Annotated in this window: 58 protein-coding genes and 1 riboswitch (1 of these 59 running past the window's edge); of the genes, 30 read left to right on the top strand and 28 right to left on the bottom strand. The window is 72.3% G+C overall.

Features of this window, described 5'->3' with window-relative positions; translation table 11 throughout:
* The 9 genes from K2X24_RS20560 to K2X24_RS20520 all read right to left on the bottom strand — a co-directional run.
* Positions 1-513, bottom strand: partial view of an ROK family protein gene (locus tag K2X24_RS20560; RefSeq protein WP_292500610.1) — the 5' portion only. The gene continues 387 nt to the left of window position 1, outside the view; 513 of the gene's 900 nt are visible here — the first part of the coding sequence; it begins with the start codon at positions 511-513; the stop codon falls past the left edge of the window.
* Positions 514-537: 24 nt separating this feature from the next.
* A complete protein-coding gene (locus K2X24_RS20555) occupies positions 538-1,944 on the bottom strand; it encodes a dicarboxylate/amino acid:cation symporter (RefSeq protein WP_292500598.1) in 1,407 nt (468 codons plus the stop codon).
* A 439-nt stretch (positions 1,945-2,383) separates the two neighbouring features.
* On the bottom strand, positions 2,384-3,367 hold the full coding sequence (locus K2X24_RS20550) for a hypothetical protein (protein ID WP_292500597.1): 984 nt from the start codon (positions 3,365-3,367) through the stop codon (positions 2,384-2,386).
* Between the two features lie 329 nt (positions 3,368-3,696).
* Positions 3,697-4,107 (bottom strand): peptide-methionine (R)-S-oxide reductase MsrB, encoded by a 411-nt coding sequence (msrB, locus tag K2X24_RS20545; RefSeq protein WP_292500596.1) that lies wholly within the window; start codon positions 4,105-4,107, stop codon positions 3,697-3,699.
* An 87-nt stretch (positions 4,108-4,194) separates the two neighbouring features.
* Complete coding sequence (locus K2X24_RS20540; RefSeq protein WP_292500594.1) at positions 4,195-5,352, bottom strand: YihY/virulence factor BrkB family protein; 1,158 nt, start codon at positions 5,350-5,352, stop codon at positions 4,195-4,197.
* Positions 5,353-5,480: 128 nt separating this feature from the next.
* Positions 5,481-6,428, bottom strand: coding sequence for an alpha/beta hydrolase (locus K2X24_RS20535; protein WP_292500591.1), 948 nt, complete (start codon positions 6,426-6,428; stop codon positions 5,481-5,483).
* 1 nt (position 6,429) lies between these two features.
* The gene (locus K2X24_RS20530; protein WP_292500589.1) at positions 6,430-7,965 is read right to left on the bottom strand and encodes a malonyl-CoA synthase; all 1,536 of its coding nucleotides are present in this window, start codon (positions 7,963-7,965) and stop codon (positions 6,430-6,432) included.
* Between the two features lie 100 nt (positions 7,966-8,065).
* Entirely contained in the window at positions 8,066-9,472 is a 1,407-nt protein-coding gene (locus tag K2X24_RS20525) for a malonyl-CoA decarboxylase (protein WP_292500586.1), read from the bottom strand.
* 156 nt (positions 9,473-9,628) lie between these two features.
* The gene (locus K2X24_RS20520; protein ID WP_238279225.1) at positions 9,629-9,826 is read right to left on the bottom strand and encodes a hypothetical protein; all 198 of its coding nucleotides are present in this window, start codon (positions 9,824-9,826) and stop codon (positions 9,629-9,631) included.
* 494 nt (positions 9,827-10,320) lie between these two features.
* Between K2X24_RS20520 and K2X24_RS20515 the strand changes: the two genes are divergently transcribed.
* The gene (locus K2X24_RS20515) at positions 10,321-11,511 is read left to right on the top strand and encodes an MFS transporter (protein ID WP_292500583.1); all 1,191 of its coding nucleotides are present in this window, start codon (positions 10,321-10,323) and stop codon (positions 11,509-11,511) included.
* Between the two features lie 6 nt (positions 11,512-11,517).
* Here the strand turns inward: K2X24_RS20515 and cobD are convergent, their stop codons facing one another.
* Positions 11,518-12,528 (bottom strand): threonine-phosphate decarboxylase CobD, encoded by a 1,011-nt coding sequence (gene cobD / locus K2X24_RS20510; protein WP_292500580.1) that lies wholly within the window; start codon positions 12,526-12,528, stop codon positions 11,518-11,520.
* Positions 12,529-12,540: 12 nt separating this feature from the next.
* Between cobD and cbiB the strand changes: the two genes are divergently transcribed.
* On the top strand, positions 12,541-13,542 hold the full coding sequence (gene cbiB, locus K2X24_RS20505; RefSeq protein WP_292500578.1) for an adenosylcobinamide-phosphate synthase CbiB: 1,002 nt from the start codon (positions 12,541-12,543) through the stop codon (positions 13,540-13,542).
* On the top strand, positions 13,539-14,654 hold the full coding sequence (locus K2X24_RS20500; protein ID WP_292500575.1) for a DUF3616 domain-containing protein: 1,116 nt from the start codon (positions 13,539-13,541) through the stop codon (positions 14,652-14,654). Before cbiB ends, K2X24_RS20500 begins: the two co-directional genes overlap by 4 nt.
* 1 nt (position 14,655) lies before the next feature.
* Here the strand turns inward: K2X24_RS20500 and K2X24_RS20495 are convergent, their stop codons facing one another.
* From K2X24_RS20495 to cobU, 5 genes are all read right to left on the bottom strand, one after another.
* On the bottom strand, positions 14,656-15,999 hold the full coding sequence (locus tag K2X24_RS20495) for an MFS transporter (protein WP_292500573.1): 1,344 nt from the start codon (positions 15,997-15,999) through the stop codon (positions 14,656-14,658).
* Between the two features lie 66 nt (positions 16,000-16,065).
* Positions 16,066-17,520, bottom strand: coding sequence for a cobyric acid synthase (locus K2X24_RS20490; protein WP_292500571.1), 1,455 nt, complete (start codon positions 17,518-17,520; stop codon positions 16,066-16,068).
* A 55-nt stretch (positions 17,521-17,575) separates the two neighbouring features.
* On the bottom strand, positions 17,576-17,956 hold the full coding sequence (locus tag K2X24_RS20485) for a hypothetical protein (protein ID WP_292500568.1): 381 nt from the start codon (positions 17,954-17,956) through the stop codon (positions 17,576-17,578).
* Between the two features lie 93 nt (positions 17,957-18,049).
* Positions 18,050-18,649 (bottom strand): cob(I)yrinic acid a,c-diamide adenosyltransferase, encoded by a 600-nt coding sequence (cobO, locus tag K2X24_RS20480; RefSeq protein WP_292500566.1) that lies wholly within the window; start codon positions 18,647-18,649, stop codon positions 18,050-18,052.
* A complete protein-coding gene (gene cobU / locus K2X24_RS20475) occupies positions 18,646-19,158 on the bottom strand; it encodes a bifunctional adenosylcobinamide kinase/adenosylcobinamide-phosphate guanylyltransferase (protein ID WP_292500565.1) in 513 nt (170 codons plus the stop codon). Before cobU ends, cobO begins: the two co-directional genes overlap by 4 nt.
* Positions 19,159-19,264: 106 nt before the next feature.
* Positions 19,265-19,458, top strand: a riboswitch (cobalamin riboswitch).
* 51 nt (positions 19,459-19,509) lie between these two features.
* Here cobU and K2X24_RS20470 point away from each other — a divergent pair.
* From K2X24_RS20470 to cobJ, 9 genes are read left to right on the top strand one after another with little or no spacing between them, the layout of a single operon-like run.
* Complete coding sequence (locus K2X24_RS20470) at positions 19,510-19,686, top strand: CbtB-domain containing protein (RefSeq protein WP_055947494.1); 177 nt, start codon at positions 19,510-19,512, stop codon at positions 19,684-19,686.
* Positions 19,687-19,713: 27 nt separating this feature from the next.
* The gene (locus K2X24_RS20465; protein ID WP_292500559.1) at positions 19,714-20,487 is read left to right on the top strand and encodes a CbtA family protein; all 774 of its coding nucleotides are present in this window, start codon (positions 19,714-19,716) and stop codon (positions 20,485-20,487) included.
* Positions 20,480-20,887, top strand: a complete 408-nt coding sequence (locus K2X24_RS20460; protein ID WP_292500557.1) for a DUF1636 domain-containing protein — start codon at positions 20,480-20,482, stop codon at positions 20,885-20,887. Before K2X24_RS20465 ends, K2X24_RS20460 begins: the two co-directional genes overlap by 8 nt.
* A complete protein-coding gene (cobW, locus tag K2X24_RS20455) occupies positions 20,884-21,918 on the top strand; it encodes a cobalamin biosynthesis protein CobW (RefSeq protein ID WP_292500555.1) in 1,035 nt (344 codons plus the stop codon). The genes K2X24_RS20460 and cobW overlap by 4 nt, the downstream gene beginning before the upstream one ends.
* 9 nt (positions 21,919-21,927) lie before the next feature.
* On the top strand, positions 21,928-25,476 hold the full coding sequence (gene cobN, locus K2X24_RS20450) for a cobaltochelatase subunit CobN (protein ID WP_292500553.1): 3,549 nt from the start codon (positions 21,928-21,930) through the stop codon (positions 25,474-25,476).
* Positions 25,473-26,906, top strand: a complete 1,434-nt coding sequence (locus K2X24_RS20445; RefSeq protein WP_292500551.1) for a hypothetical protein — start codon at positions 25,473-25,475, stop codon at positions 26,904-26,906. Before cobN ends, K2X24_RS20445 begins: the two co-directional genes overlap by 4 nt.
* Entirely contained in the window at positions 26,903-27,535 is a 633-nt protein-coding gene (locus tag K2X24_RS20440; RefSeq protein ID WP_292500549.1) for a precorrin-8X methylmutase, read from the top strand. The genes K2X24_RS20445 and K2X24_RS20440 overlap by 4 nt, the downstream gene beginning before the upstream one ends.
* Positions 27,535-28,326, top strand: coding sequence for a precorrin-2 C(20)-methyltransferase (locus K2X24_RS20435; protein ID WP_292500546.1), 792 nt, complete (start codon positions 27,535-27,537; stop codon positions 28,324-28,326). The genes K2X24_RS20440 and K2X24_RS20435 overlap by 1 nt, the downstream gene beginning before the upstream one ends.
* Entirely contained in the window at positions 28,323-29,099 is a 777-nt protein-coding gene (cobJ, locus tag K2X24_RS20430; RefSeq protein WP_292500544.1) for a precorrin-3B C(17)-methyltransferase, read from the top strand. The genes K2X24_RS20435 and cobJ overlap by 4 nt, the downstream gene beginning before the upstream one ends.
* A gap of 20 nt (positions 29,100-29,119) precedes the next feature.
* On the opposite strand, the gene K2X24_RS20425 is transcribed toward cobJ, so the two are convergent.
* Positions 29,120-29,866: a cobalt-precorrin-6A reductase gene (locus K2X24_RS20425; RefSeq protein ID WP_292500542.1), complete on the bottom strand. Its 747-nt coding sequence runs from the start codon at positions 29,864-29,866 to the stop codon at positions 29,120-29,122.
* A 28-nt stretch (positions 29,867-29,894) separates the two neighbouring features.
* Here K2X24_RS20425 and cbiE point away from each other — a divergent pair, with 28 nt between their 5' ends.
* Genes cbiE through K2X24_RS20405 form a run of 4 tightly spaced genes read left to right on the top strand, consistent with a single transcriptional unit; the run spans position 29,895 to position 33,671 of the window.
* Complete coding sequence (gene cbiE / locus K2X24_RS20420; RefSeq protein WP_292500540.1) at positions 29,895-31,133, top strand: precorrin-6y C5,15-methyltransferase (decarboxylating) subunit CbiE; 1,239 nt, start codon at positions 29,895-29,897, stop codon at positions 31,131-31,133.
* Complete coding sequence (locus tag K2X24_RS20415) at positions 31,130-31,570, top strand: cobalamin biosynthesis protein (RefSeq protein WP_292500537.1); 441 nt, start codon at positions 31,130-31,132, stop codon at positions 31,568-31,570. Before cbiE ends, K2X24_RS20415 begins: the two co-directional genes overlap by 4 nt.
* Positions 31,567-32,364, top strand: coding sequence for a precorrin-4 C(11)-methyltransferase (gene cobM, locus K2X24_RS20410; protein ID WP_292500535.1), 798 nt, complete (start codon positions 31,567-31,569; stop codon positions 32,362-32,364). Before K2X24_RS20415 ends, cobM begins: the two co-directional genes overlap by 4 nt.
* Entirely contained in the window at positions 32,361-33,671 is a 1,311-nt protein-coding gene (locus K2X24_RS20405) for a cobyrinate a,c-diamide synthase (protein WP_292500534.1), read from the top strand. Before cobM ends, K2X24_RS20405 begins: the two co-directional genes overlap by 4 nt.
* A 53-nt stretch (positions 33,672-33,724) precedes the next feature.
* Here the strand turns inward: K2X24_RS20405 and K2X24_RS20400 are convergent, their stop codons facing one another.
* Positions 33,725-34,156 carry a helix-turn-helix transcriptional regulator gene (locus K2X24_RS20400; protein ID WP_292500532.1) on the bottom strand — a complete coding sequence of 144 codons (432 nt, stop codon included), beginning with the start codon at positions 34,154-34,156 and terminating at the stop codon, positions 33,725-33,727.
* 467 nt (positions 34,157-34,623) lie between these two features.
* Here K2X24_RS20400 and K2X24_RS20395 point away from each other — a divergent pair, with 467 nt between their 5' ends.
* Complete coding sequence (locus tag K2X24_RS20395) at positions 34,624-34,956, top strand: antibiotic biosynthesis monooxygenase (RefSeq protein ID WP_292500529.1); 333 nt, start codon at positions 34,624-34,626, stop codon at positions 34,954-34,956.
* A gap of 532 nt (positions 34,957-35,488) precedes the next feature.
* On the top strand, positions 35,489-36,991 hold the full coding sequence (locus K2X24_RS20390; RefSeq protein WP_292500609.1) for an exopolysaccharide biosynthesis polyprenyl glycosylphosphotransferase: 1,503 nt from the start codon (positions 35,489-35,491) through the stop codon (positions 36,989-36,991).
* A 19-nt stretch (positions 36,992-37,010) separates the two neighbouring features.
* Here the strand turns inward: K2X24_RS20390 and K2X24_RS20385 are convergent, their stop codons facing one another.
* The gene (locus K2X24_RS20385) at positions 37,011-37,502 is read right to left on the bottom strand and encodes a Fur family transcriptional regulator (RefSeq protein ID WP_292500527.1); all 492 of its coding nucleotides are present in this window, start codon (positions 37,500-37,502) and stop codon (positions 37,011-37,013) included.
* A gap of 100 nt (positions 37,503-37,602) precedes the next feature.
* On the opposite strand from K2X24_RS20385, the gene K2X24_RS20380 reads away from it, so the two are divergent.
* The 3 genes from K2X24_RS20380 to K2X24_RS20370 are packed head-to-tail and all read left to right on the top strand — an operon-like array spanning position 37,603 to position 39,526.
* On the top strand, positions 37,603-37,734 hold the full coding sequence (locus K2X24_RS20380; protein WP_279578179.1) for a hypothetical protein: 132 nt from the start codon (positions 37,603-37,605) through the stop codon (positions 37,732-37,734).
* Entirely contained in the window at positions 37,731-38,663 is a 933-nt protein-coding gene (locus K2X24_RS20375; protein WP_292500522.1) for an ABC transporter ATP-binding protein, read from the top strand. Before K2X24_RS20380 ends, K2X24_RS20375 begins: the two co-directional genes overlap by 4 nt.
* A gap of 38 nt (positions 38,664-38,701) precedes the next feature.
* A complete protein-coding gene (locus tag K2X24_RS20370) occupies positions 38,702-39,526 on the top strand; it encodes a metal ABC transporter permease (protein ID WP_292500607.1) in 825 nt (274 codons plus the stop codon).
* A 49-nt stretch (positions 39,527-39,575) separates the two neighbouring features.
* Here the strand turns inward: K2X24_RS20370 and K2X24_RS20365 are convergent, their stop codons facing one another.
* A complete protein-coding gene (locus tag K2X24_RS20365) occupies positions 39,576-40,178 on the bottom strand; it encodes an exopolysaccharide biosynthesis protein (protein WP_292500520.1) in 603 nt (200 codons plus the stop codon).
* 379 nt (positions 40,179-40,557) lie between these two features.
* On the opposite strand from K2X24_RS20365, the gene bcsS reads away from it, so the two are divergent.
* Positions 40,558-41,238 (top strand): cellulose biosynthesis protein BcsS, encoded by a 681-nt coding sequence (bcsS, locus tag K2X24_RS20360; protein WP_292500518.1) that lies wholly within the window; start codon positions 40,558-40,560, stop codon positions 41,236-41,238.
* Here bcsS and K2X24_RS20355 read toward each other — a convergent pair.
* Complete coding sequence (locus tag K2X24_RS20355) at positions 41,216-42,847, bottom strand: cryptochrome/photolyase family protein (protein WP_292500605.1); 1,632 nt, start codon at positions 42,845-42,847, stop codon at positions 41,216-41,218. The genes bcsS and K2X24_RS20355 overlap by 23 nt on opposite strands.
* Before the next feature lie 208 nt (positions 42,848-43,055).
* Here K2X24_RS20355 and K2X24_RS20350 point away from each other — a divergent pair, with 208 nt between their 5' ends.
* Together K2X24_RS20350 and K2X24_RS20345 are read left to right on the top strand one after the other, a co-directional pair.
* Positions 43,056-43,922, top strand: a complete 867-nt coding sequence (locus tag K2X24_RS20350; protein WP_292500516.1) for a formyltransferase family protein — start codon at positions 43,056-43,058, stop codon at positions 43,920-43,922.
* A 41-nt stretch (positions 43,923-43,963) separates the two neighbouring features.
* The gene (locus tag K2X24_RS20345; RefSeq protein WP_292500514.1) at positions 43,964-44,149 is read left to right on the top strand and encodes a DUF2256 domain-containing protein; all 186 of its coding nucleotides are present in this window, start codon (positions 43,964-43,966) and stop codon (positions 44,147-44,149) included.
* Between the two features lie 4 nt (positions 44,150-44,153).
* On the opposite strand, the gene K2X24_RS20340 is transcribed toward K2X24_RS20345, so the two are convergent.
* From K2X24_RS20340 to K2X24_RS20325, 4 genes are read right to left on the bottom strand one after another with little or no spacing between them, the layout of a single operon-like run.
* Entirely contained in the window at positions 44,154-44,741 is a 588-nt protein-coding gene (locus tag K2X24_RS20340; protein WP_292500512.1) for a nucleotidyltransferase family protein, read from the bottom strand.
* Positions 44,734-45,774 (bottom strand): molybdopterin-binding protein, encoded by a 1,041-nt coding sequence (locus K2X24_RS20335; RefSeq protein WP_292500511.1) that lies wholly within the window; start codon positions 45,772-45,774, stop codon positions 44,734-44,736. The genes K2X24_RS20340 and K2X24_RS20335 overlap by 8 nt, the downstream gene beginning before the upstream one ends.
* Complete coding sequence (locus K2X24_RS20330) at positions 45,771-46,472, bottom strand: XdhC family protein (protein WP_292500510.1); 702 nt, start codon at positions 46,470-46,472, stop codon at positions 45,771-45,773. Before K2X24_RS20330 ends, K2X24_RS20335 begins: the two co-directional genes overlap by 4 nt.
* 9 nt (positions 46,473-46,481) lie before the next feature.
* Positions 46,482-46,805, bottom strand: a complete 324-nt coding sequence (locus K2X24_RS20325; RefSeq protein WP_292500508.1) for an XdhC family protein — start codon at positions 46,803-46,805, stop codon at positions 46,482-46,484.
* A 240-nt stretch (positions 46,806-47,045) separates the two neighbouring features.
* Here K2X24_RS20325 and K2X24_RS20320 point away from each other — a divergent pair, with 240 nt between their 5' ends.
* The 3 genes from K2X24_RS20320 (at position 47,046) to K2X24_RS20310 (ending at position 49,281) form a co-directional block, all read left to right on the top strand.
* Positions 47,046-48,188 (top strand): branched-chain amino acid ABC transporter substrate-binding protein, encoded by a 1,143-nt coding sequence (locus K2X24_RS20320; protein WP_292500506.1) that lies wholly within the window; start codon positions 47,046-47,048, stop codon positions 48,186-48,188.
* Between the two features lie 227 nt (positions 48,189-48,415).
* Positions 48,416-48,688: a translation initiation factor IF-1 gene (gene infA / locus K2X24_RS20315; protein WP_056178999.1), complete on the top strand. Its 273-nt coding sequence runs from the start codon at positions 48,416-48,418 to the stop codon at positions 48,686-48,688.
* A 269-nt stretch (positions 48,689-48,957) separates the two neighbouring features.
* Complete coding sequence (locus K2X24_RS20310) at positions 48,958-49,281, top strand: hypothetical protein (protein ID WP_238279982.1); 324 nt, start codon at positions 48,958-48,960, stop codon at positions 49,279-49,281.
* Here the strand turns inward: K2X24_RS20310 and K2X24_RS20305 are convergent.
* Genes K2X24_RS20305 through pdxY form a run of 3 tightly spaced genes read right to left on the bottom strand, consistent with a single transcriptional unit; the run spans position 49,272 to position 51,759 of the window.
* Positions 49,272-49,988, bottom strand: a complete 717-nt coding sequence (locus K2X24_RS20305; protein WP_292500499.1) for an NUDIX hydrolase — start codon at positions 49,986-49,988, stop codon at positions 49,272-49,274. The two genes, K2X24_RS20310 and K2X24_RS20305, sit on opposite strands and share 10 nt — an antisense overlap.
* On the bottom strand, positions 49,981-50,877 hold the full coding sequence (locus K2X24_RS20300) for a PhzF family phenazine biosynthesis protein (RefSeq protein ID WP_292500496.1): 897 nt from the start codon (positions 50,875-50,877) through the stop codon (positions 49,981-49,983). Before K2X24_RS20300 ends, K2X24_RS20305 begins: the two co-directional genes overlap by 8 nt.
* Positions 50,878-50,910: 33 nt before the next feature.
* Positions 50,911-51,759 carry a pyridoxal kinase PdxY gene (pdxY, locus tag K2X24_RS20295; protein WP_292500493.1) on the bottom strand — a complete coding sequence of 283 codons (849 nt, stop codon included), beginning with the start codon at positions 51,757-51,759 and terminating at the stop codon, positions 50,911-50,913.
* A gap of 202 nt (positions 51,760-51,961) precedes the next feature.
* Between pdxY and K2X24_RS20290 the strand changes: the two genes are divergently transcribed.
* Positions 51,962-52,483 carry a DedA family protein gene (locus tag K2X24_RS20290; protein ID WP_292500491.1) on the top strand — a complete coding sequence of 174 codons (522 nt, stop codon included), beginning with the start codon at positions 51,962-51,964 and terminating at the stop codon, positions 52,481-52,483.
* Here the strand turns inward: K2X24_RS20290 and K2X24_RS20285 are convergent.
* Positions 52,468-52,983, bottom strand: a complete 516-nt coding sequence (locus K2X24_RS20285; RefSeq protein WP_292500488.1) for a hypothetical protein — start codon at positions 52,981-52,983, stop codon at positions 52,468-52,470. The genes K2X24_RS20290 and K2X24_RS20285 overlap by 16 nt on opposite strands.
* Before the next feature lie 106 nt (positions 52,984-53,089).
* Here K2X24_RS20285 and K2X24_RS20280 point away from each other — a divergent pair, with 106 nt between their 5' ends.
* Both K2X24_RS20280 and K2X24_RS20275 read left to right on the top strand, forming a co-directional pair.
* On the top strand, positions 53,090-53,575 hold the full coding sequence (locus tag K2X24_RS20280; protein ID WP_243911595.1) for an MmcB family DNA repair protein: 486 nt from the start codon (positions 53,090-53,092) through the stop codon (positions 53,573-53,575).
* A 180-nt stretch (positions 53,576-53,755) separates the two neighbouring features.
* The coding region (locus K2X24_RS20275) for an adenylate/guanylate cyclase domain-containing protein (protein WP_292500485.1) at positions 53,756-55,061 on the top strand (1,306 nt) is incomplete at its 3' end.

The raw sequence follows: 55,061 nt of genomic DNA, 5'->3' as shown, positions 1-55,061 counted from the left end.
GGGGCCGGGGCGCTCGTCATCGCGCGGGGACGGCAGCGGGTTGTGGCCCCACTCGCCCGCGATCCGGTCGCGCCCCGAGAGGGCACGCCCCTGGAGGGCGATCCCGGAACCGACGCCCGTGCCGAGGATGATCGCCCAGACGATGGGTAGCCCCGCCCCGGCCCCATCGACGGCCTCGGACACCGCGAGGCAGTTGGCGTCGTTCTCCAGGCGCACCGGACGGGCCAGGGCGCGCGCGAGATCCTGGGCGAAGGGCCGGCCGTTCAGCCAGACCGAGTTGGCGTTCTTGACGAGGCCGGTGCGGGGCGAGATCGCACCGGGCATGCCGATGCCGACCGTGCCGACGCCCCCGGCCCGCGCCTCGAGCGCCCGCACCAGATCCGCGATGGCCGCAAGCGTCGCCGGGTAATCGTCCCGCGGCGTGGCGACCCGGTGCTCCGCCCGGGTCGTTCCGTCAGGGTCCAGGGCGATCCCGGCGATCTTGGTGCCACCGAGATCGATGCCGATGCGCAGGGGTTCGGACAGGTCCGGGTTCCGTCAGCGGGCCGGGGCCGGAATCGGCGCCGCGGCGGCGGCAGGCGCGGTCGCCGGGTCCATGTTCGGGGCATGATCCGAGATCTCGGTGCCGATCGAGAACGGGTGCGCCATCACCTGGTTCAGTTTCTCCTGATCGAGCTCGCCCTCCCAGCGGCTGACCACCACGGTGGCCACACCGTTGCCGATGAGGTTGGTGATGGCCCGGCACTCCGACATGAACTTGTCGACGCCGAGGATCAGGGTCATGGCCGCCACCGGCACGGGGTTGTTGGGGATCGCGCTGAGCGTCGCCGCCAGCGTGATGAAGCCGGCGCCGGTGACGCCGGAGGCGCCCTTCGAGGTCAGCATCGCCACCAGGATGATCGTGGCGTACTGGCCGAACGAGAGGTCCGCCCCCACGGCCTGGGCCAGGAACAGCGAGGCCAGGGTCATGTAGATGTTGGTGCCGTCGAGGTTGAACGAGTAGCCCGTCGGGATCACGAGGCCGACCACGGAGTCCGAGGCGCCGAGGCGGCGCATCTTGGTCATCATGTGCGGCAGCACAGTCTCGGAGGACGAGGTGCCGAGGACGATGAGGAGTTCGTCCTTGATGTATGCGAGGAACTTGAAGATCGAGAAGCCGGCCACCCGGGCGATGCCGCCCAGCACCAGGACCACGAACAGGAAGGCGGTGACGTAGAAGGTGCCGACGAGCCAGGCGAGGTCGACGACCTTGCCGATGCCGTACTGGCCGATCGTGAAGGCCATGGCGCCGAAGGCACCGATGGGCGCGAGCTTCACCACGAGGCCGATGATGCGGAAGAAGATCTGCCCCATCGTGTCGATGGCGTGGGTGATGGCCTCGCCGCGCTGGCCCATGCCGGTGACGACGACGCCGGTGAGGATCGAGATCAGCAGCACCTGCAGCAGATCGCCGGTGGCGAAGGCATCGAAGAAGCTCTTCGGAATCAGCGCCATGATGTGCCCGGTCACCGAATCGTCGGCGGCCATCTTGGCGTATTTCTCGACCGACTTGCCGTCGAGCTTCGTCACGTCGGCGTTAAAGCCCGCGCCCGGCTTGACGATCTCGCCGACCAGCACGCCGATGAGGAGCGCGATGGTGGAGACGACCTCGAAGTAGATGAGTGCCTTCAAGCCGACGCGGCCGACCTTCTTCAGGTCACCGATGGAAGCGATGCCGTGCACGATGGTACAAAAGATGATCGGCGCGATCATCATCTTGATCAGCGCGATGAAGGCATCGCCCAACCATTTGACGGACTTGCCCCATTCGGGGTTCAGATAGCCCAGCAGGATGCCGAGTGCGATGGCGATCAACACTTGGATGTAGAGCACCTTGTACCAGGGCTCCTTGGTGGTCCGGCCGGCGCCAGCCTCAACCGTGCCTTGTGTGATGGCCTGGGCCATGATCCCTCCCGCCGCTCTCAGCGCAAGCCGCTGATTGTTAATCCCGACGCTAGCCAGTTTATTCGAGCGGCTCAATCGGGGCGGTCGGCTCACAGTGACAAACCGAAAGGCGTACCACGCAGTCGACACGAAAACGGGTTGAGCGACGCCCCGGACTTCGGGGTCGGGATTCGCGTGCGGTCGTACGGCAGCCGGCGGTCATCCAAAAGGGATAGAGGCCACGATCAGAGCGCGTTCATGCCCGGCACTTCGGTCTTCCAGGCGGCCTAGCCTTCGATAGCCCCCCCGAGAAACCGGTCGCCACGAGCGGCCGGCAAGCCAGGGCCCCGGCTCCGCCCCGCCCAAGCCCGCAAGCCGTTCGGGCCCTGCCGCGCTCCGCGCAGTGTGCAGGTGTCAAAGGACCCGAGACGACGCCGCGGCGCCGGTCGGGCCCGCGGACTCAGGTCTGCTGGGTGCGGCGGGGACGAACGGTCCAACGCTCGAACTCGGCGGCGATGTCGTCTTCGCCCCGCGTCGTACCGTGAGGCTGAGGATTGCCCAGCGCCTGGGACAGGCTCTCGATGACGTCGTCGATCCGCGAGTCGATGTTCTGCGGGGACTCGTGCGCCGGCCCGGGCGCAGGCGCGGGCTCGTGATGGGCCTCGGGCTGCGCCTCTGCCACCGGCGCGGCCTCGACATGGGACGGCTCCTCGTGCGGCGATTCCACGTGAGCGGGCTCGACATGGGTCGGCTCCACGGGGGCCGGCTCGCTGAAGGCGGGCTCCTCGGCGGCCGAGACCGCCCCGGCTGCCGCCACCGGGGCCGCGACGGCGGCGCCGCCGGCCACGCGACGCAGGGCCTTCATCATGCCGTCGCCGTCGCCGGTCCGTGCCGATCCACCGAAGCGGCCGAAGCCGAAGCGCGGCTCCACGAGATCGAGGACCGCGTCGAGGGCGGCGTTGCTGAGGGCGATCTCCCCGGGCTGCGGCGGGCCCTGCAGGGCGATGGCGTGGCGGTCGTAGGCGGCATCCCCGGAGACCTCGGGCCCGAACCAGGCGGGCACCGCGAAGCCGCCGGCCTCGTCCGGCCCATCGAAGGAAACGCTGACGAGATCGAGTTCGCCGGGCACGCTGTAGCGGTCGACCAGCGCTTCCCGGCCACCGCCGAGGGCGATGCCGGTGCGGTCGTAGGCGGCCTTGCCCGAGCAGACGTCCATGAGCGCGTCGCCATGAGCGCGCGGCACATCGGTCCGCTCTTCGCTGGCGGTGCCGTCCGGGGCCGAGGTGACGAGGACGAGGTGGCAGGTCTGGCCGTCGACCCGCACGTAGGAGACGCGCCCGGCCTGGGGCGCGAAGTAGCCTTCGCTGATCCGAGCGGCCCCGCGTTCCTTCCGGATGAGGCGGACCAGGGCGGGGGCCACGAGAAAGCGGCGTACGAGGCTCATCGGCAAACTCCGCGGAAGCGGCCGGCCCAGGGGCGGAGGTCCGGGCTGGCGCTGGCGTCGGGCCCGCCGGCTTCCCTGAAGCGCGGCGAGCCGTCCGGGTCAAGATGGTATCAGGGTCCGGACGAGGCAGGCCGCGCCGCGAAACCATGACATAGGTTATGTCTTTGGGTCATCCCCGGGGTTGTGGGACGAACCGGACAATATTTCTCTCTTCCGGACTAAGCAAAACGACGGCGAAATCAAGACCTTCGCGGCCGGACCACCTGCCCGTCCCCACCCGTCGCCGTTGTCCGCGGGGTTCCATGGGTCCCGGCGGTCGTTCCGAGCGGTCAGACCTGCGGCTTGAAGCGCAGGGAAATGCCGTTCATGCAGTAGCGCAGGCCGGTCGGCGCCGGACCGTCGTCGAAGACGTGGCCGAGATGGCCCTTGCATCGGGCGCAATGGACTTCCGTGCGGGTCATCCAGTGGCTGCGGTCCACCGTCGTCTCAACGGCGCCGTCGATCGGGTCGAAGAAGCTCGGCCATCCGGTGCCGGATTCGAACTTGGTGCCGGTGGCGAAAAGCGGCGCGTCGCAACCGGCGCAGTGGAAGGTCCCTGGCCGCTTCTCGGCGTTCAGGCAGCTCGTGCCGGCCCGCTCGGTGCCGTGCTCGCGCAAAACCCGGTACTGCTCGGGCGTCAGGATGGCGCGCCACTCGGCTTCGGTGCGGGCCTCGATCGCGTCGGTGGGGGCTGTGCTCATGGGCTCTGCTCGCAAGGGTGCACAAGGAAAAGGGTCGGGAACGTCTCTTCCAGATAGGCATCGCCCACCGAAAGGGGAGCCCGCCCCTCAGGCCGTCGCCCCGAGGGTATCGGCCATGCGGGCGCGGCGCGCACCCATGGGCATCTCCGGCCCGATGGTGGTGTCCCGGGCGGTCTGATGCTCCATCTCGGCATTGATCTCACCGCCGAGGAGAACGATCGTTGTGGAGATCCAGATCCAGGTCATGAAGCCGATGGCTGCGCCCAGCGAGCCGTAGGTCTCGTTGTAGTTCCCGAAGCTGGAGACGTACCAGGAGAACAGGATCGAGGCCGCGAGCCAGAGCAGGCCCGCCACCGCGCCACCGACGCCGACCCAGCGCCAGCGCGGACGCTCGCGGCTCGGACCGTAGCGGTAGAGCAGCGACAGCCCTCCGAGCAGCACGACGAGGAGGGCTGGCCAGCGCAGCAGGGCGATGAGCCAAGCGGTGTCGCTCAGGCCCACGAACTTGAACACCACCGGCAGCACCACGATGCCGGTGAGCGCCAGGATCGTGAAGACGAGCGCCCCGATGGTGAAGGTGAGCGAGCGCAGGTTCAGCATGAGGAAGGAGCGCTTCTCCTCCTCCTCGTAGACCACGTTCAGGGCATCGAACATCGCCTTCATGGCGGCATTGGCGCTCCACAGGGAGAGCACCAAGCTGGTGAAGAAGGTCAGGCCGAGGGTGCCGTTGCCCTTGGCTGCGATGCGCTTGACCTGGTCGCCGATGATCTCGATGGCGCCCGACGGCAGCACGCCCCGCATGCTGGCCAGATGCTCGTTGATGGAATTCACGTCGGCCACGAGGCCGTAGCAGGAGACGAGGGCGGCGATGGCGGGAAACAGCGAGAGCAGCGAGTAGAAGGTCACGCCCGCCGCCACCGAGAGCACGCGGTCCTGATTGAACTCGAGGTAGACCCGGTAGAGGATATCCTTCCAGCCCGCCGCCGTGATCTCGGCGGGCGAGTGCGCGGCCCGGCCGCGCGCGATCTGCGTCGCGGCGAGATACTCGGCCGCCGCGCCCGTATGGGAGCGGGCACCGCCCGCACCACCCGACGTCTCGCCGTCCGACGCGGCGGACACGGGCCGGGAGCCACGCTTCGGCGCCGCCGCGAGGGCGATCAGGGCGGTTCCGAGCAGAAGCGTCCAGAGAACCGAGTGGGCGGCATCGCCGGCGGGCGCTGAGGGCGGGCGTGGGGAAGAAGACATCGAGGGACCGGACCGGGCGCCGATGCGGCGCGATGCCTCAACGTGATCCAGGCTTGGCCGTTCCGCCCCTTCGACACGCCGTCGGCGTTCGTGCGCTTCCGGGCGGATCGTGCCGTTTCCGGGCCGACCTAACCCGCAGAAATCATTCCCCTGCCCCGCAGCCAGACCGCGTACCAGTCCGGCCACGCCGCACTCGGTGTACCGGGACGGCCCATGCCGAAGCCGTGGCCGCCGGAGGCGAGCGCATGGAACTCGACCGGCACGCCCGCGTGGCGGCAGGCCTGCGCCATCAGGCGCGTGTTGGCCGGGTCGGAGATCGGATCGTCCTCGGCCTGCACCAGGAAGGTCGGCGGACAGCCACCCCGCACGTGGGTGTCGACCGACCAGGCGGCGGACAGGTCCGGATCGGGGCGGGCGCCGACCAGCATGCGCCGGCTCACCGTGTGGTCGTAGGGCGGTTCCAGGATGATCACGGGGTAAATCAGCGCGGCATCGTCGGGCCTCGCCGACAGCCCGTCGGCGGCATCGACCGCGCGATAGGATGCGAAGGCGGAACGGGTCGCGGCGAGGCCGAGCAGGTGCGCCCCCGCCGAGAAGCCGAGGACACCGACCCGCGCGGGATCGATCCGGTATGAATGCGACCGCGCGCGGATCAGCCTCAGGGCGCGCTGCGCGTCCTGGAGCGGTGCGCAGGGACCGTCACCCCAGCCCTCGCCCGGCAGGCGATAGGCCAGCACGAACGCCGTGACGCCGCGCGCGGCGAGCCAGCGTGCCGCCGGGCGCGCCTCGGTCTCCATCTGGATGCGCCGGTATCCGCCGCCGCCCGCGACCAGCATCGCGGCGCCGGTCGGAACGTCGGGGGTGAAGACTTCCAGCCCCGGCACGGCGATGTTCCGCACAGCCCCCTTGTCGCTCACGGCCTCGGGGCCGGCGGGACCGCCGCCGCCCGGCGGCGTACCGGGCCAGAGCGGGAGGCGAGACTCGGCCGCGAAGGATGCGAGCGGTCCCGCCAGTCCGGCGGAGCCCAAGGCCAAACCGGCGCCGGCCGTGCGGAGCAGCACGCGGCGATCGATCACGTTACCGCGCCGGATCGGCCGGCCGGTAGAGCCCCGCATGGGACTCGCGCAGGATGTTCTTCTGCACCTTGCCCATGGTGTTGCGCGGCAGCTCGTCGACGAAGAGCACGCGCTTGGGACACTTGTAGCGGGCCAGGCGCCCCTCGAGCGTGCGCAGGATGGCGGCCTCGTCCGGCACGTCCGCGCGGCCGACGACCACCGCCGTGACGCCCTCGCCGAAATCCGCGTGGGGCAGGCCGATCACCGCCGATTCGACGACGCCCGGCAGGGCGTCGATCTCGTTCTCGATCTCCTTCGGGTAGACGTTGTAGCCGCCCGTGATGATGAGATCCTTGCCCCGTCCGACGATGTGCACGTAGCCGTCCGGATCGATCTTGCCGAGGTCGCCGGTGACGAAGAACCCATCCGCCTTGAACTCGGCCGCCGTCTTCTCCGGCATGCGCCAGTAGCCCTGGAAGACGTTGGGGCCCTTCACCTCGATCATGCCGACGGCATCGGTGGGGAGCGCCGCGCCGGTCTCCGGGTCGACCACCCGCACGGCGACCCCCGGCAGGGCCGGGCCGACCGTGCCGGCCACCCGCGGCCCCGCATAGGGGTTGGAGGTGTTCATGTTGGTCTCGGTCATGCCGTAGCGCTCGAGGATGGCGTGGCCGGTGCGCGCCTCCCAGTCGCGGTGCGTCTCGGCCAGCAGGGGCGCCGACCCCGAGACGAACAGCCGGATACCGGCGGTGACCTCCGGCGTCAGGCCGGGCTCCTTAAGGAGACGGGTGTAAAAGGTCGGAACACCCATCATCGCGGTGGCGCGCGGCAGCAGGGCGAGCACCCCGGCCGGGTCGAAGCGCCCGAGGAACAGCATGCCGGCGCCGGCCGCCAGAACCGTGTTGGTGGCCACGAACAGGCCATGGGTGTGGAACACCGGCAGGGCGTGGAGCAGCACGTCCTCCGCGGTGAAGCGCCAGGCCTCCGCCAGGGTGCGGGCGTTCGAGGCCAGGTTCTCATGGCTCAGCATGGCGCCCTTAGAGCGCCCGGTCGTGCCCGAGGTGTAGAGGATGGCGGCCAGATCGTCCGGGCCGCGGGCCACGTCGCTGAAGGCTTCGGTCTCGGCATCGGCGGCCTCAGCCACGGTGCCGTGCCCTTTCGCGTCCAGGGTATGCAGCACCGGCACGCCCGCATCCCGCGCTACCGGCGCGAGGGCCTCGCGTCGCGCGGGATCGCAAACGAACATGGCCGGCTCGGCGTCGCCGAGGAAATAAGCGATCTCGGTGGGGGTGTAGGCGGTGTTGAGGGGCAGGAACACCGCCCCGGCCCGCACGGCGCCAAGATACAGGAACAGGAATTCCGGGCTCTTCTCGGCCTGCACCGCCACCCGGTCCCCCGGTTTCACCCCCGCCGCCGTCAGGCAGGCCGCGTAGGCGCCCGAGCGCACGATGAGGTCGGCGTAGGAGTAGCGCGCGGCCTCGCCCGTCTCGAGGAACACCTTGGCGGCGGGGTCCGCCGGGAGGCTGGCGCGGACGAGGTCGAAGAGGTGATTGGACATGGTCGGGATCGATACGCTCTCAAACGTCGAAATCGCAAACGCCGAAATCGCGAACATCGGAGCCGCAGGCGTCGCGGGCGGGTGATGGCTGCCGCCGGAGTCAGGCCTCGGCGAGAGCCACCGCCCGCATCGGCGGCAGGTTGGCGCGAAGTTCGCGGCTCACCGCGCTGGAGGCCGCCACGGTGCCGAGATTGGCATAGGTCTCGTGGTTCTTTTCGATGGCCGAAAGGTCGTAGAGGTAGTTGACCATCAGCCCGCGCGACTGGCTGAGCCCCTTGTCCGAGACGTCGCCGAGGAAGTTCAGGCGCTCCAGCCGGGCGCCGTTGCCGAGATGGAAGCGGGCCACCGGGTCGAGGGGGCGCCCGCGCTCGTTCTTGGCGCGCAGGAAATAGGCCGCCGCCGCCGGGATCATCGCCTTGCGCACGGCCTCGCACTTCGTCTTGTCGTTCTGCCAGTCCGGCTCGTCGATGAGGCGCAAGGCCTCGACGTCCTCGCGGGTCAGCCCCTGCGGCGCGTCCGAGCGGCGCTCGCGGTCGAGCCAGGCCGAGAAGCCGGGCACCGGCGAGAGGGTGACGAAGGTCTTCAGGCTCGGGATCTCCCGGGCGAGGTCCTCGACCACCTGCTTGATCAGGAAGTTGCCGAACGTGACCCCGGCCAGGCCCTTCTGACAATTCGAGATCGAGTAGAAGATCGCCGTGGTGGCGGCCTTCAGGGGCAGGAGATCGCGCTCGTGCGCCAGGATCGGCGCGATGGCGGGACTGATGCCGGCGGTGAGCGCCACCTCGACGAAGATCAGCGGCTCGTCCACCAGGGCGGGATGGAAGAAGGCGAAGCAGCGCCGGTCGGGCGGCTCGATGCGCCGGCGCAGATCGTCCCAGCCCGTGATCGCGTGAACCGCTTCGTAGCGGATGATTTTTTCAAGGATGTGGGCGGGCGTCGTCCAGTCGATGTGGCGCAGCACCAGGAAGCCACGGTTGAACCACGAGGCGAACAGGTGCTCGAAATCGCTGTCGAGGCTGTCGGCGGCATCGATGAGATCGGGGTCGGCCTCCTCGCGCCGGAGTTCGCGGCGCAGGCCGAACAGGTCCTCGCGCATCCGCACCAGGGCGCGGGTGCCGTCCCGGGCCAGATTCAGGCGGCGAATGAGTTCCTGGCTACGGGGCTCGGCGGCATCGTGAAGCGCGCCGAGGGCGGCCCGGGTCGGGTCGGCGCGATAGGCGGCGATCGCCTCGTCCACGGCGGCATGATCGGCCGTGAACTCGGTGGCGACCAGGCGCAGGAAGGCGACGCGCTCGCGGGCCGACAAGGTGGCGTAGCGCTCCAGGATCAGCCGCGCCAGGGCGACGCCGGAGGCCTCGCCCTTCCGAGAGATCAGGTCCTCGCAGAGCTTGACGAGTTCCGGGGCGTTGGCGCGGGCCGCGAGGTCGCCCCGCCCGATGCCGATGAGATCCCGGCCCCGGTCGCTGATCGTCTGGAGCAGATCGCCGAAGAAAGAGATCGCCGCCATGTCACGCCGCCTGACCCTTCGCTCACGCCCGTAGCGGGCGAGCCGATGCCCCGCGTGCGACGGATGCCCGGCCCGGCGGTTACTTTAGGACGGCTCCGGCCCCAGGACCAGTGACCGTGGCCGTAAAGTCCCCCCGGCAAGCGCCGGATGAGCGCTTCAGGCGCCGGAGGCGGGCGCGATCTCGGCCCGGTCGGCCCGCTCCCGCCAATCCTCGACGCCGTGCTGGCGGGCAAAGCGCAGTTCCGCCGCGCGGAGCGCCCGCATGGGGTCGCGCGCCCGGGTGATCTCCACCGAACCGACGGTGAAGGGGACCCCGAGGATCTGCTTGGCAAAGTTGACGCGGTACGTCGCCATCTCAAACTCCCTGGTCGATGAGGCGATGTCGCCGAGGCAGCCATCCCGGCCCCACGAATGCGACGACTCACCGACTCGAACACTGATCAGAACGCAAGTTGCGACGAACGCCAAGTGCACGGGGGATCGAGATGCCGGACCCGCATCAGTCGCCGATAACAACCCGTATATGGGGTGCTTGAAATCCGGTACGAAGTGCTCCGCGACGACATGGCCGTTCGGACCGGCCGAAGACAAAGCCGAACGCCGCGACAGACGAGGCGTAGTTGAGACGCGCCTCCCGCGCCAGATCCGATCCGCCACCGCGCAAGCGACAGGGTCCGCGCGGGTTGCCGAAGCCGGCGCGCGGGCTTAACCGGGCGACGGATGCCGTTCCATCTTCCCATCGTCTCCCGGTGCCGGCACCGACGACGTGCGAGTTCGCCCCCCATGAACGCTGAATCCTGTCCCATGCCCGGGAATCCGGTGCGAACCGGCACGCGGATCGACCGCGCATGAGTGGGACCGGAATCGGCACCGATGCCGGCGCGCACGGCTTCACCACCCGGGCGCGATTCGGCCTGACCCTGATCGCGGGCGGCGCGGTCGCCAACATCTACTACAACCAGCCCCTACTGGCGCTCTTGGTGGCCGAGTTCGGCGAGCGGGCGGCGCTCTGGGTGCCGACGGCGTCCCTGGTCGGCTACGGCCTCGGCATCCTCGGCCTCGTGCCCCTCGGCGACAGCCTCTCGCGGCGCACGCTGATCATCGGGCAGACCCTGGGCCTCGCCTTGGTGCTCCTCGCGGCAGCCCTCAGCCCCAACCTCGCGGCCCTTGCGCTGGCGAGCCTCGTCATCGGGTTCCTGGCCTCGGCGGCGCAACAGGCGGTGCCTTTCGCGGCCGAGCTCGCACCGGATGCGAGCCGCGGCCGCGTGGTGGGGCAGGTCATGACCGGTCTCCTCACCGGCATCCTGCTGGCCCGCACGGCCAGCGGTTTCGTCGGCGCCCATTTCGGCTGGCGCGCAGTCTTCTTCGCCGCCGCCGGCGTGGCGGTGCTGATGGCCGGCATCGCCGCAGCCACCCTTCCCCGCCCGGTCCAGACTCGACCCTTGCGCTACCGCGCGCTGATGGTGTCGATCCTTCACCTCGTGCGCTCGCAGCCCGTCTTGCGCCGCTCCAGCCTTTCGCAGGGCCTGCTGTTCGCCAGCTTCAACGCCTTCTGGACCACCCTCGCCCTTCTCGTGGAAGCGCCCCCCTTCAACCTCAGCGCCGCCGGCGCCGGTCTGTTCGGCGTGATCGGCGTCGCGGGCGCCCTGGTGGCGCCCCTCTCGGGGCGCTTCACCGACCGGCACGGCGCCCGCCCGATGGTGGTGATCGGCGCGCTGTTCGTGGTGGCGGCCTTCGCGGTGCTGTGGGCGGGCGGCACGTGGTCCCTGGTCGCGGTGGGCCTCGGCGTCCTCCTCATCGACATCGGCCTCAACGCCGCGCTGATCGCCAACCAGACCCGGGTCTACGCCCTGGTGCCGAGCGCGCGCGGGCGGATCAACACCGTGCTGTTCACGGTGATGTTCGTGTTCGGGGCGCTCGGCGCCTTCGCGGGCTCGCAGGCCTTCCTCATGGCGGGCTGGTCCGGCGTGTGCGCCGTCGGCATCCTGCTGGCCGGGGCGGGTTTCCTCGTCAACGTGCTGGAGCCGAAGGGCGGCTGACGACCCTCACCGCAGGATGCGCGACAGCCGGCACCAGGCCGCCTTGTCCGGCGGCAGACCGAAGCGCAGGCGCGCGGGCGCCTCGGAAAAGCGCCGGACATAGATCCCGGCCGCGCCGAGACGGTCGAAGAGGCCGGCCGCGTCGGGGAAGTCGGCGGTGCGGAACAAGCAGGTGCCGCCGATCGGCGTGCCGCCGGCCCGCAGGATCATGCGGTCGAGGCGCGCGGCATCCGCCGCCCGGGCAACCGCGGCCTCCCGGCGCCAGGCCGCGTCGGACAGGGCGGCGCGTCCGATGGACAGCGCCGGGCCCGACACCGCCCAAGGCCCGAGCGCCTCGGCGAGGGCGACGGCGAGGGCCGGCTCGCAGAGGGCGAAGCCGAGCCGGATGCCGGCGAGCCCGTAGGTCTTGCCGAAGGAGCGCAGGACCAGGAGGCCCGGGCCGAGGGAGGGCCCCAGGGTCTCGACCGGCTCCAGGTCGGCGAAGGCCTCGTCGACGACGAGGAGGCCGCCGCGGCCCGCGAGGTCGCCCGCGAGCGCCCGCAGCCCGCCGGCCTCCCAGGTCCGCCCGTCCGGATTGTTCGGGTTGACGACGACGACCACGTCGGCGGCGCACGCGGCTTCGAGGCCCGACACGGTCGCGACGGCGTGGCCGGCCCGGCCCCAGGCGGCGGCGTGCTCGGCATAGGTCGGCCCCACCACGGCGACGCGGGCGCGCGCCACCAGACGCGGCAGGGTCTCGATCAGGATCTGGGTACCGGGCGCGGCGACGATCCGATCCGGATCGGCTACCCCGTAGGCGTGGGCGGCGGCCGCGCGCAGGGTGCCGAGGTCGGCGGCCGAGGGCAGGCGGTGGAAGGTGCTGGCCTCCAGCGCCGGACACGGATAGGGCACCGGATTGATCCCCGTGGAGAGATCGATCCAGGGATCGGGCGCTTGCGGGAAGAGGCGCCGGGCGGCATCGAGGTCACCGCCATGGGCGATCCTGTCCCCTGCTCCCGCCCCCGGGCCGCGCGCCATCACCGAGACCGCATGTCCTGGACCGCCCTCACCCATCCGCCCGATACGCTCATCGTTCTGGTGCTCGCCCTCGCCATCGAGGCGGCGGCCGGCTATCCGGACCGGATCTACAGGGCGCTCGGGCATCCTGTCACCTGGATCGGCGCGCTGATCGGGGCCCTCGACCGGCGCTGGAACCGGGGCGGGCCCGCCCGCCGCCGGCGCGCGGGCGTGGCCGGCCTCCTCGTGCTCCTCGCCATCGTCGGCGGGCTCGCCCTGGCGCTGACCGCGCTCTCCGGGGCCGCCGGCTTCCTGCCCGCGCTTCTCGTCCTGGCTCTGTTGGCGGCGAGCCTGCCGGCGCAGCGCAGCCTCCACACCCACGTCGCCCGCGTGGCAGCCGATCTCCGGCGCGACGGGCTCGCGGGCGGGCGCGTCGCGGTTTCGATGATCGTCGGGCGCGATCCCGAGAGCCTCGACGAAGCCGGCATCTGCCGGGCCGCCATCGAGAGCCTCTCCGAAAACTTCTCCGACGGCATCGTGGCGCCGGCCTTCTGGATCGGGGTCGGCGGCCTGCCCGGCGGCGCGCTCTACAAGGCGATCAACACCGCCGACAGCATGATCGGCCACCGCACCCCGCGCCACGAGGCCTATGGCTGGGCCGCCGCCCGCCTCGACGATCTTGTGAACCTTCCGGCCTCGCGGCTGACCGCCCTGCTCCTCGTCGCGGCCGCCGCCATCCATCCCGGCGCCTCGCCCGGCGACGCCTGGCGGGCGGTGCGGCGGGATGCGGGCCGCCACCGGTCGCCCAATGCCGGCTGGCCGGAGGCCGCCATGGCCGGGGCGCTGGGGCTGCGCCTCGCCGGCCCCCGCACCTACGGCGCCACCCGCGTCGAGGACGGCTGGATGGGCGACGGGCGCGCCGAGGCGACGCCGGCCGACGTGGAACGGGCGCTTGCGCTCTACCGCACGGCGTGCGGATTCCTGTTCGGCCTCGCCCTCCTGATCCTCGTCCTCCTCAAGGTTGCCCTCGCATGATCCGGTCGAAGACGACGCGCCCCGGGCGACGCACCGCCCTGGCGCTGGCCGCCCTCGGCATCGCCGCCGCCACGCCCGGCCGCGCGGCCGAGACCGCGCCGACGCCCTACACCGTGACCCGGGATTTCGACGGCGAGACGACGGGCGACAGGGCTTACGACCTCAGCGGCATGGCCTGCCGGCCGCCCGACGCGGACGGCACCCGCCTCTGCGTCGTGGTCAACGACGAGAATCGCGGCGCCCAGTTCGCCCGCCTCGGCGAGACCACGCTGACGCCCGGCGCCACGGCCTACGACCTCGGAACGGCGCCCTCCCCCGACATCCGCGGCACGCCGCCGGCGCAGTACCGGTGCAGCGGCGGCGACGGCAAGTTCAACCAGCTCGACGGCGAGGCCGTCGCCTATGCCGAGCCCTACTTCTACGTCACCGGTTCGCACGGCTGCACCCGGGGCGAGCGCAAGTACAAGCTCTCGTCGATGATCCTCACGCGCCTGCGCCCGAACGCCGACGGCACCGCCGCCGAGACGGTGAGCACCTACCGCCTGTTCGACGCCCTGATGGCCGCCGGCCCGGTGCGCGACTTCGTGCTGCGCGATCTGGAATTCGACTGGAACGCCCTGCCGCCGGAGGGCACGCCGCAGCCGAATGGCCTGAACATCGAAGGGCTCGCCGTCATAGGCGACCGCCTCTATGCGGGCCTGCGGGCGCCGAGCCTCGGAGGCAAGGCTTTCCTCGTCTCGGTGCCCGTCGAGGCGCTGTTCGCCGACGGGAAGACCGCCCTCTCGGCCGAGGTCACCACGATCGCCCTGGAGGCCGGACCGGATGCCGGCATCCGCGACCTGACGATCCTGCCCGACGGACGGATGCTGGTGCTCACGGGCGCGTCCCGCAACGGCCTGCCCGTGCCCTACCGGCTGTCCCTGGCCGACCTGCCCACCGGAACCCTGACCCCGGTCGCGACCATCGCCCCCGTGCGGGGCGAGAACGAGGCGGGCAAGCGCATCGACGGCAAGGCCGAGGCCGTGGTTCCGCTCGGGCCGGGCCGGGTCCTCGTCCTGTTCGACAGCCTGCGCAACGGGGCGCCGCACGCCTACGCGGTGCCGCTCCCGTAGCCTACGCCACCCGGAGGCCGGCGCCCGCATCCGCCGCGACCCGGCGCGCGGCGTCTCGGCGCAGGGCCGAGAGCACCCAGAACATCAGGCTGGCGCCGAGGCCGAGGCAGGCGGCCAGGAAGTACATCGGCGCGAGGTTGCTGCCGGTCTGGTCGCGGATGAACGGCACGGCATTCTGCGCGATGAAGCCGCCGAGATTGCCCACGGAGTTGATCGCCGCGATGCCGGCGGCGGCACTCGCGCCCTTGAGGAAGGTCGCCGGCAGGGACCAGAACACGGGCTGGGCGGAAAAGACGCCGGCCGCCGCCACGCAGAGGCAGGCGAATTTCAGCACCGATCCCGGCACCACCACGCTGAGCACCAGGGCGAGTGCCGCGACGAGGCCCGGTACCACCACGTGCCAGACCTGGTCGCCCGTCCGCGCGGCGCGACGGGGCACCCACCACAGGGCCAGCGCGGTGATCAGCCACGGGATGATGTTGATGAAGCCGTTGAGGGTGTTCGAGACCGCGAAGCTGCGCACCACCGTGGGCAGCCAGTAGCTGAGGCCGTAGGCGGCCAGCGGGAAGGCGATGTAGACGGAGGCGAGCATCCAGACCCGCCGGTCGAGGAGGGCCGCGAAGGGGTTGCCGTGCTCGACCTTGCCCCCCGACTCGCGCTCGGCCGCGAGGGTGCGGCTCAGCCAGTCCCGCCCCTCCGGCTTCAGCCAGGGCGCCTGGTCCGGCCCGTCGGGCAGGATGCGCAGGACGATGACCGCCAGCGCCAGGGCGGGGATTCCGGTGGCCACGAACACCCATTGCCAGCCCTTGAGGCCGAGGGTGCCGTCGAGGTCGAGGAGCGCGCCGCCGATGGCTGCGCCGACCGCGTTGGCGAGCGCGCTCGCGATCATGAACCAGCCGATCATCCGCGCCCGGTGCGATTGCGGGAACCACAGGGTCAGGGCGAACAGGACACCGGGGAAGAACCCCGCCTCCGCCACGCCGAGGAGGAAGCGCAAGGCGTAGAACATCGTCGTATTCTGCGTGAAGCCGAGGAGAATCGTGATGACGCCCCAGGTGAACATGATCCGGGCGAACCAGCGCCGGGCGCCCACCCGCTCCAGGATCACGTTGCTCGGCACCTCGAACAGGAAGTAGCCGAGGAAGAACAGCGAGGCGCCAAGCCCGTAGACGCTCTCGCTGAGGCCGAGATCGCCCACCATCTGCAGCTTGGCGTAGGAGATGTTCTGCCGGTCGATATAGGCGATCAGGTACATCAGCCCGAGGAGCGGCATCAGCCGCAGCGTCACGGTACGGATCGTCGCCGCGGCGACGCGCGCATCCGCCTGGGGAGGGGCCGGGCTCATCGGGTGCTTCCTCGTCGCACCCGTTCGGTGCGGGCGTTCCGGAGCCGAGCCTAATCCGTTCGCCCGCTACAACGCCAGGGCGAGCAGCGCGTCGCAGGCGACATGCGCTTCGAGATGATCGGCGAGGCGATCGAGCACCGCCTCGATGCCGGCCTCGTAGGCGAGCCCGCTCGGCGCCGCCCCGAGACGGCCGAGCCAGGCGCCGCGCTGCCGGTCGTCGGCGAAGAGGCCGTGCACGTAGGTGCCGGTGACGAGGCCATCGGCCGAGACCGCGCCGTCGAAGCGCCCGTCCGCGAGCCGGATCGCCGGGCGCGCCGTATCCGGCCCGGTGGTGTCGCCCACATGCATCTCGTAGCCCGAGAACGGCACGCCGTCGGCCAAGCTGGTGCCGGTGACGGCGGCCAGGTGCTTGAGCGGAGTCATCACGGTCCCGATGTCGAGGAGCCCGAGGCCCGGCACCGAGCGGGGCGCGCCCTCGATGCCGTGCGGGTCGTCGATGCGCCGGCCGAGCATCTGGTAGCCGCCGCACAGCCCGAGCACCCGCCCGCCCCGCCGGACATGGGCGCGCAGGTCGATGTCCCAGCCCTCGGCGCGGAAGGCCTCGAGATCGTCGATGGTGGTCTTCGAGCCCGGCAGCAGCACGAGGTCGGCCACCGGGATCGGTTCGCCCGGGCGCACGAGCATCACCGCCACGTCGGGCTCGGCCCGCAGCGGGTCGAGGTCGTCGAAATTGGCGATGCGCGGCAGCACCGGCACGGCCACGACCTTGCGCCGGGCCGCGCCGGCGCCCGAGCCGGCGAGTCCGAGGGCATCCTCCGCCGGCAGGCGCGCCGCGTCGGGAAAGTGCGGGATCAGGCCGAAGCTCGGCCAGCCGGTCGCCCGCGCGATCGTCGCCATGCCGTCGGCGAACAGGCTCGGGTCGCCGCGGAAGCGGTTGACGAGGAAGCCCCGGATCATCGCCGCATCGGCCGGATCGATCACCGCCTTCGTGCCGACGAGGCTGGCGATGACGCCGCCCCGGTCGATGTCGCCGAGCAGGATCACCGGCGTGTCCGTCGCGCGGGCGAACCCCATGTTGGCGATGTCGCCGGCCCGCAGGTTGACCTCGGAGGCCGAGCCGGCGCCTTCCACCACCACGAGGTCGGCCTGCGCCTTCAGATACGAAAAGCTCTCCAGCACGGAGGCGAGGAGGCGCGGCTTCCAGGCCTGGTAGTCCCGCGCCTTGGCGGTGCCGACCATGCGGCCCTGGACCACGACCTGGCTCCCGGTCTCGCTCTCGGGCTTCAGCAGCACCGGGTTCATGTGCACGGAGGGCGCCACCCCGGCCGCCCGCGCCTGCAGCGCCTGGGCCCGGCCGATCTCGCCGCCATCGGCGGTGACGGCGGCGTTGTTCGACATGTTCTGCGGCTTGAACGGGCGCACGGCGAGCCCCCGCCGCGCGAAGACACGGCACAGGCCGGCGACGATCAGCGACTTGCCGACATCCGAGCCGGTGCCCTGGATCATGATGGCGCGGGTCATCGGACAAGGGCCTGTCGGCGGAGACGGCGACGCGTCGAAGCCGCGAAGCCGTCGATCAGGGGCGAAGGTGCTGGGTCGCCTTCTGCTGCTGATCGAGCACGCTGGCAATGAGGGCGTCGCATTCCGGCTTCGCACCGTTGCAGACGGCGCGCAACTGCACCTCGATCCGATCGCCCGTGCGAACGACCTGACGGCAGATGAATGCCGGAAACTGCCCGGATTTCGGCTTGGCGAAGGTCCAGAGGATCAGGCGGCGGGGCTCCTCCGCGGCGATGAAGTCGGCCGTGTCGAGCACGACGCGACCGCCCGCACGGGTGATGTCACCCACGATCCGGTCGATGGAGGTCGCCTCGTACCCGCACAGGGGTTCCGCGCTCGCGGGTGACACCAGAACCGACACGCACAACAAGGAAAACCAGCGCTTCATGCCCGGCACCTTCTGGTAGAACAGCCGCGACAGGCGCAGGTTTGGCGCATCCGATCAACCGGGCTTCGATCCCGTTCCGCCGGCGTCGACAGAAATCGATGTCTAGAACTCGATTCCCTCCTGCGCCTTCACCCCGGCGGCGAAGTGGTGCTTCACGGATGCCATCTCGGTGACGAGATCGGCGGCCTCGATCAGGGCCGGCTTGGCGTTGCGGCCGGTGACGACGACGTGCAGGTCCGGCCGGCGCGCCCGGAAGGCCGCCACCACGGCGTCGAGGTCCAGGTAGTCGTAGCGCAGGGCGATGTTGAGTTCGTCCAGCACCACGAGGCGGATCGTCGGGTCGGCCATGAGGTCGAGGGCCTTGGCCCAGGCGTGCTCGGCGGCGGCGATGTCGCGGGCCTTGTCCTGGGTCTCCCAGGTGAAGCCCTCGCCGAGCGTATGCCAGTCGATCCGGTCGCCAAAGGTCTTGAGGGCGTGCTTCTCGCCCGTGTCCCAGGCGCCCTTGATGAACTGCACCACGCCGACGCGCCAGCCGTGGCCCAGCGCACGCAGCATCAGCCCGAGGGCCGCCGTGGTCTTGCCCTTGCCCGGGCCGGTATTGACGATGAGGAGCCCCTTCTCGATCGTCTTCTCCGCCACCTCGGCGTCCTGGACGGCCTTGCGCTTCTCCATCTTTTCGCGGTGGCGGTCGGCGTCCGTCATGGGGTGGCTCCGGGTTGGGGTTTCACGATCAGGGGAAGGCCCGCCACGGTAAGGACGACGTGGTCGGCCCGGGCCGCGAGGCGCTGGTGCAGGCGCCCGGCCGCATCGCGGAAGCGTCGGGCCAGCGCGTTCTCCGGCACGATCCCGAGCCCGACCTCGCTGCCGACGAGGACCAGCGGGCCGGGCGCCGCCGCGCAGGCCGCGAGCAGCGCGGCGGTGGCGGCCTCGAGGTCGGCCTCCGACAGCATCAGGTTGGTGAGCCAGAGGGTCAGGCAATCGACCAGCACCGGTCCCGTCGCGGCGGCGACCGCCTCGGGCAGGGCGAGCGGCACGTCCCGCGTGATCCATCCCTCCGGGCGGCGGGCGCGGTGGAGCGCGATGCGCTCCCGCATCTCGTCGTCCCAGATCTCCGCGGTGGCGAGGTAGAGCCACGGAGCCGGGCAGGCTTCGATCAGCGCCTCGGCATGGGCGCTCTTGCCCGAGCGCGCGCCGCCGAGCACGAGGGTCATTCGGGGAGTCGGGTGCGGCATGCGGAACGCTGTGCCCGAATTCGGGGCCTCCGGTCAAAGGCGGGAAACCCGTGCGGACCGCGTTGTCAGCGCATCGGCGACCGCGTAGAAGCGTGGATCGGACGGTGCCCCGGCAACGGGGTGAAAAGGGAATGCGGTGAGGGGGCGACCCTGAAACCGCGGCTGCCCCCGCAACTGTGAGCGGAGACGGGACTGCCATCGGCCACTGGAGCGATCCGGGAAGGCGGCAGGACCAGCGACCCGCGAGCCAGGAGACCTGCCGTCCAGAGGGGACTTGTCGTCCCTCCCGCTCGATGACGGCCGCCGGCGGGGCGGCCAGGAGATGAACCGATGTCGACCAACACCCTCGTCCTGACCGGCACCCGCACCAACGAGCGCCTCGGCGCCGTGCTCGTGGCCGCCTTCCTCGGACTCGGCCTCGTGTTCATGGCGGGCTTCGCCCCGGCGATGGCGCTGCACAACGCGGCGCACGACTTCCGCCACAGCCAGAACTTCCCCTGCCACTGAGCGCCTCCGCTTAAGGCAGACACCCCCATGATCATCCGGCTCGTGTCGGCGGCCCTGGTCGCCGGCTTCCTCGCGGCTGTCGTCGCGACGGGCCTGCAGCTCGCGCTCACCTCGCCGCTCATCATCGCGGCCGAGCGCTTCGAGACGCAGGCCTCCGCCGCGGACCCCGCCCTGCTGTCGCCGGCCTCGCTGATCGTGCGCGTCCATGGCGGCCACGATCACGGCACCCAGAATAACGGTTCTCGGGATCCGTCGGTGGCGGGCGGCGAGGTCGCGCCCGTGTGGGAGCCCGGCCCCGGCCTGCCGCGCATGGCCTTCACGGCGCTCGCCACCCTGGTGGGCGGCGTCGGCTACGCGTTCCTGCTCGGCGCCGTGCTCCTCGCCTGCAACCGCGAGCCCGACCCCGAGACCGGCCTGCGCTTCGCCGTCGGGGGCTTCCTCGCGGTGGCGCTGGCCCCCGCCCTCGGGCTGGCCCCGGAACTCCCCGGCATGGAGGCGGCGCCCCTCGCCGACCGCCAGTTCTGGTGGGTGATGACGGCGGCCGCCACCGCCATGGGGCTCTACCTCATCGCGATCCGGCGCGCGCCGATCACCATCGCGGGGGGCATCGTGCTCCTCGTGGCCCCCCACCTCGCGGGCGCTCCAGAGGCGAGCCACGCCGCCTCGAACCTGCCGGCCTCCTACGCGGCACAGTTCGCCGCCCGCTCCCTCGGCATCGCCTTCGTGTTCTGGGCGGTGATCGGGCTGGCCTATGGCTGGGCCTGGACCCTGTTCGGCAAGCCTCGGACGGCCCATGCCTGACAGCGCGCCCGTCACGCTCTACGTCTGCGCCACCTGCCGGGCGGCCGGCGACGCCTCCGAGCCGCGCGCCGGAGCGCGCCTGCTCGCCGCCCTCCAGGAGGCGGTGAGCGCGGGCGATTACCCCGGCATCGCGGTCGAGAGCGTCGAGTGCCTCTCGGTCTGCAAGCGCCCCTGCACCGTGGCGGTCGCCTCGGAAGGGCGCTGGACCTACGTCTACGGCGACCTCGACCCGGTCGCCTCCGCCGGCACCATCCTGGACGGCGTCGCGCTCTATGCCGAGACGCCGGACGGCATCGTGCCGTGGAAGGCGCGGCCCCAGGAATTCCGCAAGGGCGTCGTCGCCCGCATCCCGCCTTTTCCGCCGCTCGCGGCGCCCCGCATCACGGACGCCGCCGAATGACCCTCGTCGCCAAGATCCCCTGCACCATCGTCACGGGCTTCCTCGGGGCCGGCAAGACCACGCTGGTACGCCACCTCGTGGAGAACGCGAACGGCCGGCGCCTCGCCATCATCGTCAACGAGTTCGGCGATATCGGCTTCGACGGCTCGTTCCTGGCCGCCTGCGGCATCGAAGGCTGCGGCGACGAGGACATCGTCGAGCTCGCCAACGGCTGCATCTGCTGCACCGTGGCCGACGATTTCGTGCCGGCCCTGAACAAGCTCCTCGACCGGACCGACCCGCCCGAGCACATCCTGATCGAGACCTCGGGCCTCGCCCTGCCCAAGCCCCTGGTCCAGGCCTTCCAGTGGCCGGCGATCCGCTCGCGGGTGACGGTGGACGGCGTGGTCGCGGTCATCGACGGGCCCGCCGTGGCGGCCGGCTTCTTCGCCGACGATCCGGCGGCTTTGGCTGCCCAGCGCGCGGACGATGCCAGCGTCGACCACGACAATCCCCTGGAGGAGGTGTTCGAGGACCAGCTCCTCTGCGCCGACCTGGTGGTGATGAACAAGGTGGACCTCCTCGACGCGGCGGGCCGCGACAAGGTCCGCGCCGAGGTCGCCGAACACCTGCCCCGCGCCGTGAAGATGGTGGAGGCCGAGCACGGCCGCCTCGACCCGCGCGTGATCCTGGGGATCCAGGCGGCGGCCGAGGACGACCTCGACGCGCGCCCCTCCCACCACGGCGAGGGCGAGGACCACGACCACGACGATTTCGACTCGGTGGCGCTGCCCGTGCGCGCCTCGGCCTCGGCCGACGACCTCGCCCTGCGCGTTGCCCGCGCCGCGGAGACGGAGGGCGTTCTGCGCATCAAGGGCTTCGCCGAGGTGACCGGCAAGCCGATGCGCCTCGTGGTCCAGGGCGTCGGCGCCCGCGTGAGCCACCATTACGACCGGCCCTGGAAGTCCACCGAGCCCCGCGACGGCCGCCTCGTGGTCATCGGCCTGAAGGGATTCGACCAGGGCGCCGTCGCCGCCGCCCTGGCGGGATAAGCCCCCTCCATGCACCTGATCCGCATCGATACGGTCTCCCTCGACGAGGGCGAAGCCGCGGTCGATCTCGGGCAGGCGCCGGGGGACATCGCCTTCCTGTCCTTCACCGATTCCGACCTGTTTGGCATGGCGCAGGCCCACGCGGCGGTCTTTCCGGCGGGGTCTGGCGAGGCCCCGACCCTGCGGCTCGCCAAGCTGGCCAAGCTGCGCCACCCGATGTCGGTCGACCTCTACGTCGACACGGTGATCGCGCACGCGCGGATCGTCGTGATCCGCTGCCTCGGCGGGCTCGATTACTGGCGCTACGGCATCGAGCGCGCGGCCTCGGCCGCCCGCGCCCGAGGTGTGGTCCTCGTGGTGCTGCCGGGCGACGACCGGCCCGATCCGCGCCTCGACGCCTATTCCACGCAGCCCGACCTCGCCCCCGCCTTCGACGCCTATTTCCGGGCCGGGGGGGCGGCGAACCTGCGCCGCCTCGTCGGGCGCATCGCCGCCGAGATCGGATATGCGGCGGTGGTCGAGCCGCCCCTTCCCCTGCCGCGCGGCTTCGTCTGCTGTCCCGGCTGCGGCCCCGTCGACGACGGACAGGCTCTGGCTGCCGGGCGGCCGTTTCAGACGATTCCGGAAGAGGCGCCGCTGGCGCTGCTGGTGGTCTACCGGTCGAGCGTGCTCTCCGGCGACACCGCGCCGATCGCGTCCTTGAACGCGGCGCTCCAGGCCCGTGGCCTCGCGGTGCTGGCCGTGGCGGTGTCGAGCCTGAAGGACCCGGCCGCGACCGAGCCCCTGCGGGCGGCCATCGCGACGCACCGGCCCGCCATCGTCATCGCCGCCACCGCCTTCTCGGCCCGGGAGGATGCCGGCTTCGTCCTCGACGACGCCGATTGCCCGGTGATCCAGGCCTTCAGCATCGGCGCGGCGCGGGACGCCTGGACCGCCTCGGCGCGGGGCATGGGTGCGGCCGACCTCGCCATGCAGGTCGCCCTACCGGAATTCGACGGGCGGCTCTCCGGGTTCCCGATCTCGTTCAAGGAGGAGGGTCCGGAGACCGAGGGCTTCGCCGAGCGCCGCGCCGTGCCGCATGCCGAGGGCATCGCGGCGCTGGCCGCGCGCGCCGCCGCCTGGGTCCGCCTCGCGCGCCTGCCCTGCGCCCAGCGCCGCATCGCCCTGGTGCTCTCGGACTATCCCGCCCGCGGCGGCCGCGCGGGCTTCGCGGTGGGCCTCGACACCCCGGAGAGCGCACGGGCGATCGTGGCGGATCTCGCCCAAGCCGGCTACGCCGTCGGCGCGCTGCCCGAGGCCGATGCCCTGATGCAGGGATTGACGGGGGGGCCGAAGGATTTTTCCGTCGCCCTCGAGGCCTATCGCGTTTGGCTCGGCACGCTGCCGGATGCTGCCCGCGCGACCCTCGACGCCGAATGGGGACCGCCCGAGGCCGACCCGCTCTGCCGGGACGGCGCCTTCCGCTTTCCATGCGTGGAGGCCCGTCCTCATACGGTCGAGGCGGGAAGCACAAGTCCCCTCTCCTGGAAGGAGAGGGACAGGGTGAGGTGTGGTCCACATCCGGAGAGGTCACACACCTCACCCCAACCCTCTCCTTCCAGGAGAGGGAGCCCGTCGCACCCCGCCTCGACCTCAGGCGATGTTCGGATGTCGTCGCCGCGCGCCGATGAGGCGCCAGGCGGACGCCTCGCCGTGTTCCTCCAGCCCGATCGCGGACGGTCGGCGGACCGGAAGGCCGCCTATCACGACCCCGACGTGGTGCCGACCCACGCCTATCTGGCGTTCCATCTCGGGCTCCGCACCCGGTTCGACGCCCTGGTTCATCTCGGCACCCACGGCACCACCGAATGGCTGCCGGGCAAGGCCGTCGCGCTGTCGCCGGACTGCTGGCCCGCCCGCGCGGTCGGGGCGCTCCCGGTGGTCTATCCCTTCATCGTCGACGATCCGGGCGAGGCCGCGCCCCTGAAGCGGCGCCTGGGCGGCGTCGCCCTCGGTCACCTGACGCCGCAGACCGGCGTGACGGGCCTCGACCCCGACGCGGCGCGCCTGCGCGAACTCGTGGAGGAATATTCCGCCGCCAGCGTGCTCGACCCGCGCCGCGCCGCGATCCTGGCGCGCACCATCCTCGACGAAGCGACGTCGGCCGGGCTCCTCACGGGCGCCGGCATCGACGCCGACACCCCGATGCCGGACGCGCTGGCGGCCCTCGACGCGCATCTCTGCGATCTCGGCGAGGTCACCGCCCGCGACGGGCTCCACGTCTTCGGCCGCGCCGACCCGGAGGCGCCCGCCGCCGTGGCGGCCTGCGCCGAGGCTGAGCGCCTCGGCCTGCTGCGCGCCCTCGACGGACGCTTCGTGCCGCCGGGGCCCGCCGGCTCGCCGTCGCGCGGGCGCACCGACGTGATGCCGACGGGGCGAAACCTCGCCACCCTCGATCCGCGCAGCCTGCCGACCCGGGCCGCCACCACCCTGGGCGCCAGGGCCGCCGACGCCGTGGTCCTGCGCTACCTGCAGGACGAGGGCGAGTATCCGGCCCGGATCGTCATGGACCTCTGGGCCTCGCCGACCCTGCGCACCGGCGGCGAGGACATCGCCCACGCCCTGGCGCTGATGGGCGTGCGCCCGGTCTGGGACCATGCCTCCACCCGGGTCACCGGATTCGAGGTGCTGCCGCTGGCGCTCCTCGACCGGCCGCGCATCGACGTGACGGTGCGGGTCTCCGGCGCCTTCCGCGACACCTTCCCGGAGACGCTGTCGCTCCTCGCCCGCGCCGCCGTGGCGGTGGCCGCCCGTGACGAGGAGGAGGACGCCGAGAACCCGCTGGCCGCCGCCCGCCGCCGGGGCGAGGCACCGGCCCGCGTCTACGGCGCGGCGCCCGGGCGCTACGGCGCGGGGGCCGGAGGCCTCGCCCTCGACGGGGCCTGGGACAATCGCGACGATCTCGGGCGCGCCTACCTGGACGCCACCTCCCACGCCTATGGCGGCAAGGCGGACGCCGCGGATGCGGGCTTCGCCGCGCGGGTCGCGGACGCCGACGCCTACGTGCACGCCTTCGACGTGGCCGAGCGCGACCTCCTCGACGGCGACGCCGCCGTGGAGGCGATGGGCGGCTTCTCGGCCGCCGCCGCCCTGACGGGGGCGCGGCCGGCCCTCTACAGCCTCGACGTCGCCACGGCCGAGACCCCGAAGGCCCGCACCGCCCGCGAGGACGCCGCCCGCCTGATCCGGGGGCGCCTCGCCCACCCGCGCTGGATCGCGGCGCAGCTCCGGCACGGCTATCGCGGCGCCCAGGAACTGGCGCAAGGGGTCGACGCGGTGTTCGTCCTCGCCGCCACCACGGACGCGGTCTCGGACGCCGACCTCGACCGCCTCTACGGGGCGATGATCGCCGACCTCGAGACCTTCGAGACCCTGCGGGCGGCCAATCCGGAGGCGGCCCGCGCCATCCTCGAGCGCTTCGACGAGGCCCGCCGGCGCGGTCTCTGGACCACCCGGCGCAACGCCATGGCTGCCGATGAGATGGCGGCCGATGAGCTGCTGCGCGAGGCGGCGGAATGAGCGCGCCCCGCCGCGTCGCGCCGGAGGCGCCGAGCCGGCGCGGCTGGTGCCCGAGCCTCGCCCGGCCGATGCCCACCGGCGACGGCCTCCTCGCCCGCGTCCACCCGCCCCTCGGGCGCCTCACCCCGGCCCAGGCCCGGGCGGTGGCGGACGCCGCGCGCCGTTACGGCAACGGCCATGTCGACGTGACGGCGCGGGCCAACCTGCAGATCCGCGGCGTCACCGAGGCGACCCGCTGCGGCCTCGCCGAGGCCCTGGCGGCCATCGGGCTCGGCGATGTCCGCCACGACGGGGGACCGCAGCGGCTCACCCTGACCACGCCGCTGGCGGGGCTCGACTGCGATGCGGTCCCGGCCCTGGCCCGGGCCATCGAGGCGATCGGGCTGGCGATTCCCGGCCTGCCGCCGAAAACCCTGGTCGCCATCGAGTCGGCCGCGTACGGCCTCACCCTCGGCGCGGCGGAGGCCGACCTCCACGGCGTCGTCACCCGCGAAGGCCTCGCCCTGCACCTCGCCGGCGACGCGGCCTGGTGGCGGCTGACCGATGATGCGGAGACCGTCGTGGAGGCGGCCCTGCGCCTGCTGGCGGCGAGCGGGCACCGCCGGATGCGCGATGTCCCGGCCTCCGCCCGGGCGGAGGCCCTGGCGCGCTTTGCCCTGCGACGCATCCCGGCCCCGGCCGAAGTGTCCGCCCTGAGCCCGGGCTTGCGGGCTCTGCGAACGCTCGTCAGGCCCGAGCGCGGGTCCCCTCTCCTGGAAGGAGAGGGACAGCCTGAAATGTGCGGATCATCCGGAAAGGTCACACACCTCACCCCAACCCTCTCCTTCCAGGAGAGGGGGTTCCTACGATCCTCACCCCCGATGGCGGATGGCGCCCTCGCCCTCCTGGTCAATGCCCCCTTCGGCCGCTGCACGGCCGACGCCCTCGACCGTCTCGCCGACGCGGCGGACAGCCTCGGCGAGGACGGCCTGCGCCTCTCGCAGACCCGGGGCTTCCTCCTCGTCTGCGCCGATGCCGCAGCCGCCGAGGCCGCGCGCGAAACCCTGGCCGAAGCCGGCTTCCTGACGCGGGCTGACGATCCGCGCGGGGCGGTGGCCGCCTGCCCGGGGGCGCCGGCCTGCGCGTCGGGCTCGACCCCGACCCTAAACGACGCGGCCCGCCTGGCCGAGGCGTTCCGGCCCTTCGCGGCGCGTGGCCTGCGCGCCCACGTCTCGGGCTGTGCCAAGGGCTGTGCCCATCCGGGGGCCGCCGACCTCACCCTCGTCGGGCGGGACGGGCACTACGACGTGGTGCTGTCCGGGCGCCCGGATGCGTTGCCGGCGACGCGCCTCCCTTTCGAGGCCGCGCTGGAGCGCGTAAGGAGGGCTGATTCGGCACTCCCCCTCGCCCAGATCGTCCCAGAACACCCGCCAGGACCACGACCGTCATGAGTTCCCGCCTCGACTACCTGCGTGACGGAGGGGCGATCTACGCCCGCTCCTTCGCGATGATCCGGGCCGAGGCCGATCTCGCGCGCTTCCAGGGCACCGCCGAGCGGGTCGTGGTGCGGATGATCCATGCCTGCGGCATGACCGACCTGCCGCGCGACGTGGAGGCCTCACCCGATTTCGCGCAGGCCGGCGAGGCCGCCTTGAAGGCCGGCGCGCCGATCCTGTGCGACGTCCGCATGGTCGCCGACGGGGTCACCCGGGCCCGGCTGCCCGCCGACAACAGGGTGATCTGCACCCTGAGCGATCCGCGCGTGCCGGAGCTGGCCGCCGCCATGAACACCACCCGCTCGGCCGCCGCCATGGAACTCTGGCGCGAGCACCTGCCCGGCAGCATCGTGGCGGTGGGCAACGCCCCGACCGCGCTGTTCCGCCTGCTCGAACTCCTCGACGAGGGCATAGCCCCGCCGGCCGCCGTCATCGGCATCCCGGTCGGCTTCGTCGGCGCCGCCGAGTCGAAAGAGGCGCTCGCCCGCGACGGCCGGGTGCCCTTCATCGTGGTCCACGGCCGGCGCGGCGGCAGCGCCATGACGGCCGCGGCCGTCAACGCGCTCGCGCAAGAGATCGAGTGATGGAGTCGGGCGAGCGGCTTCCCCCCGAGGTAGCGGAGCAGACCGAGGTCCCGCGCGCGGCGACCACCGGCACCCTGTTCGGGGTCGGCATGGGCCCGGGCGAGCCGGACTACCTCACCGTGCGCGCCATGCGGGTGCTGGAGCGGGCCCCGGTGCTGGTGCATTTCTGCAAGAAGGGCCGGCGCGGCAACGCCCGCACCATCGCGGACGCGGTGCTGGCCGCCGAGCCGGGGCGCGAGTACCCGCTGGTCTATCCCTACACCACCGAACTCCACCCGGAGCACCCGGACTACGTCGCGGCCCTCGCGGCCTTCTACGACGACGCGTCCGCGCGCCTCGCCGACCATCTCGGCGCGGGCCGGGACGTGGCGATCCTGTCGGAGGGCGACCCGTTCTTCTACGGTTCGTTCATGCACCTGTGGCGCCGCCTCAAGGACCGCTTCCCCGTGGAGGTGGTGCCCGGCGTCACCGGCATGTCCGGCTGCTGGACCCGGGCCGGGACCCCGATCACCTGGGGCGACGACGTACTGACCGTGCTGCCCGCCACCCTGCCGCACGCCGCCCTGGTGGAGCGCCTGCGCGCCACGGACGCCGCCGTGCTGATGAAGCTCGGCCGCCACCTGCCCAAGGTCCGGGCGGCGCTCGCCGAGGCCGGCGTGCTGGAGCGCGCGGTCTATGTCGAGCGCGGCACCATGGCGGGCGAGCGGGTGATCGCCCTCAAGGACAAGCCCGACGACGTGGCGCCCTACTTCTCGATGGTGCTCCTGCCCGGCGAGGGACGCCGGCCGTGAGCGGCCCCGCTGCGGGGACCGGCTCGGTCACGGTCATCGGATTGGGCCCGGGCGATCCGCGCCTGCTGACGGCCGCCGCCCAGGAGGCCCTGGCCCAGGCGCAGGACCTCATCGGCTACATCCCCTACGTCGCCCGCGTGCCCGAGCGGCCGGGGCTCGTCCGCCACGCCAGCGACAACCGCGTCGAGGTCGACCGGGCGCGCCACGCCCTCGAACTCGCCGCCTCAGGCCGGCGCGTCGCGGTGGTCTCGGGCGGCGATCCCGGCGTGTTCGCGATGGCGGCGGCCGTGTTCGAGGCGGTGGAGGCCGGCGACCCGGCCTGGGCCCGGCTTTCCATCACGGTGGAGCCCGGCATCACCGCGATGCTGGCGGCGGCCGCGCGCCTCGGCGCGCCGCTCGGCGGCGATTTCTGCGCGATGTCGCTCTCGGACAACCTCAAGCCCTGGGAGGTCATCACCGCCCGGCTGGAGGCGGTGCTGCGGGCGGATTTCGTGGTCTCCCTCTACAACCCGATCTCCTCGGCACGGCCCTGGCAGCTCGGCAAGGCCCTGGATCTCGCCGCCGGAATCCGGCGCGGCGACACGCCGGTGATCTTCGCCCGCGCGGTCTCGCGGCCCGACGAGGCGATCCGGGTGCTCACCCTCGACGCGGCCTTCACGGCGACGGCCGACATGGCCACGATGGTGATCATCGGCGCCTCGGCCACCCGCCTGATCCCGCGCGGCGACGCGACGCCCTTCGTCTATACGCCGCGCAGCGTGCCGGCGGCGTGATGCGCGCGTCGGCGCTGGCGTCAGAAGGCGGCGATCCACGCGAGGGCGGCCCCGGCGTCCGGCACGCTCGGCACGTCCGGCTTCTCCGGACGGGCCACCATCACCACGGCCAAGCCCAGTGCCCGCGCCGCCGCGATCTTGCCGTAGGTGGCGTCCCCGCCGGAATTCTTGCTGACCAGGATCTCGATCGCGCTCCCGGCCAGGAACGCCGCCTCGGCGGCCTCGTCGAAGGGGCCGCGCGCCTGGATGGCGGTCAGCCTCGGCACCGCCAGATCGATGCCCTCGATGGCCCTCACCACGTAATCGTGCTGCGGCGCGGCGGCGAAGGCGCCGACCTCCTGGCGGCCGATGGTGAGGAAGACCCGGCGCGGCGCGGGGCCGAGCGCCCGGGCGGCGGTGGCCATGTCGGGCACCTCGGTCCAGCGGTCGCCGGCCACCGGCCTCCAGGCCGGGCGGCGGATCGCCAGCAGGGGCGTCCCGGTCCGGGCGCAGGCTTCGGCCGCATTGGCGCTCATCCGGGCCGCGAAGGGATGCGTCGCATCCACCACGAGGTCGGTGCGGTCCTGGGCGAGCCACGCGGCCAGGCCCTCCGCGCCGCCGAAGCCGCCGATGCGGGTCGGTACGGGCTCCGCCTTCGGCTGGCTGGTGCGGCCGGCGAGCGACAGGGTGACGGCGCAGGGCCGCTCCGCCGCAAGAAGCCCGCGTACCAAGAGCCCGCGCACCAGGGCGCTCGCCTCGCCGGTGCCGCCCAGGATCAGTATCCGCATGCTCCCCCCACCCTCGGGGCCGTTCTCCATGACCGCTGACATCGAGTCCACCCTGCGGGGAAGCCCCCCCTGGCTGACCATCGTGGGCATCGGCGAGGAGGGCCGCGCGGGCCTGAGTCCCGCCGCCGCCGCCGCCCTCGACGGCGCGCGCCTCGTCTATGGCGGGCGCCGGCACCTGGCCCTGGCCGCGCCGCTTTCCGCCGAGACGCGAGCCTGGCCGAGCCCGATCGCGGACGCCTATCCCGGCCTCCTCGCCCGGCGCGGGACACCCACCTGCATTCTGGCGACCGGCGACCCGTTCCATTACGGCATCGGTGCCGAGATCGCCCGCCTCGTGCCCGCGGAGGAGATCCGGGTCTTCCCCCAGCCGTCCGCCTTCAGCCTCGCCGGCGCCCGCCTCGGCTGGCCCCTGGCCGAGACCGGCTGCCTGACCCTGCACGGCCGGGCGCTGCCCCGGCTGATCCCGTATCTCCAGCCCGGCGCCCGCCTCCTCGTGCTGACCTGGGACGAGACCACGCCGGCGGCGGTCGCCGCGCTCCTGGTCGAGCGCGGCCTCGGCGCGTCCCGCCTCACCGTCCTGGAGGCCATGGGGGGCCCGCGCGAGCGCCGCCGCAACGCGACGGCGGAGGGCTTCGATCTCACCGGGATCGACCCGCTCAACACCCTCGGCATCGAGGTCGTCGGCCCGCCGACGGCGCAGATCGTCACCCTCAGCCCGGGCCTCGACGATGCCTGGTTCGAGAACGACGGCCAGCTCACCAAGGCCGACATCCGGGCCGTGACGCTGGCGGCCCTGCGCCCGCGCGCCGGCCAGATGCTGTGGGATATCGGCGCCGGGGCGGGCTCGATCTCCATCGAGTGGATGCTGCGCCATCCGAGCCTCCGGGCCATCGCCGTCGAGGGCAACCCGGCCCGGGCCGCCCGCATCGCCCGCAACGCAGGCCGCCTCGGCGTGCCGGATCTGCGCGTGGTGGAGGGCTCCGCCCCCGCGGCGCTGGCCGGCCTGCCGGCGCCCGACACCGTCTTCATCGGCGGCGGCGTCACCGCGCCGGGGGTTCTCGAGGCGGCCATCGCCGCCCTGCCCCCGGGCGGACGCCTCGTCGCCAACGTGGTGACCCTGGAAGGCGAGGCCGTGCTGCTCGCGGCCTTCGCGGAGCGCGGCGGAAGCCTCAAGCGCCTGACGGTCGCCCATGCCGATCCGGTCGGGCACCTGCATGGCTGGCGCGGCGCGATGCCGGTGACGCAATGGGCGTGGATCAAACCATGACGGCGGGTGACGCGGCGCCGGCCGGGCCCGGCCCGGCCGATCTCGTCGCCGGGATCGGGTTTCGCCATGCGACCCCGGCCCAAGACATCATCGCCCTCGTGGACCGGGCCTGCGACGAGGCCGGCCTGCCGCGCACCCGCCTCGCGCGCCTCGCCACCGCCGCCGACCGGGCCGGGGAGCCGGCGATCCGCGCGGTCGCCGAGGCCCTGGGCTGTTCCCTCGCGGCGGTTCCGCCCGAGGCCCTGATCGCCGTGGACGCCGACGTGCCCACCCGGTCGCAGCGGATCGAGGCATCGCGTCGGGTCGGCTCGGTGGCGGAGGCCGCAGCCCTCGCCGCCGCGGGGCCCGGTGCGACGCTGCTGCTGCGGCGAATCGCCAGCGCCGGGGCCACCTGCGCCCTTGCGCTTCGCGCACAATCCGTCACCCAAGAGCCATGACCGTTCACTTCATCGGCGCCGGCCCGGGGGCCGCCGACCTCATCACCGTCCGCGGCCGCGACCTCATCGCGCGCTGCCCCGTCTGCCTGCATGCGGGGTCCCTCGTGGCGCCCGAGATCCTGGGCTGGTGTCCGCCCGGCGCCCGAATCGTCGACACCGCCCCCCTCGACCTCGACGCGATCGTCGCCGAATGCGCCGCCGCCGACGCGGCGGGCCTGGACGTGGCGCGCCTGCATTCGGGCGACCTCTCGATCTGGAGCGCGCTCGCCGAGCAGACCCGCCGCCTCACCCAGGCCGGCATCCCCTTCACGGTGACCCCGGGCGTGCCCTCCTTCGCCGCCGCCGCCGCGCTGCTCAGGCGGGAGCTCACCGTGCCGGGCCTTGCCCAGTCCGTCGTCCTCACCCGCACCTCGGGGCGCGCCAGCGCCATGCCGGAGCGCGAGACCCTGACGGCCTTCGCGCGCACCGGGGCCACCCTCGCCCTGCACCTCTCGATCCACGTCGTCGACGCGGTGGTCTCCGAGCTGACGCCGTTCTACGGCGCGGATTGCCCGGCCGCGGTGGTGTTCCGCGCCACCTGGCCCGACGAGCGCGTGCTCACCGGAACCCTGGCGACGATCGCCGGCCAGGTTGCCGAGGCCGGCTTGGAGCGCACGGCGCTGATCCTGGTCGGCCCTGCCCTCGATCCGGCCGAGTTCCGGGAAAGCGCGTTGTATTCCCCCGATTACGACCGGCGCTTCCGCCCGACGGGCGAGACCGTGCTGGGCGAACGCACGGACGGAGTGGAACGGTGAGCGTGCCCGGACTCCTCGTCGCCGCACCCCGTTCGAGCTCGGGCAAGACCACCGTGACCCTGGCGCTGATGCGCGCGCTGGCTCGGCGCGGGCTCGCGGTGCGCGGCGCCAAGTGCGGGCCGGACTACATCGACCCCGCCTTCCACCAGGCCGCCACCGGCCATCCGAGCTTCAACCTCGACAGCTTCGCCATGCCGGAGCCGATGCTCGACGCGGTCGCGGCCCTCGCGGCCGCGAGCGCCGACCTCGTGGTGGCCGAGGGCTCGATGGGGCTGTTCGACGGCATCGTGGCACCGGAGGGGCGCACCGGCGCCAACGCCGACATCGCCGCGCGCTATGGCTGGCCGGTGCTCCTCGTCCTCGACGTCTCGGGCGCCGCACAGTCGGCCGCCGCCCTCGCCCTCGGGTGCCGGGCCTACGATCCGCGCATCCGCATCGCCGGGGTGATCCTGAACAAGGTCGCGAGTGCCCGCCACCGCCGCCTCGTGGAGGCGGGCCTGAGCCGCATCGGCATGCCGGTGCTCGGGGCGCTGATGCGGGACGCGAGCCTCATCCTGCCGGAGCGCCATCTCGGCCTCGTCCAGGCGCGCGAGACAAACGACCTCGAGGCCCGCCTCGACCGGCTCGCCGACCTCGCCGAGGCCGGGCTCGACCTCGACGCGATCCTGGCGGTCGCTGCCGGAGCGGCGCCCGCGCCGGGCGCGGGCCTCCTGCCCCGCCCGCCGGGCCAGCGCATCGCCATCGCGTCCGATGCGGCGTTCTCGTTCCTGTATCCGCACATGGCGGCGGGCTGGCGGGCGGCGGGGGCCGAACTCGTGCCGTTCTCGCCCCTGGCCGACGAGCCGCCCCAGGCCGATTGCGACGCCTGCTGGCTGCCCGGCGGCTACCCTGAGCTCCATGCGGGGCAACTCGCCCAGGCCGGGCACTTCCTGGACGGCCTACGGGCGTTCGCGCAGGACAGGCCGGTGCACGGCGAGTGCGGCGGCTACATGGTGCTGGGCGAGAGCCTCGAGGATGCGGCGGGGGTCACGCACGGCATGGCCGGACTGCTTCCGGTGGCGACCTCCTACAAGGCCCGCCGCCTGCATCTCGGCTACCGCGTCGCCACGCTCCTGGCCGAGGGCCCCCTCGGGGCAACGGGCGCACGCCTCGTCGGACACGAATTCCACTATGCGAGCGAGCGCAGCGCCCCGCCGACGGACGAGACCGGTCTCGCCAGCGTCACCGATGCCGAGGGCGTTCCCCTCGGCCTCGCCGGGCATCGACGCGGGCGGACGAGCGGCAGCTTCTTCCACCTGATCGGCTGAGGATCAGGGGATCGGGGCGGCCCGGTGAAGCGCGCCGCCGCCCGGGCGAAGCCCTAGCTGGCCGGCGCCGGCGTGGGTGTCGGCGTCGGAGCCGGGGTCGGCTCGGGCGCCTGCTTTCCCATCTTGGCGGCCGTCCGCACGATGGCGAGCACGTCGCGGCGAAGCTGGTCGTCCTCGATCAACGCGTAGGCACGGAGCAGCTCGATGGCGCCCTGCGCGCTGAGGAAGCCGAACACGTCGGATTGCGTGCCGCCCATGTCGTCCTCCTCGAAGAAGGCCGAGACCGGGACTTCGAGCAGGCGGGCGATCTCGCGCAGGCGGCCGGCGCCGACACGGTTCTGGCCCTTCTCGTACTTTTGCACCTGCTGGAACGTGACGCCCACGGCGGTGCCAAGCGCCGTCTGACTCAGTCCGCGCGCCTTGCGCAGGGCGGTGATCCTCAATCCGACGAGGCGATCGACGTCGGTGGTCTGCTTGGGCATCATCTCTCGGTTCAGTCCTTATGGAAAAGCCTCGCTTCAGCGCGGACCTGCCGCCGGGGCGATCGGCTCTGAGCGCTTTCGTACGAACGCCTTCAGGATTCCTTAAGTGCACTCGTTGGGAAATTGAGGCCTTTGATCGTCGATAGAGCAAGCCGACACAAATTATCCTTGTCCGGCACCAAATGCCACACGATGTTTTACTCCGCGTCAGCATCGGTCATGCGTTGTGACAGCTTGACCACAAAGCCGGCACGGATTGCAAGCCTGCGATCGCCCGGGCATCCACGGAATTTTGATCGGGACGCAGGCACACGGCGCCACGATTGCTGTTCGCGGCATCGAGCGGAAAGCCGGTGCCGGGGGCCGAACGCGGCCGATGCGTCCCGCCGCATGGCCTTTTGCCCCTGAGCGCTCCAGGTTTAAGGCGTGATGCGGGACGTCCCGGAACATCGAAAAAACCCAGGTGGATCATGTATATCGCGATGAACCGATTCAAAGTTGTCAAGGACGCGACCGAAGACTTCGAGCAGGTCTGGCTCGGCCGCGACAGTCATCTCGGTGAGATGCCGGGCTTCGTCGAATTCCATCTCCTGAAGGGGCCCGAGCACGAGGACCACGTCCTCTACGCCTCGCACACGATCTGGTCGTCCAAGGCCGATTTCGAGGCCTGGACCCGCTCCGAACAGTTCCGGAAAGCCCATGGCCGCGTGCCGTCCACGAAGCCCCTGTACCTGGGACACCCGCAATTCGAGGGATTCGAGACGATCCAGACCGTCGCCCGCCCTGATTCGGCCCTCGCCTGATTCGCCGCGAGCCCCGAAGCGATCCGATCCGCGAGGGTCGGCGGGGCACCCGGGCACACCGAGCGGCAACCCGGCCTCGATGGCCCTGAGCGTCCGCTCTCGATGCCGCGGGCGCCGCGCGCCATCGCTCCACCGGATGCGGCCGCGACGGTTGCGACTGTGAGCCGTCGGTCCGGGCGAACCCGACCGACTGTTCGCCGCCCGGACGTGAGATCTGGCACGGCGCCGACAATCCTGCCGCGGACAGCCGTTTCGTTCAGTTAACGTTCCGTTGCAGTTCGCTACGGGCCGCATTACGGCGTGCTACGGCGACAACAACTTACCTCGGATGTGTTTGGATTCGGATGGGACCCGACCAGGGGCCCGTCGGATCCGACGGAAGGTGGCGCGCGGCTTCGTCCGGCGAAGCCGCTCTGATGCGTGGCGTACTGGGGCCCGGGCTTTGCGGGTTCAGCCTCAGAAATCAGGTTCGAGCCGGCGTTTGGCTCAACTTGGGACAGTTTCCGCATCAGGACGGGACATGGCGCTCCAGATGTTTCAAGACCGTATCCCCGACGTCTTCGAGAAGCTTCCGGTCGCCCGGTCACGCCGGGACGTCTGGACGGCTCTCATGCCGCGCCGCCGCCGCGCCGCCTTCCGCGCGGGCATTCCGGTGGCGACGGCACTCGCCGATCTCGCCGCCATCCTGGGCGTCGCCGCGCTGGTCGATCTCGCCTATTACGTCTCGATGCAGGGGAATATCCCGGCCGTGAGCACCAGCGGCAGCTTCGAGCTCTCGGCCCTGGTCGGCCTGTTCGTCCTGCTCACCAACCTCGTGCGCGAGGATTACAGCATCGAGACGCTGCTCTCCGACCGGCCCCACCTCAAGCGGGCCGCGACGGTGTGGGTCGGTGCCTGGGCCATCGCCCTGGTGATCGGCTTCGCCACCAAGACCACGCAGGACTACTCGCGCCTCGTCTCCCTCGGGCTCTTCGTCTCGGGCCTGCCGGCCCTGCTCATCGTTCGGACCGTGGCGCTCGGGGTGGTGCGCCGGGCCGTGACCCCGGCCTCGGCCTCCATCAACCGCATCCACCTCGTCGGGTACGAGGAGGACATCGCCCGTTTCTACGCCCACAACGACGCGGAGGCCCTGGGCCTGCGCGTCATCGGCACCAGCTACCTTCGCCGGATCGACCCGATGGGGGACGAGGCCTCGCGCCGGGCCCAGATGTCGGAGGATCTCGACCTGGCGGTCTCCGTGGTGCGCTTCCTGCGCCCCGACGACGTCTTCATCCTCGTGCCCTGGTCCGAGGCCGCCGACATCGAGCGCTGCATCGACGCGTTCCTGCGCGTGCCGGCCGCCCTGCACCTGCGCCCCGGCTCGGTGATGGACCGCTTCCCCGACCTGAAGCTCGCCCGCGTCGGCCGCCTGTCGGGCATCAACATCGGGCGCCGTCCGCTCCAGGCCGGCGAACTGCTCCTCAAGCGCACCCTCGACCTGACGCTCGCCCTCGTCGCGCTGGTGCTCCTCGCCCCGCTCTTCCTCGCGGTGGGCGTGCTGATCAAGCTCGACAGCCCCGGGCCGGTGTTCTTCCGGCAGAAGCGCTACGGGTTCAATCAGCAGCCCTTCGGCGTCTACAAGTTCCGCAGCATGAAGGTGGCGCAGGACACCGTCTTCAAGCAGGCCACCCGCAACGACAGCCGCATCACGCCCATCGGCGCCATGCTGCGCCGCTCGAACATCGACGAGCTGCCGCAACTCCTCAACGTCGTGCTCGGCGAGATGTCCCTGGTCGGCCCCCGCCCGCACGCCCTCGCGCACGACCGCAGCTTCGAGAACCGCATCGCCCTCTACGCGCGCCGCCACAACGTGATGCCGGGCATCACCGGCTGGGCCCAGGTCAACGGCCTGCGCGGCGAGACCCTGACGGATCTCGACATGGAGCGCCGCGTCCAGCACGACCTGCACTACATCGACAACTGGTCGATCTGGTTCGACATCCGGATCATGTTCATGACCGTGTTCTCGCCGCGCGCCTACAAGAACGCGTTCTGAGACTTCGACGGGCGCCGCCTCAACCTTCGGCGCCGGCCTGCCCGAGGCAGGCGCCGCACTCGCCCTCCACCTCGAGGATGCGGCTGATCGGCCGGAACCCGGCCTTGGCCAGGGTCCGTCCGAGCTGGTCCTCGACCTCCGGCGCCGTGGTCTCGTCGATGGTCCCGCAGTTGCGGCAGATCAGGAAGACGAGCCCCGCCCCGTCCGTGTGGGAATGCCCGCAGGAGACGAAGGCGTTGCGGCTGGCGATGCGGTGGACGAGGCCATGCTCGGTCAGGAAATCGAGCGCGCGGTAGACCGAGACCGCCGCCACCCGCCGGCCCGGCTCGCTCAGGGCCTCGGCGATGTCGTAGGCGCCCATCGGCCGGGTCTGGCCCGCCACCGCCGTCAGCACGTCCCGGCGCAGGCGGGTGAACTGCAGGTCGCGCTCGCGGCACAGGCGTTCGGCCCGGGCGATGGCCGCCTGCGCACCGCCGCAGCCATGGTCATGCGTCGCCGCATGGTCGTGCATCGTGTCTGCCCCGCGAACCCGGCCCGTTGAACTGCCCGAGTGTTACAGTGTATCACCGCCAACATAAGCCGGCGCTCCCGTTCGGGCAAATGATCCAACCGTGACCCGTACCCCGCGCATCCCCGCCCAGCCGCGTCCGTCCCTGTTCCAGGCCGGTGCCTCCCTGCGCTTCGCCGCGGCCGCGGGGCTGGCCGTCCTGCTCTGGACGGCTGTCCTGTGGGCGTCCCGATGAGTTGCGACCGCGACGGGGCGATCGCGCTCCGGGGACTGACCCTCGCCTATGACCGGCACCCGGCGGTGCATCACCTCGACGGCACGATCCCCCCGGGCGCCCTCCTCGCGCTGGTGGGTCCCAACGGCGCCGGCAAGTCCACGCTGCTCAAGGGCATCGTCGGCGAGATCCCCTGCCTGGAGGGACGGATCGAGCGGCCGGCCCCGAAGGGAAGCGTCGCCTACCTGCCGCAGGCCGCCGAGATCGACCGCAGCTTTCCTCTGCGGGTCCTCGACCTCGTGGCCATGGGCCTTTGGCACCGGCTCGGCCCCTGGCGCAGCGCCCGGCCCCACCGGCCGATGCTGGTGGACGCCCTGGCCAAGGTCGGCCTCGGCGGCTTCGAGGACCGGCTGATCGGCACGCTCTCGGGGGGCCAGTTCCAGCGCGCCCTGTTCGCCCGCCTCATCGTGCAGGACGCCCGCATCCTGCTCCTCGACGAGCCCTTCACGGGCGTCGACGGGCGCACCACGGCCGATCTGCTGGCGCTGATCCGGTCCTGGCACGACCAGGGCCGCACCATCGTGGCCGCCCTGCACGACCTGGCGCAGGTGCGCGGGCATTTCCCCCACACCCTGCTCCTCGCCCGCGAGGCGGTGGCCTGGGGCGCCACCGGGGCTGTGCTCACGGCCGAGAACCTCGCCCGCGCCCAGAGCCTATCGGAGGCCTGGGACGAGGACGCGGCCGTCTGCGGCCGCCACGCGGAACCGGCGACCGGCCCGGACCACGACCATTCTCATGCCCATCCCCACGCCCATGCCCATGCCCATGCCCATGTCCATGAGCATCACGCGCATGGGGAGGGCCATCACGGGCCTTCGCCGGCCAAGGCGCCGAGCCCCCCGAAGCCCGCCGCGCCCGATCCGGCGCGCGGCCACGGACACGCCGCTTGATCGACCTCCTGTTCGGCCCCTTCATCGAGTTCGGCTTCATGCGCCGGGCCCTGGTCGGCTGCCTCGCCCTCTCGCTCTCGGCGCCGCCCGTCGGCGTGTTCCTGATGCTGCGGCGCATGAGCCTGATGAGCGATGCCATGAGCCACGCCATCCTGCCGGGGGCGGCGGTCGGCTTCCTGGTCGCGGGGCTGTCGCTGCCCGCGATGACGCTGGGCGGCCTCGCGGCGGGCCTGTGCGTGGCGCTGATGGCCGGGCTCGTCACCCGCTCCACCGCCATCAAGGAGGATGCGAGTCTCGCCGCCTTCTACCTCATCTCGCTGGCGGGCGGTGTCCTGCTGGTCTCCCTGCGCGGATCTCAGATCGACCTGCTGCACATCCTGTTCGGCAGCGTTCTGGCGCTCGACGACCCGGCCCTGTGGCTCCTCGGCGGCATCGCCACCGTGACGCTGTTCGGCCTGGCGGCGATCTACCGGCCGCTGGTCATGGAATGCGTCGACCCGCTGTTCCTGCGGACGGTCAGCCGGGCCGGCGGTCCGGTGCACTACGCCTTCCTGGGCCTCGTGGTGATGAACCTCGTGGGCGGCTTCCAGGCACTCGGCACCCTGCTGGCGGTGGGGCTGATGCTGCTTCCGGCCATCGCGGCCCGGTTCTGGGCCGCCGACCTGTCGGGGATGATCCCGGTCTCCGTCCTGATCGCCATGCTCTCGAGCGTGATCGGCCTCAGCGTCTCGTACCGGGCCGACGTGCCGACCGGGCCCGCCATCGTGCTGGCGGCCGGCGGCCTCTACATTACCTCGATGCTGGTCGGGCGTCGCGGCGGTCTGGTCTATCGCCTGTTCCGCGGGCGCCACCTCGAAGCCTGAGCCCGGCGGCCGCCGGCGCGGCGTGCCGGGGACCTCGCGAGCGGGATCCTCAGAGGTTGAACAGGCCCATGATGCCCGAGACGATCGCGTAGACGAAGCCGGCGTTCAGCAGGACGCCGAGGGCGCCGATGGCGACGCCGCCCAGGACCACGATCCCGTCGCGCTCCACCAGGCCGAGGCCGAGGAGGCAGATCGCCAGCCCCAGGGGAATCTGGCCGACGATGGGCGCGGCCACGATCAGGGCCAGCGACAGGGTGAGCAGGAGCAGCCCGACGCCGCGCATGCCGAGACCGGTCTCGAACAGGCTCATGCGGGGACGCGACCAATGCTCGAGGCGGCGCAGCAGCGGCACGGCCCGCCCGGCCGCGCGCTCCACGTCCTTGCGGGCCACGGAGCGCCGCAGGAGCGCGCGCGGCAGCCAGGGCGACGCCATGCCGGCCGTGATCTGAACCGCCACCAGAAGCAGCAGCAGGCCGCACACCAGGGGAATGGGCGGCGGCATCGGCAAGCAGTTCGGCAAACCGAGGATCACGATGAGGAGCGCGAAGGCGCGATCCTTCAGGACGGCGACGATGTCCCCGACAGTCAGGCGTTCCCCCTCCTGCTCGGCGAGCACGGTGAGAACTTCGGAAGTTCTGGCAGCAGGTGACAAGAAAGCTCGGCCGTTGGCGACTGTCCTGAGGCGGGCTGTAGCCGAGTTGCGTCGCAACGCCAAGCGAACGCCCCGGACGCCAGGGCGAATCGGGGGCTTCCGACGACCGGCCCGATCCACCGCGTGCGCGATGACACGGCGCGCAGGCTCAAAACCTCAAGTTGAAAATCTCGAGAACGAATTCTCTAAAGTATGGTGACTGTCCCGATCGCTCGTCTGTTCGGGCGGAGATGTTGAAAGATCGATCGAAAAAACATTCCGTCTTTCAACCCAGCGTTGATTGCGCGCCTGGACCGTTCAAGATTGCGGCTTCTGTTGCGGTGAGACCGGCTGGGCCTTGCGATCCCCTGGAGGATGTCTTCGCGGCCCGCTCCGGTGGGTGCGCCTCGTGGGATGCCTCGGCGGGCTCTTCGCCTCGGCGGGCGTCGCGGGCGCGGAGACGACATCGCCCGCCTCGCTGCTCCTGTTCGGCAGCCTGGAGGCGAGCCCCTCGGTCTTCGTCAGCGGTGGCGCGAAGATGGCGCTCGACCGGGTCGACGGGCAAGGCTTCGTCGCCCTCGCGAACCTCGGCGCCGGGCGCCGGCGGGAGGGCGCACTGACCCGGGACAGCTTCGTCGGCGCCGTGGTGTTCGGATACCAGTGGTTCCCGGATTGGGGGGCGGTCGCGGCCTATGCGGGGCCCGAGGGCACCATGGACGTGCTGTCGGGTTGCGGCTGCGTCCAGGCGCTGCCCCCCCGCTTCGGCCTGCGCCTGCACGGCGAGGTCTGGGCCCGGCCGAGCGACGATACGCTGCTCACGGCCACGCTCATCCTCGGCAGCACCCGCATGAGCGCCTGGGGCCGGCTCTCCTGGGGGTACCGATTCTGGGGCGCCTATCTCGGGCCCGAACTCGCGCATTATCGCGACGAGACCGCCTACGCGAAGTGGAATGTCGGACTGCATGCGACGGATTTCGCGCTCGGCCGGTTCAGCCTGCGGCTCGCCGCCGGCCTGCAGATGGCGAGCGCGCGGCGGGACACCGGCGTCTATGTCGGCCTCACGGCCTGGACGCCTTGGTAGCCCTGGGGGCCTTGCGCCGGGCGGGCGCGCGACGGCGCGGCGGCGGCGGCGTGAGATCGAGGGCGCCCTGCACCGGCGAGCTCGGCGCCGCGAGCCCGTCGAGGAAGCGGGCCGCCTGCGCCTGGATCTCGGCCCGCAGGCTCGGGTCGAGGCGCGCGAGGTTCCGATAGGGCATCGCGAGGCGGGGATTGCCGGACAGCCGGTCCGCATGCGTGATCAGGAAGTTCCAGTAGAGCGCGTTGAACGGGCAGGCCGTGGGACCGGTCCGCTTCGACACGTCGTAGGCGCAACCCCGGCAGTAATCCGACATGCGGTTGATGTAGGCGCCGGAGGCCGCGTAGGGCTTCGAGCCCATCACGCCGCCATCGGCCCAGAGCACCATGCCGTGGACGTTGGGCAGCTCCACCCATTCGTAGGCGTCTGCGTAGACGACGAGGTACCATTCCTCCACCTGGGCCGGCGCGATCCCGGCGAGCAGCGCGAAGTTGCCCGTCACCATCAGGCGCTGGATGTGGTGGGCATAGGCATGCGCGCGCGTGTCGGCGATGCTCTGCGCCAGGCAGTTCATCTCGGTCTCGCCCGACCAATAGAACCAAGGCAGGTCGCGGGTGGCCTCGAGGGCATTCGACCCCGCATAGTCCGGCATCCGCGCCCAGTAGAGGCCGCGCACGTATTCGCGCCAGCCCAGGATCTGCCGGATGAACCCCTCGACGCAGTGGAGGGGGGCGGCCCCCTCGCGGTAGGCCCGCTCCGCCGCCCGGCAGACCTCCTCGGGGGTGAGGAGCCCGGCATTCAGCGCCGGAGAAATGAGCGCGTGGTACAGGAACGGGGCCCCCGTCCGCATGGCGTCCTGGTAGTCGCCGAAGTGCGGCAGCCCGACCGCGAGGAAGTCCCGGAAGGCCGCGAGCGCGTCGGCGCGGGTCACCGGCCAGGCGAAGGCCTCGGTCGCGCCGAAATGGTCGGCGAACGCGGCCTCCACGAGGACGATGACCTCCCGGGTGACGGCGTCCGGCGGGAAGCCGACCCGCTCGGGCAGCGCGTGCCCCTTCGGCAGGCCCTTGCGGTTCTCGGCGTCGAAGTTCCAACGGCCGCCGGTCGGCTCTCCCCCGTCCATGAGCAGCCCGGTGCGCCGGCGCATGCCGCGATAGAACGTCTCCATGCGCAGGCTCCGACGGTCCCCGGCCCAGGCGGCGAAATCGGCGCGGGGACAGAGAAAGCGATTGTCGTCGCGGATCTGCACCGGCACCGCGGCATCGTCGCGCCAGGCCTGCATCATCTCCCAGACCCGCCACTCGCCCGGCTCCGTGACCACGACCCGGTCGGGCTCGTGGCGGGCGATGGCGCGCATGAGCTCCCCGGTGAAGCTGCCGGTGTTGGCGGAATCGTCGAGGCGGACGTAATCCACCCGCACGCCCTCGGCCTCCAGCTCGGCCGCGAAATGCCGCATGGCCGAGAACAGGAAGGCGATCTTCTGCTTGTGGTGGCGCACATAGGTCGCCTCCGCCCGGACCTCGACCAGCAGCACCACGTCGTGGTCCGGGTCGAGGTCCGTGAGGGTGGCGATGCGGCGGGTCAGCTGGTCGCCGAGGAGGAAGCGGAGCGTGCGAATGGGACTCTAAGCCTCCCGCCGGGCGCGGGCGAAAGCCCGGGTGCTCGGGGCCAGCCGGTGCCCGTCCGTTTCGATCCCGGCGATGTCCCGCGCCATTTCGGCTCCCAATCCGCTGCCGATCCCTTAGGTATGGCGTAAGCCGCTGGCGGGGAGCCGCCGGCGGGCGGGATCGGCCGATCCGTGACGTCGCAGGAATGTTGGGAGCCGCATGAAGTTCGCCTTTGCCGGCATCGATTTCCTCGGCGGCGTGTTCGAGGCCCTGGTCGGGGCGGGCTGGACGCCGATCAAGCTGTTCACCCGGCCCTGCGACGGGATCTACGACCACAACGAGGCCGTGGTGGCGAGCGCGCGCCGCCATCGCGTGCCGATGCAGATCTCGCGGATGAAGCCGGAGGATCTCGCCGCCCTGGCGGAGGCGCACGGGCGGGACTGGGCGCTGGTCGTGGCCGGCTATCCCTGGCTCGTGCGCGGCTGGCGCGATGCTGCGGCCTACGGGTTGAACTTCCATCCCTCGCCGCTTCCCATGGGCCGCGGGCCCTACCCCCTGTTCAAGGCGATCAGCGACGGGCAGCCCGAATGGGGCGTCACCGCCCATGTCCTGGCCGAGGACGGCTTCGACACCGGCGACATCCTCGCCCAGGAGCGCTTCCCGATGAATGAGCGGGAAACCCACGAATCCCTGCTGGCGAAGTGCCAGATGGCGGCGCGCCGCATCGCCGCCGGCCCCATCGCCCGCGACCTACCGGCCCTGTGGAAGGCCCCCGTGCCGCAGGGCGCGGGGTCCTACTGGCCACGGGTGACGGATGCGGACCGCACCCTGGATTTCCGGGCCGAGGTCGAGGCCATCCTGCGCCGGGTGCGGGCCTTCGGCACCATCGAGACCCTGGCCCGGGTGGGCGAGACGCGGGTCTACGTGGCGGACGCCGAGGGTTGGCGCGAGGTGCACCGGCACACCCCCGGCAGCGTCGTGCACCGCTACCGGCGCCACATCGTCGTGGCGGCCCGCGACGGCTACATCCAGCTCAACCGCTGGAGCCCGGTGCCCGCCACCGAGGCCGGCCATCTGGGGCGGTAGGCGCCCCCTCTTCGATTCCGAATCCGATCGGGCGACAAACCATGGCGCGGATGCGCAAGAAGGGCGACCTGCCCACCAAGATCTGCGCCCAGTGCGGCAAGCCCTTCGCGTGGCGCAAGAAGTGGGAGCGGGTCTGGGACGAGGTCCGCTACTGCTCGGACCGGTGCCGGTCCGAGGCCAAATCCGGCGCCAGGCGGGGCGCACCGGACGACGGCGCGCGCGGCTGAACGCTCACCCGAGGGCGGCCAGGGCCGCCGGGGTATCGACGTCGAGGCTCACGCCCGCATCCATCGCGAGTTCGAGCACGTCGTCGCGGCCCGCGAGCAGGCGTCCCGCGCCCTGGTCGCCGGTGAGGCGCGTGAGGGCGGACCCAAGGCGCTGGCGGTTGAGCAGGACCGGGTTGCCGCGCTGTCCGGCATGGACCGGCACCACGGCGGCCGGGACCGGGTCCGCGCGGCGGAACGCCTCCGCGAGGGCGGTCAGGTGGCGCGGGGTCACGCGCGGCATGTCGCCGAGAAGCACGAGCACCCCCGCGAGATCGGCCGGAAGGGCCGCGAGGCCGGCCCGGAGCGAGGTCGAGAGCCCCTCCGCGTGGGCCGGGTTCGGCACGCGCACGAGGTCGAGCCCGTCGAGGGCCATCCCGACCCGGTCGGCATGGGCCCCCAGCACCGCCACGACCGGGCCGAGGCCCGCGCCGATGGCGGCTTCGGCGGCATGGCGCACGAGGGGTCGGCCCGCGAGGGGCTGCAGGAGCTTGGGGTCCGCCCCGAAGCGGGTGCCGCGCCCGGCGGCGAGGAGGATGAGGCCGATGTCAGGCATCGTCCTCGCCCTCGGTATCCTGGGCCGGGTCGCCACCGGAGCGCGGCTGGGGCCGCGAGACGATCTCCATCAGGAGGCCGCCGACGCCGAGGGCGACGATATCCGCCCGGGTGACCGCGAGGCCGGCGAGCAGCCGGTGCAGCACCCAGTCGAACCCGTTCTCCTTGGGCGAGCGGGCGCAGCCGGGCGCGCCGATCACCGGCACGTCGCCGACCCCGCCCACGAGGAGGAGGTTGCCGGGGTCCACCGGCATGCCGAGATGCTCCACCCGCCCGCCGGCCGCCTCGATGGCGGTGGGGATCACGTCGCGGCGATCGGCGATGGCGGAGGCGCCGAAGACGACGACGAGCTCGGCGCGATCCTTCCGGATCGCCGCGCCGATCGCCCCGGCCAGGCTTTCGGCGCGGTGCGGCACGCGCGCATCGGTGACGAGTTCGGCCCCTGTCGGGGCGAGGCGGCGGCGCAGGTTGGCCAGGGTCTTGTCGATGGTCGCCGGTTTGAGGCCGGGCAGGAGCGTGGAGACGACCCCGACGCGGCGCAGCCGGTAGGGCGCGACGCCGAGCGCACCCACGGGAGCGGCGCGGCAGGCGCGGCCCAGGGCCTCGCCCGAGACCGCGTACGGAATGATCTTGATCGTCGCCACCATCTCGCCGGCCACCACCGGCTTGTGGGCGGGCAGCGTCGCCACCGTGATCGCCTCGTCGATGCCATTCACCGCGTCGACGGCCGCGCGGTCGATCCGCAGCAGCCCGGCCGTGGCGGCGTGGAGGTTGCAGCGCCCGGTGAACGGCGGCTCGCGGGTGAGGTGCGGGCCGGCCAGGTGCGCGGCGAGGCGCTCGGCCGCCGCATCTTCCCCCACGTCCCCGGGCTCGAGGGTGACGGCGACGAGTTCGGACAGGCCCCCCGCCGCCAGACGCGCCGCATCCTCGGCGGGGATGACCAGGCCCTTGCGCAGGGTCACGTCGTGCGCCCGCACCGTATGGGCGGCGATGAGGCCGCCGGCCTCGCGGGTCGGCACCGTCCCGAACTTCACGTAGGTGCCCCGGTGCGCGGGGCGCGCTGCGCGGCGACGATTTGGGCCAGGATCGAGACCGCGATCTCGGCCGGGCTGACGGCGCCGATGTCGAGGCCGATCGGCGCCGCGATCCGGCCGATCGCGGCCTCACCGAACCCGGCCCCGGCCAGCCGGGCGACGCGGGCCGCGTGGGTTTTGCGCGAGCCGAGGGCGCCGACGTAGAAGCACTCTGCCCTGAGCGCGGCGGCGAGGGCGGGATCGTCGATCTTGGGGTCGTGGGTCAGGGCCGCCACGGCGCAGTAGCGGTCGAGGGGCGCGACCGGCCCCGCGAAGGCATCGTCGGGCCAGTGCGCCACGAGGTCGATCCCCGGAAAGCGCTCGGGCGTCGCGAAGGCCGTGCGCGGATCGATGACGGTGACCGCGAGGTCGAGGGCGCGCGCCATCGGACACAGGGCCTGACTGATATGCACGGCGCCGATCACGACGAGGCGCACGGGCGGGGCCTGCACGGTCAGGAACAGCGTGCGGCCCCCGGCTTCCACGAGGCCGCTCCGGCCCGAGGCGAGGTGCCGCGCCAGGAGGTCGGCGAGGGGGTCGGCGGCGATCTCGGCCTCGCGCACCACGCGCTGGGCGCCGCCCTCGAGGTCGGTCACCAGGATCGCGGCCCGGCGCGCGGCGCGTTCCGCGTTGAGGGTGGCGAGGGTCTCGATCTGCATGCCGGCGCCTCAGGCCACGGGTTCGACGAAGACGCGGATGCGCCCGCCGCAGGACAGGCCGACCTGCCACGCCGTCTCGTCGGCGACGCCGAACGCGATCGTCCGGGCGCGCCCGTCGGCGATCGCATCGAGGCTCTCGGTGATGACCGCGCCTTCGACACAGCCGCCGGAGACCGAGCCGAGGAAGTTGCCCGCGTCGTCCACGACGAGGTGGCTTCCCACCGGCCGCGGCGCCGAACCCCAGGTCTCGATCACGGTGGCGAGCGCCACCCCGCGCCCCGCGCGGCGCCAGGCTTCGGCGGCGGCCAGGATGTCGGTCTCGTTGGACAGCATGGGCTGGCGAACTCCGGAAGCGGGCGATGCGTCGCCGCCGCGCGCGGGCCGAGCCCGCGCACTGAAAACACGTGGCATTGAGGTAAGCTCCCGCGCCGCCGTGGCAATGCGGCGGTGCTGCGAGCGCGCGCGCGGCGTGACTTCCCGCACCGACGGAGCGGGCTTATCCTGGGCGCCGGATCAGCCTGGGTCCGATCCCGTCCCAGTGCCGCCGCCCCGAGAACCGGACCCATCGCGCCGATGCCAGCCTCCCCGTCCGCCTCACGCGCCATGATCCTCGCCCTCGCGGCCTGCCTCGCCTCCGGGCACGCCGGGGCGCAGGTGCGGATCGGGCTGTCGGCGCCCCTCACCGGCCCGGACGCGGTCTTCGGACAGGGTCTGCGCCTCGGGGCGGAGCAGGCGGTGGCGGATCTCAACCGGGCGGGCGGCGTCAACGGGCAGCGCCTCGTCCTCGTGGTGGCGGACGATGCCGGTGACGGCAAGCAGGGGCTGGCGGTGGCCCAGCGCTTCGCGACCGAGCGGGTCGGTCTCGTCGTCGGCCCGTTCCATGCCGGGGTCGCCGGCCTGGCGCTGCCCGCCTACGCCGATGCGGGTATCGTCGCGATTCTGCCGGGGAGCGGGTTTCCGGGGCTGACGGCCAAGGGCCTCTGGAACGTCTTCCGCACCGTGCCGAACGACGGCGAGCAGGCCGCCGCGGCCGCCGCCTACCTCGTCCGGCGCCATTCCGGACAGCGCATCGGCCTCGTCCACGACAAGAGCCCGTTCGGACGCGGGCTCGCGGAGGAGGTCGCCCGCCTCCTGAAGGCGCAGGGCCAGTCCGAGGTCGCCTTCGAAACCCTGCCGCGCGGCGAGCGGGACGCCGGCGCCCTCGTCGCGCGGCTGAAACGGGCACGGGTCGAGGCGGTCTATTTCGGCGGCCTCGGGGCGGAGGCGGCCCTGCTCCTGCGCGGCCTGCGGGAGGCCGGGCTGAACGTCCCCCTGGTGGGCAGCGACGGGCTCGCCGACCCGGCCTTCCCGCAGGCGGCCGGACCGGCGGCGGAGGGCACGGTGATGACCCTGTCGCCGGAGCCCCGGAAGCTGCCGGACCCGAAGGGCCCGAGGCCCCCGCGGACGCCCGAGGCCGATGCGGTGGCGGCGCGGGCGTACGCGGCGGTCGAGGTGCTGCGCCAGGGCGTGGAGGGTGCGCGGACCGCCGAGGCCCGGGCGGTCGCCGCTTACCTGCGACAGGGCGGAACGGTCCGGACGCTCCTCGGGGAGGTCGCCTTCGACGGCAAGGGCGACCTCAGGGCCGATCCGCGCCGCCCCGCCTTCGGCCTGCAGGTCTGGCGCCGGACGCCGGACGGGCGTATCGATTACGCGGGGAACGACGCCGACGCGCCGTGAGACCGTGGGGCGCTCGACCCCGGCGGGAGGCCGAGCGTGCCGTCATCGGACTTTTGGCGGATTCGGGAAACGCTTGCTTCCGGACCCCGCGGACATTATGTCGGGGCAACGCTCGCCGGTGTTGCGCATCCGATCCGATCGGACCCGCCGCCCGCCGCGTTTTGCCGAACGGCTTCGTTTAGTATCCCGGGTCGCCCCATTTCAGGCCGTCCGGCTGGAGAGTGTGGATGGCCAAAGAAGAGTTGATGCAGTTCGATGGTCTCGTGATCGAGATCCTGCCGGACGCACGCTACCGCGTGCAGCTCGATCAGGGCCACGAGATCGTGGCCTACACGGCCGGCAAGATGAAGAAGAACCGCATCAAGACTCTGGCCGGCGACCGCGTCACCGTCGAGATGTCACCCTACGATCTGGAAAAGGGCCGCCTCGTGTTCCGGCACAAGGACGAGCGTTCCTCGGGCCCCCGCCCGCCCATGCGCGGCCAGTTCCGCCGCCGCTGATCACCCGATCGACCGCCGATGCCTCCCTCCGGGAGGCATCGCTGTTTTGGGCTCTGCGACGCGCGTTCCGCCGCTTGGATCGAGCCTGCCGGACAGCCTTCGCCTGGCTTGTCCGGCGTCCTCTCCTGAACGGAGAGAGGGCTCGCGACGAATCGGCAATCGTTCCGCGCGTGGGAGCGCCGCGATTGACCCGCGCTCCGGCGCGACGCAGAACCGGCGCGGATCAAGCTGTGCCGTATGCACAGCGTCCCGTGCCGTCAGGAGTCGCCGTGTCCCGCGCCAGCCTCGCCGCCGCCCTTCTCGCCGCTGCCCTGCTCGGCGCCTGCACGCCGAAGGCCTCGGCCCCGCCCGCCGCCGTCGCGGCGGCCCCCGTGGTCGCCGCCCCCCTGCCCCAGGGCAGCGGCTGCGGCCCGGCCATCGCCCGGACACAGGCCGTCGTGGACAGCGACGTCGCCACGGGCAACCTGAACGCGCCGGTGGGGGAGCGCTTCAGCGCCGACCTGCGCAATGCCGCGAGCGCCTGCCAGGGCGGACGCGAGCGCGAGGCCCTCGGCCTCCTCGCCGCCGCCAAGGCCCGCTACGGCTACCCGTAGGCGCCCGCGAAGGCGTCGGCGAGGTAGGCCCGCACGAAGCCGGGCATCCGGGCGCCGTCGATGTCGTCCGGTCCCCGGGCCGCCAGGAAGCCCGCGAGTTCCGGCGCAGCCTCCGCGCGGCGATGCGCCTCCATGCGGGCGAGGAGGGTCTGTGCGTCGTCGGGGAAGCGCACCGGGCGCAGGAAGGCGCGCTGGTTCCGCCCGGCGAGCAGCACCCAGGCCTCGGGGACGTCGGCCCCCAGCCCGATACCGGTCTCCTCCAGGAACTCCCGGGCCGCGCTGCCGGCGAGGTCCACGCGCCCGCCGGGCCGGATGTCGTCTGGGTCCGGCGTCCCGCAGGGGAAGTAGGCCTGGCCGGCATTCGCGGTGTGACCGCCCATGATGCCGAGGAGCGCGGCGCCGTCCGAGGTCCAGGGCACCACCGCCGCGAAGGCGTTGAAGACGGTCGGGTCCGGCGAGCCGGCATCCCGGAAGGCGATGAAGCGCGAGAAGCGGGTCTCGAACAGGTCGATCCGGCAGACATCCCCCTCGATCCGGCAGGCGCAGGCGAGGAGGACGCACCCGTCGAACATCTCCGGCGCCGCCGCGCGCCGCCGGTCCCAGTGCGTGGCGATGGCGTCGGCGTTGGCCTCCGCCCAGGTCCAGTCGTGGGTCACCAGCCGGGCGTCGAGGTGGCGGATCGGCGTCAGCGTGAAACCGTCAGACAAGCAGGCTGCCCTCGCTCACCAGGACGGCGGCGCCGCTGATCTCCACCGAGCGCAGGGCGCCCGCGTCGATGCAGACCTGCACCCCGATGGTGCTCGGGCGGCCCATGGCGACGCCCTGGCGCAGGACGATGTCGTGCTCGCCGTCGCCGAGGGGCTCGAACTGCATCATCACCCCGGAGAAGGCCGCCGCCGCCGAGCCGGTCGCCGGGTCCTCGGCGACGCCGAGATGCGGCGCGAACATCCGGGCCTGGTAGTGCTGCCCCGACCCGTCCGGATCGGGGGTATAGCAGTAGAGCGCCGCCGGCTCGCCGAGATCGTCGAGGGCGGACGGGACCACGCGGGCCCGGTCGAGGACCTCGCGGCTCGCCAGCGGCACGAACAGGAAGCCCGGGCCCGCGCGGTGGCGGCTCGGGGCGTGGCGGCGAAAGCCGATCTCGGCCGCCTCCAGGCCGAGGGCGGCGGCGATCGCCTCCGGCTCCGGGCCCGGCCCGAGGAATTCCGGCAGGACCGGCATCTTGAAGCGCCCGGTGCCGCGTCCCTCGCCGGGCTCGACCACGCAGGCGAGGGTGCCGAGCGCGGTCTCCAGGCCGAAGGCCAGGGCGTCCGTGAGGCCCGCCCGCCGGTCGCGGAGCGCCAGGAGCACGGCGGTGCCGAGGGTGGGATGACCCGCGAACGGGAGTTCGGCGGCGGGGGTGAAGATCCGCAGCCGAGCCCGGTGACGCTCCGCCACGGGGGTCAGCACGAACACCGTCTCGGAGAGGTTGAACTCGGCGGCCAGCGCCTGCATCGCGCCCGTGTCGAGCCCCTCGGCATCCAGCACCACGGCGAGGGGATTGCCGGTGAGCGCGGTGTCGGTGAACACGTCGAGGGTCACGAAGCGGCGCGGCATGGGCGATGTCTCCCGGCTGACGAGGCCTGGACCTTAGACCGTCTCCACGGGGAACGTCTCGCTCGGCGCGACGAACTCGTCCTGCGCCGCCACCGTCAGGATCTCGCGCGATCCCGCCTCCAGCGTGCGCCGCAGCAGGCCGTAGACCGAGGCGCCGGCCATGCCGAGCGCCAGGGCGGCCGAGCCGGTACGGGCGTAGTGCACGAGGAAGAGCGCCGCGATGGCATCCCCGGCGCCGTTCACGTCGAGGTGCAGGCGCGGCGTGCGCAGGCGCCAGAACGCGCCCCCCTCCCCGGCCATCAGGTCGATGGCGTCGGCGGGCGTATCGTCGGTGGCCAGCGAGGTGACGAGGACGACGCGGGGGCCGAGCGCCTGCACCGAGGCCACCGCCCGCTTGGTCTCCGCCAGGGTGCCGGTGGGCAGGCCCGAGAGCCGGTTCAGCTCGAACTGGTTCGGCGTGACGATGTCGGCGGCCGGCACGGCCTGCGCGCGCAGGAATTCGGGAATCCCGGGTCGGACGTAGATGCCCCGGCCCACATCGCCCATCACCGGATCGCAGGCATAGAGCGCCTTCGGGTTGAGGGCCCGCACGGAGGCCACCGCCGCCACGATGGCGGTGCCGATATCGGCCGACCCCATGTAGCCCGACAGCACCCCGTCGCAGGTGCCGAGCACGCCGCGCTCCGCGATGCCCGCGACGAGGTCCTCGATGGCCGGGCCGTCGAAGACCCGCCCGCGCCAGGCGCCGTAGCCGGTGTGGTTGGAGAACTGCACCGTGTGGATCGCCCAGACCTCGACGCCCAGGCGCTGCATCGGGAACACCGCCGAGGTGTTGCCGACATGGCCGAAGGCGACGTGCGACTGGATCGAGAGGATGTTCAAGCCGGGTCTCCGGTGACGATGCGCGATCGGGTCCAGGGCTTAACCCAGTTTTCCCAGCCTTCGCACCCCGTCCTCGCGCGCGGCCGGGCGCTCGGCCCCGCCGGTGACGACCACTCGGGCCCGCCGGTTGCGAACGTCCTGCACTTGCCCCGGGGCGCGGGGTCGGCCACAGCGTGGCAGCCCGAGCCGACAAGCGAGCCCCATGGATTTCGAAGCCCTCCGCGCCAGCACCCTCGCCTTCGTGGAGGCGCACCAGGGCTGGACACCGCTCATCGTGGGCGTGCTCGCCTTCTGCGAGTCGCTGGCCTTCCTGTCGCTGCTGGTGCCCGCGACCGTGCTGCTTCTCGGCATCGGCGCGCTGATGGGGGCGATCGGCATTCCGTTCTGGCCCGTGATGCTCGCGGGCGCCCTGGGCGCGGCGCTCGGCGATTGGCTCTCCTACGAGTTCGGGCACCACTACAAGGAGGGCGCCAAGCAGATGTGGCCGATGCGGCGCTACCCCGCCATCGTCGCCCGCGCCGAGGAATTCTGCCGCAAATGGGGGGCTGGCGGGATCGTGATCGGCCGATTCATCGGGCCCGCCCGGGCCGTGGTGCCGCTGATCGCCGGCATCTTCGGGGTCAAGCGCCTGCCCTTCCAGATCGCCAACGTGACGTCGGCGCTCGCCTGGTCCTTCCTCATGCTGGCGCCGGGCGCCGGCATCCTGAGCTACTTCAAGGGCTGAGCCGCGGCCGTTCGCCGGCCCGGGGCGGGCCCGGCCGGCTCGGCGAGCCAGTCGCGGCGCCGGGCGATCAGCTGCCGGAGGCGCTCGGCGCGCTTCTCCCGCCGGTCGCATCCGCAATCGCAATCCCCGTCCGGGCACGCGACGGAGCCCTCCCCGAACAGGCTCAGGATCGACAGCACGAGCCCCGCGAGAAAGACGACCGCGAGGGCGACGAAGGGCCAGGCGAGCCCGAGCCCCACCAGCGCCGAGAGCCCGAGCTTCACCGCGAGCGAGCCCGCGACCTTCAGCTTGATCAGGGCCGCCAGCGTCGCACCCGCCCCGAGACCGCCGCGCAGGGTTCGCAGGAGCCGCACCCGCAGGCGCCGGCGCGCGACCAGGGCTTCCAGGCGGCGCAGATCGCGGGTGACACGGCGGATCTCGGCGGCGCTGTTTCCGCTCCGCGCCTCGGCTCGCTCCTCCAGCAGGGCTCCCTCCTTCCGGGTCCGAAGCGATCGGAGCATGCGGGCGGCGCACGCGCAACGGGGTCGCAGGTGACAAGGCGGGCGCCGGCTGGTTTGCTGGGCGCGATCCCGATTCGGAACAGATCGCACGACCGACCGGAGCCGTATGTCAGCAGCCCTCGCGAACGTCATCCTCCCGCCCGACCGGCGCCAATCGGCCACCGCGCTTCAGGTCCAGCGCGGCGTCCGGCGGCTCTTCGCCGAACTCGGTCACGTCACCATCCCGGAATTTTCCCTGGCCAACGGCCGGCGTGCCGACGTCATCGCCCTATGCCCGGCCGGCCGCCTCACCATCGTGGAGATCAAGTCGAGCGTGGCGGATTTCCGGGCCGACCGGAAATGGCCGGATTACCGGGATTACTGCGACCGCTTCTATTTCGCGATCCCCGAGACGCTCTCCACCACCCTGACCCCGGACGAGGCCGGCCTGATCGTCGCCGACGCCTTCGGGGCCGCGATCCTGCGCGACCCCGCCGACCACCCCCTGAGCGGTCCCCGCCGCAAGGCCGTGACCCTGCGCTTCGCCCACAGCGCCGCGCGCCTGCTGCACGCGCTGGCCGACCCCGGCGCCATCCGCGAGGGCGCGCTTTGACACGTGAGCCCGGACGCGTGTGCCCAGCCGGCGCGGCGTGATAGAGCATTTTCGGTGATCCCTGGATCGCTGAAAATGCTCTATCTCATTGCGGGGTCGCCTTTTCTTCACGCGAGCCGGCATCCACCTCGCTTGAAAGTGCTTTAAGGCGCCGCCCCACCCTGATCGATCGCCCCCGTCATGCGTCTCCCTTCCCGTCGCCGTCCGAACGCGGGTGATTCCACGGTCCTGAATCGCCTCCAGCTCGCGTCGGGACGCCGCTCCCTCGTCCTGCACCTCCTCATCGTTCTGGTGCTGCTGGCCACCGCCCAGGGCTACGACGGTTCGAGCCACTCCATCCATCACTGGGTCGGCCTCGGGGTCTACGCCGTGGTGTCCCTGGGGCTCGCCCTCGCCGATTGGCGCGCCGCCCATCGCGACGGGCGCACGGAACGCACGAATGCGTGGCTGACCTGGAGCGCGACCCTGCTGAATGCCGGCGTGGCCCTGTTCCTCGTCGTCGAGCACATCCTGGTCGGCGCGGTGCAGACGGAGGAGACCGCGACGGCGGTGAGCCGGCTGCCGGCCTTTCTCCTGCTGCTGCAGACGGGTCTCAGCATGCGGGTCTGGCACACGGTCGTGTTCTCGGGGCTCGTGAGCCTTGCCTGGGGCGGCACCATCCTGCTCGCGTTCCTGGAGCCCGACCACACGCTCCTCGGCCCCTACGTCACCCTCGAGGAGGAGGTGACCGGCCTCCTGACCTTCGCGGCGGCGAGCCTCGTGGTCATCGACGGGGTCCGGCGCCTGCGGTCGGCGGTGAGCACGGCCCTGCGCACCGAGCGGGAGCGGGCCAGCCTCGCCCGCTTCGTGCCCAGCCGGGTGGCGGGCGAGTTGGCGGAGAGCGGCGGCGGCCTCGCTGGGGTCCAGTCGCGCCACGCCTGCCTGTTCGGCCTCGACCTGCGGGGGTTCTCGGCCTTTTCGCGGGAGCATTCGCAGGAGGAAGTGGTGCGGGCGCTGCTCGACGTTCGGGCCCTGACCCACGTGGCGGTGATGGAGCACGGCGGCATCGTCGACAAGTACGTGGGCGACGGCATCCTGGCCCAGTTCATCGTCGGGCGGCCGCAGGCCCAGGCCGAAGCGGCCCTCGGCTGCGCCCGGACCATCGCGACGCGGCTCGAGCGGCTCAACGCCGAGCGCCGCGGCGAGGGCCGGCCGCTCCTGCGCATCACCATGGCGCTGCATGCGGGCGAGGTACTGGTCGGCGTCTTCGACGACGGCCACCGGGCCGAGTTCACGGTGCTGGGGACGGCGATGAACCGGCTCGCCCGGATCGAGGCCCGGGCGAAGGCGGCGAACCTGACGCTCGCGGGGTCGTACGATCTCGTCCGGCTGCTCAGCCCGGCCGTCCACTCGCGCCTGCACCTCGCCGACATGCCCCCCTCGGACTGCCCGGACACGCGCGACATGCGGCTCTTCGCGGTCTCGTGGCACGAGGGTGCCGAGGCAC

It is taken from the genome of Methylobacterium sp., from assembly GCF_019750675.1.
Lineage (GTDB): Bacteria > Pseudomonadota > Alphaproteobacteria > Rhizobiales > Beijerinckiaceae > Methylobacterium.
This window is presented reverse-complemented; position numbering and strand designations above follow the sequence as displayed.

Coding starts and splice junctions, on each gene's coding strand:
- K2X24_RS20555 (WP_292500598.1), bottom strand. CDS start 1,944: ATGGCCCAGGCCATCACACAAGGCACGGTTGAGGCTGGCGCCGGCCGG.
- K2X24_RS20550 (WP_292500597.1), bottom strand. CDS start 3,367: ATGAGCCTCGTACGCCGCTTTCTCGTGGCCCCCGCCCTGGTCCGCCTC.
- msrB (WP_292500596.1), bottom strand. CDS start 4,107: ATGAGCACAGCCCCCACCGACGCGATCGAGGCCCGCACCGAAGCCGAG.
- K2X24_RS20540 (WP_292500594.1), bottom strand. CDS start 5,352: ATGTCTTCTTCCCCACGCCCGCCCTCAGCGCCCGCCGGCGATGCCGCC.
- K2X24_RS20530 (WP_292500589.1), bottom strand. CDS start 7,965: ATGTCCAATCACCTCTTCGACCTCGTCCGCGCCAGCCTCCCGGCGGAC.
- K2X24_RS20525 (WP_292500586.1), bottom strand. CDS start 9,472: ATGGCGGCGATCTCTTTCTTCGGCGATCTGCTCCAGACGATCAGCGAC.
- K2X24_RS20520 (WP_238279225.1), bottom strand. CDS start 9,826: ATGGCGACGTACCGCGTCAACTTTGCCAAGCAGATCCTCGGGGTCCCC.
- K2X24_RS20515 (WP_292500583.1), top strand. CDS start 10,321: ATGAGTGGGACCGGAATCGGCACCGATGCCGGCGCGCACGGCTTCACC.
- cobD (WP_292500580.1), bottom strand. CDS start 12,528: ATGGCGCGCGGCCCGGGGGCGGGAGCAGGGGACAGGATCGCCCATGGC.
- cbiB (WP_292500578.1), top strand. CDS start 12,541: ATGTCCTGGACCGCCCTCACCCATCCGCCCGATACGCTCATCGTTCTG.
- K2X24_RS20500 (WP_292500575.1), top strand. CDS start 13,539: ATGATCCGGTCGAAGACGACGCGCCCCGGGCGACGCACCGCCCTGGCG.
- K2X24_RS20495 (WP_292500573.1), bottom strand. CDS start 15,999: ATGAGCCCGGCCCCTCCCCAGGCGGATGCGCGCGTCGCCGCGGCGACG.
- K2X24_RS20490 (WP_292500571.1), bottom strand. CDS start 17,520: ATGACCCGCGCCATCATGATCCAGGGCACCGGCTCGGATGTCGGCAAG.
- cobO (WP_292500566.1), bottom strand. CDS start 18,649: ATGACGGACGCCGACCGCCACCGCGAAAAGATGGAGAAGCGCAAGGCC.
- cobU (WP_292500565.1), bottom strand. CDS start 19,158: ATGACCCTCGTGCTCGGCGGCGCGCGCTCGGGCAAGAGCGCCCATGCC.
- K2X24_RS20470 (WP_055947494.1), top strand. CDS start 19,510: ATGTCGACCAACACCCTCGTCCTGACCGGCACCCGCACCAACGAGCGC.
- K2X24_RS20465 (WP_292500559.1), top strand. CDS start 19,714: ATGATCATCCGGCTCGTGTCGGCGGCCCTGGTCGCCGGCTTCCTCGCG.
- K2X24_RS20460 (WP_292500557.1), top strand. CDS start 20,480: ATGCCTGACAGCGCGCCCGTCACGCTCTACGTCTGCGCCACCTGCCGG.
- cobW (WP_292500555.1), top strand. CDS start 20,884: ATGACCCTCGTCGCCAAGATCCCCTGCACCATCGTCACGGGCTTCCTC.
- cobN (WP_292500553.1), top strand. CDS start 21,928: ATGCACCTGATCCGCATCGATACGGTCTCCCTCGACGAGGGCGAAGCC.
- K2X24_RS20445 (WP_292500551.1), top strand. CDS start 25,473: ATGAGCGCGCCCCGCCGCGTCGCGCCGGAGGCGCCGAGCCGGCGCGGC.
- K2X24_RS20440 (WP_292500549.1), top strand. CDS start 26,903: ATGAGTTCCCGCCTCGACTACCTGCGTGACGGAGGGGCGATCTACGCC.
- K2X24_RS20435 (WP_292500546.1), top strand. CDS start 27,535: ATGGAGTCGGGCGAGCGGCTTCCCCCCGAGGTAGCGGAGCAGACCGAG.
- K2X24_RS20425 (WP_292500542.1), bottom strand. CDS start 29,866: ATGCGGATACTGATCCTGGGCGGCACCGGCGAGGCGAGCGCCCTGGTG.
- cbiE (WP_292500540.1), top strand. CDS start 29,895: ATGACCGCTGACATCGAGTCCACCCTGCGGGGAAGCCCCCCCTGGCTG.
- K2X24_RS20415 (WP_292500537.1), top strand. CDS start 31,130: ATGACGGCGGGTGACGCGGCGCCGGCCGGGCCCGGCCCGGCCGATCTC.
- cobM (WP_292500535.1), top strand. CDS start 31,567: ATGACCGTTCACTTCATCGGCGCCGGCCCGGGGGCCGCCGACCTCATC.
- K2X24_RS20400 (WP_292500532.1), bottom strand. CDS start 34,156: ATGATGCCCAAGCAGACCACCGACGTCGATCGCCTCGTCGGATTGAGG.
- K2X24_RS20395 (WP_292500529.1), top strand. CDS start 34,624: ATGTATATCGCGATGAACCGATTCAAAGTTGTCAAGGACGCGACCGAA.
- K2X24_RS20390 (WP_292500609.1), top strand. CDS start 35,489: ATGTTTCAAGACCGTATCCCCGACGTCTTCGAGAAGCTTCCGGTCGCC.
- K2X24_RS20385 (WP_292500527.1), bottom strand. CDS start 37,502: ATGCACGACCATGCGGCGACGCATGACCATGGCTGCGGCGGTGCGCAG.
- K2X24_RS20375 (WP_292500522.1), top strand. CDS start 37,731: ATGAGTTGCGACCGCGACGGGGCGATCGCGCTCCGGGGACTGACCCTC.
- K2X24_RS20370 (WP_292500607.1), top strand. CDS start 38,702: ATGCGCCGGGCCCTGGTCGGCTGCCTCGCCCTCTCGCTCTCGGCGCCG.
- K2X24_RS20350 (WP_292500516.1), top strand. CDS start 43,056: ATGAAGTTCGCCTTTGCCGGCATCGATTTCCTCGGCGGCGTGTTCGAG.
- K2X24_RS20345 (WP_292500514.1), top strand. CDS start 43,964: ATGGCGCGGATGCGCAAGAAGGGCGACCTGCCCACCAAGATCTGCGCC.
- K2X24_RS20340 (WP_292500512.1), bottom strand. CDS start 44,741: ATGCCTGACATCGGCCTCATCCTCCTCGCCGCCGGGCGCGGCACCCGC.
- K2X24_RS20330 (WP_292500510.1), bottom strand. CDS start 46,472: ATGCAGATCGAGACCCTCGCCACCCTCAACGCGGAACGCGCCGCGCGC.
- K2X24_RS20325 (WP_292500508.1), bottom strand. CDS start 46,805: ATGCTGTCCAACGAGACCGACATCCTGGCCGCCGCCGAAGCCTGGCGC.
- K2X24_RS20320 (WP_292500506.1), top strand. CDS start 47,046: ATGCCAGCCTCCCCGTCCGCCTCACGCGCCATGATCCTCGCCCTCGCG.
- infA (WP_056178999.1), top strand. CDS start 48,416: ATGGCCAAAGAAGAGTTGATGCAGTTCGATGGTCTCGTGATCGAGATC.
- K2X24_RS20300 (WP_292500496.1), bottom strand. CDS start 50,877: ATGCCGCGCCGCTTCGTGACCCTCGACGTGTTCACCGACACCGCGCTC.
- K2X24_RS20290 (WP_292500491.1), top strand. CDS start 51,962: ATGGATTTCGAAGCCCTCCGCGCCAGCACCCTCGCCTTCGTGGAGGCG.
- K2X24_RS20285 (WP_292500488.1), bottom strand. CDS start 52,983: ATGCTCCGATCGCTTCGGACCCGGAAGGAGGGAGCCCTGCTGGAGGAG.
- K2X24_RS20280 (WP_243911595.1), top strand. CDS start 53,090: ATGTCAGCAGCCCTCGCGAACGTCATCCTCCCGCCCGACCGGCGCCAA.